Raw genomic sequence first — 57,671 nt, forward strand, 5'->3', positions numbered from 1 at the left:
GTCTTGGAAGTCTCGACCTTGATCGGTTCGGTCTTGGAAGTCTCGACCTTGATCGGCTCGGTCTTGGAAGTCTCGACTTTGATCGGTTCGGTTTTTGAGGTTTCGACTTTAAGCGTTTCCTTCTTTACGGTTTCAAGTTTTTTCACTTCGGCTTTAGCATTTTCAACAGATTTGGCAACACTGGAACTGGTGCCGGCAGCAGAGGTATTTTTTTTCAGCTGCTTTTCTTTTTTTGCCTGCATGGCAGCTTTCTTTTTCTGGAGTCTTTTTGTTGACATATAGAATTCCTCCTTAGATAAAATGATATTTTCGGTATAAAAATGTAAACTCTCTCACTGGAGAGAGAAACAGAGCTACAGCTTATGAAAAACAGGACGGCGGTTTTTAAATACAGCATAATAGGAAAAACCACATTCACGGAGAACATCAGCCGCCTTGTCAAAAGCATAGCCGATCTTATCCGGAGTATGGGCATCTGCACCGATGGTGATGATCTCACCGCCAAGCTCACGGTAACGTCGGATAATATTGACACATGGATTCGGTTCACCAAGCCCGTAGTGATAACCGCCTGTGTTCAGCTCGATTCCCACATTTTTGCGGATCAATGTCCGCAGGATCTCGTCCAGGATCTCCTTATATCTTCCATAAGAATACTGACGGTTCTGATTTGGACCATAACGTACTACATAGTCGATATGTCCGTACACATCCATCTCGTCAAAAGCAGCGATATTTTCCAGGATGGATTCAAAATATTCCATGTAGCATGCGGATTCCTTACGGCCCTCAAAATAAGAAGGATAATAAGGATCGTATCCGTGCACCACATGGGAGGAACCGATAACGAAATCAAAGGGAACTTCTTTCAGAAGATCGGAAAAAGATTCTGCAAGCTGAGGCTGAAGTCCAAGCTCGATCCCGAAGTTAACCTGGATCTGGTCTTTAAAAGCATCCGCAAGACTCTCAAGTTTCTGGCGGTATGCAGGGATATTCAGGAAAAAATCAAGATTTTCCGGAGTATCGGGATAATCCGGATCAAAATGTTCAGTAAAACAGATTCCCGTGAGACCCTGGTCTGCGGCAGTCTGGATCATTTCTTCCATCGGCGTATCGGAATCTGCGGAAAAAGAGGAGTGCATATGGCAGTCCCATAAAATTTTCTGGTCCATTTTGTACCTCCATATTCAAGCCTTTATATTCTGTGACAATGATCGTATCTGCCTGTTATGAATCCGGGAAAGTCAAACTCCCAGCGGGAATATAGATATCCGTTTTGGGAATCAGCAGGACAGAACTTTCTATCAGAGAATTATAGCACATTTTTCAGAAATTTTCTTAATATTTATTTTAATGTTCTTTTTTATAAATAGCTCTTGAATTTTTGTTTGGAATTAGGTACAATATGAAACAGGTTGATGTTTCTTTAACAAAGGAACGATTTAAATCACCATTCAATTCATAGGAGGAATTTATCATGGCAGTAAAAGTTGCAATTAATGGTTTTGGACGTATCGGTCGTCTTGCATTCCGTCAGATGTTTGGAGCAGAAGGATTTGAGATCGTAGCAATCAACGATCTTACATCTCCTAAGATGCTTGCTCACTTATTAAAATATGATTCTACACAGGGAAGATATGCTCTTGCTGATAAAGTAACAGCAGGCGAGGATTCCATCACAGTAGACGGAAAAGAGATCAAAATCTATGCTAAGGCTAACGCTGCAGAGCTTCCATGGGGAGAGATCGGTGTAGACGTAGTTCTTGAGTGCACAGGTTTCTACACATCCAAAGACAAAGCTCAGGCTCATATCGATGCAGGTGCTAAGCACGTAGTTATTTCCGCTCCGGCTGGAAACGACCTTAAGACAATCGTTTACAACGTAAACCATCAGGGTCTTACAAACGAGGACAAGATCATCTCCGCAGCTTCCTGTACAACAAACTGCCTTGCACCAATGGCTAAGGCTCTTAACGATCTTGCACCGATCAAATCCGGTATCATGTGCACAATCCACGCTTACACAGGCGATCAGATGACACTTGACGGACCGCAGAGAAAAGGCGATCTGAGAAGATCCCGTGCAGCTGCAGTTAACATCGTTCCGAACAGCACAGGTGCTGCTAAAGCTATCGGACTTGTTATCCCAGAGCTTAACGGCAAACTTATCGGTTCTGCACAGCGTGTACCTACCCCAACAGGTTCTACAACAATCCTTACAGCAGTAGTTGAAGGAAACGTTACTAAAGAGCAGATCAACGCAGCTATGAAAGCAGCTTCCAATGAGTCCTTCGGATACAACGAGGATGAGATCGTATCCAGCGATATCGTTGGTATGAGATTTGGTTCCCTCTTCGATGCTACTCAGACAATGGTACTTCCACTTGAGAATGGCACAACAGAGGTTCAGGTAGTTTCCTGGTATGACAACGAGAACTCCTACACAAGCCAGATGGTTCGTACAATCAAGCACTTCGGAAAACTTCTGAACGCTTAATTTTCTGCGAACGGGTGTAGAAGAATAGACTCAGAAAGGGTCCGGTCTGAAGAGGACCGGGCCCTTTTTTTCCAAAAGACCAAACAAAAAAATGTCTGAGGAATGACTGTTAACAGAGCGGACAACAATACCGCTCGCCCTTATTCATCTGCTTTTGCAGAAATAAAAGTTAAGGAGATATAGAGATGCTGAACAAAAAAAGTGTTGACGATATCAATGTAAAAGGACAGAAAGTACTTGTAAGATGCGACTTCAATGTTCCGCTTCAGGATGGAAAGATCACAGATGAGAACCGTCTTGTAGCTGCTCTTCCTACAATCAAGAAACTGATCGCAGACGGCGGAAAGGTTATCCTTTGCTCCCACCTTGGAAAACCGAAGGGAGAGCCGAAACCGGAGCTTTCTCTTGCACCTGTAGCAGTTCGTCTTTCTGAGCTTCTTGGCCAGGAAGTAAAATTTGCAGCAGATCCTGAGGTAGTAGGACCGAACGCAAAAGCTGCTGTAGCAGAGATGAAAGATGGCGATGTAGTTCTTCTTGAGAACACACGTTATCGTGCAGAAGAGACAAAGAACGAAGACAAGTTCAGCGAAGATCTTGCTTCCCTCTGTGATGTATTTGTAAATGATGCATTCGGAACTGCTCACAGAGCTCACTGCTCTAACGTAGGTGTTACCAAATATGTAAAAACAGCAGTTGTAGGATATCTGATGCAGAAAGAGATCGATTTTCTTGGAAACGCTGTAAACAATCCGGAGAGACCATTCGTAGCAATTCTTGGCGGTGCTAAGGTTTCCAGCAAGATCTCTGTAATCAACAACCTTCTTGACAAGGTAGATACACTGATCATCGGTGGTGGTATGTCCTATACATTCTCCAAGGCTATGGGCGGACATATCGGAACATCCCTCTGCGAGGATGATTACCTTCAGTATGCTCTTGACATGATGAAGAAAGCAGAGGAGAAGGGCGTGAAGCTTCTTCTTCCTGTAGATAACAGAATCGGTGATAACTTCTCCAACGACTGCAACATCCAGGTTGTAAAACGTGGTGAGATTCCGGACGGATGGGAAGGAATGGATATCGGACCGGAGACTGAGAAGCTTTTTGCAGACGCTGTAAAAGATGCCAAGACTGTTGTATGGAACGGACCGATGGGATGCTTCGAGATGCCGAACTTCGCTCATGGTACAGAAGCAGTTGCCAAAGCTCTTGCTGAGACAGATGCAACAACGATCATCGGTGGCGGTGATTCTGCAGCAGCTGTAAATATCCTCGGATATGGCGACAAGATGACACACATCTCCACAGGCGGCGGTGCTTCTCTTGAGTTCCTTGAGGGAAAAGAGCTTCCGGGTGTAGCAGCAGCTAACGATAAAGACTGATAAAAAATAAAGTGTTCCAAGAACACAAAAAAGGAGATAAAACCATGGCAAGAAAGAAAATCATTGCTGGAAACTGGAAAATGAACATGACACCAAGCGAGGCTGTAAAGCTTGTTGAGACTTTAAAACCGCTTGTTGTTAACGATGAAGTTGACGTAGTATTCTGCGTACCGGCTATCGACATCATCCCTGTTGTTGAGGCAGCTAAAGGTTCTAACATCCAGGTTGGTGCTGAGAACATGTACTTCGAGGAGAAAGGCGCTTACACAGGTGAGATCGCTCCGGCTATGCTCGTAGATGCAGGCGTTAAGTACGTTGTACTTGGACACTCCGAGAGAAGAGAGTACTTCGGTGAGACAAACGAGGACGTTAACAAAAAAATGCTCAAAGCTTTCGAGCATGGCATCACACCGATCATGTGCTGTGGTGAGACACTTACTCAGAGAGAGCAGGGCGTAACAATGGACTTCATCCGTCAGCAGGTTAAGGTTGGATTCCAGGGTGTTACAGCTGATCAGGCTAAGACAGCAGTTATCGCTTACGAGCCGATCTGGGCTATCGGAACAGGTAAGACAGCTACAACAGAGCAGGCTCAGGAAGTTTGCGCTGATATCCGTAAATGCATCGCTGAGATCTATGATGATGCTACAGCAGCAGAGATCCGTATCCAGTACGGCGGATCTGTAAACGCTGCAACAGCTCCTGACTTATTCGCTCAGGCTGACATCGATGGCGGTCTTGTAGGTGGCGCTTCCCTGAAACCAGATTTCGGAAAGATCGTAAACTACAAATAAGATTCACTTAAAAAGGGGCTTCGGCCCCTTTTTTTATATCTTTTTATAAAAAAATCAGAAAAACTCTCCCTGACACGGATAGCACAGCTAACAAAAAAGCTGCATCTGATCACAGTCAGAGAGAGTTTTTCTTATCTTCAGAGTAAGGATTGTTTTTCTCTGAAGCTTTTTCTGTATGTTCGTTCCTTTCGTCAGGCTCGGGAACGTGTTCCACAATGTCCTCGATCTCGCAGTGGAGAATGGAACACAGCCTGTCTATGGTATAAATTTCAACATTTTTATTTTTTCGAAGTCTGTCCAGAAGTGAACGGGTGATCTGATAATGTTCATAAAGATCATACTGAGTGATCCCACGCTTCTTCATCGTGACCCAAAATCTGTCATATTTTATCATATATATATCCTGTCCGATTCATCCTTGAATTAATCTTATTATGAAGGTAAAATTGGAATCACAACAGTGTCCTTATATCGACACTACAGAAAGGAGAAGCAATGAGGAAGTTTTTTAAAATCTTAATTTCAGTGGTGATCACACTGTATTTTTCAGCTACCATGTTCTACTGCTTTGTGGCAGGAACACCGGATGACGGAAAAGGGGCAGTGATCTATATGATGTCAGCAGCAGGCCTGTCGATACTGTTTCCGGCTTTTACCTGCGGCTGCATTCATTACATCCTTTATCTCAGAAAAAAAATGGATGAAAGGAGCAAATGATCAGGATTTATGGTATGATAACAATAAATATCTGGCAGGGTATGTCGTTTCAGAAAACGGTTATCTGATAACGGCAGAAACGCATCAGATGGCTGTGTTGTGATGCAGCCGTTACGTATTATAATAGAAAGAAAGCCTGTAGCTGTGCGTAAGACGCTTATATGATCATTTGCGGAGGATTTTATGGGGAATATTCTGGATTATCTTGACTGGAGAGGAGATCTTACCTTTGAGCAGTCACCCTTTAATGAAGTTGACAATCTGATACTGGCGTGTTTTTCCTATCTTGATCTGGATGAGAGGGCAGAAGTAAAAAACGGAAATACTCTTTCTGTAGAAGAACTCTTTGCGGCTTTTTCCAGACGGGAAATGAAGAAGGATCTGAAAGCAGAAAGCGCCTTTCTGCAGAATACACCGGTGCTCCTTGAAAAAATGGCCTGTGCGGAGAGATTCCGGAAATGTACAGTAGGAGGCTTTGTCAATGAAATCCTTTCCAGTCAGGCTCAGCAGTTTGCGGCAGTGACTATAGGACTGGATGATGGAACCACATATATTTCCTTTCGGGGAACCGATGATACCATTGTGGGATGGAAGGAGGATTTTAACTTAAGCAACGGAGTTGTTCCTTCGCACAGAAAGGCGTTGGGATATCTGGAAACGCATGGAACTTATATACAGTCCATGCTGCGGATCGGCGGTCATTCCAAAGGAGGAAATCTGGCTATGTATGCAGCGATGCAGTGCAGTGACATCCTGCAGGAAAAGCTTCTTTCTGTCTATGATAATGATGGCCCGGGTTTCCCGGAAGGATTTTTCAGTCCCGGAAGAGTGGAAAGGGTTTTGCCAAAAGTCACTCGTATCATTCCCGAGGCATCTGTGATCGGTATGCTGCTCAGCCACCAGAAAGATCCGCGGATCGTAGCCAGTACACAGAAGGGGATCCTGCAGCATGATGCTTTTACCTGGGAGGTAATGGGGCCATCCTTTATAGAGAAAGAAAGTTTGACAAGAAGAGCTGCGGCGTCAGATCGAAGTCTTCATAAATGGATCGACCATATGGATGAAAAACAGAGAGAGCATCTCATCGGGGAACTCTTTTCTGTGTTGGAAGCAACCGGAGCAGATACCATTTCCCAAATCCAGGAAGGTGGTCTGAAAAGTCTGGCTGCCATGGTGCGCCAGCTGGATAAACTGGATCCACAGTCAAAAGCTATGGTGCAGGAACTGATCACCGGACTTTTTGGCAGCTGGCTGGAATTACTTCCTCTGCCGGAACTTGACAAAAAGCGTTTTCTGCCATAACATAGGAGTTACTCTGATAAAAATTGGAAAAAACGGAAAGGGGACATCAGAAAATGAGCGAAAAAGTCGTAAATGCGGCCCTTCTTGGTCTCGGAACAGTAGGAACCGGTGTATATAAAGTGATCAAAAGCCAGGAGCAGGAAATGACAGCCAAGCTTGGATGCCAGGTAAAGATCACAAAGATCCTGGTGCGTAACCTAGAGAAAGCGTCCGGGAAGGTAGACGATCCTTCTGTTCTTACAACAGACTGGGCAGATATTGAGGGAGATCCTTCCATTGATATTGTGATCGAGCTGATCGGCGGGATCGAGCCGGCACGTACTTATATCCTTGCAGCACTGAAAGTCGGCAAGAACGTTGTAACTGCAAACAAGGATCTGATCGCAGTCCACGGAAAAGAGATCCTGGAAACTGCCAGGGCAGCGCAGAAGGATTTTCTGTTTGAGGCAGCAGTTGCCGGAGGAATCCCGATCATCAGCCCGTTGAAGAACAGTCTTGAGGCCAACCATGTAACGGAAGTTATGGGAATCGTAAACGGAACTACGAACTTTATCCTTACCAAGATGTCCCAGGAGGGAATGGAATTTTCAGATGCTCTTGCTCTTGCTACAGAACTTGGATATGCAGAGGCAGATCCTACTGCAGATATCGAGGGAATTGATGCTGGAAGAAAGGTTGCCATCCTTGCATCAGTTGCCTTTAATTCCAGAGTTACCCTTGATAATGTTCATATAGAAGGAATCACAAAGATCACGGCAAAGGATATCCGTTACGCAAAAGAAATGGGTTGCGAGATCAAGCTTCTGGGTGTTGCACGCTGTCAGGAGGACGGCGTTGAGGCCTATGTCTGCCCGATGCTGATCCCGGCAGAGCATCCCCTTGCATCCGTCAATGATTCTTATAATGCGGTTTTTGTACACGGAGATGCAGTAGGAGATACCATGTTCTACGGACGTGGAGCAGGTGAGCTTCCTACAGCAAGTGCGGTTGCCGGTGATGTATTTGAGGTAGTCCGTAATATGAAGGCAGATTGCTGCGGAAGAGTAGGCTGCACCTGCTATAAGACACTTCCGGTAAAAGATATGGCAGATACCCATAACCGTTATTTCCTCCGCCTGCAGGTAGAGGACCGCTGCGGTGTGCTGGCTGAAATCCTGGAGCATTTTGCAAAATATCAGGCAAGCGTGGCACAGATCATGCAGAAAGAAAGCAAGAGACCGGATACCGCAGAGGTTGTTGTGATCACCAAACTTGTAAGCGAGGGCGCTTTCTTTAAGGTTAAGGAAGAACTGGAAAACAGCGCATCTGTAAGAAAGATTTCTTCTATGATCCGTGTATACCAGAAATAATATCTTTCGCGTAAATTTACAGATCAGCCGTATCAGTTGTCAGGAAATTGAAAACAGACAAATTTTTGTCAAAGAAAACGTTGCAAAATTTCTGGATTTTGGTACTATATAAAATGGAAAACAAAAGAATCCTGAATGGTACAGAGGGTTTCAGAATCAGTGAAGAGCTGTGCCGGACAGATTTTCGATCAAAGATAAGAAGGGGAAAATTATGAGCAAAAAACCAACAGTTTTAATGATCCTTGATGGATACGGACTCAATGACAGACATGACGGAAATGCTGTATATGAGGCAAAAACACCGGTTATGGACGGACTCATGAAAGATTATCCGTTTGTAAAAGGCAATGCCAGCGGTCTTGCGGTAGGTCTTCCGGACGGACAGATGGGTAACTCCGAGGTTGGTCATATGAACATGGGCGCAGGCCGTATCGTATACCAGGAGCTTACAAGGATCACAAAAGAGATCCAGGACGGCGATTTCTTCAAGAATGAGGCACTTCTTACTGCTATGAAGAATGCAAAAGACAACGATTCCGCGATCCATTTTATGGGACTTCTTTCTGACGGTGGAGTACACAGCCACAATACACATCTCTACGGACTTCTTGAGATGGCAAAGAGAGAGGGACTCAAGAAAGTTTACGTACACTGCTTCCTGGATGGACGTGACACACCGCCTGCATCCGGTAAAGAGTTTGTAGAGCAGCTGGAAGCTAAAATGAAAGAGATCGGCGTTGGTGAGATCGGTGTGATCTCCGGACGTTATTATGCAATGGATCGTGATAACCGCTGGGATCGTGTTGAGCTTGCATATAAAGCTCTTACACAGGGCGAAGGCGTAAAGGGAACAGATGCTGCAGCAGCAGTTCAGGCTTCCTATGATGATGACAAGACAGATGAATTTGTGCTTCCGACTGTTATCGAGAAGGACGGCAAACCGGTTGCAACTATTTCCGATAAGGATTCCGTTGTATTCTTCAACTTCCGTCCGGACCGTGCAAGAGAGATCACAAGAGCTTTCTGTGATGACGATTTTAAGGGCTTTGAGAGAGCAAAGAGACTGGATACCACATTCGTATGCTTCACAGAGTATGATGATACCATCCAGAATAAGCTGGTAGCATTCCACAAGGTTCTTCTTCACAATACCTTTGGTGAGTACCTTGCAGCTCACGATATGACACAGGCACGTATCGCCGAGACAGAGAAATATGCACATGTTACATTCTTCTTCAACGGTGGTGTTGAGGAACCAAACAAAGGAGAGGACAGAATCCTTGTAAAATCCCCGAAGGTTCCGACTTACGATATGCAGCCGGAGATGAGTGCACCGGAGGTTTGTGAAAAGCTTGTAGAGGCGATCAAATCTGACAAATATGATGTGATCATCATCAACTTTGCGAACCCGGATATGGTTGGCCATACAGGTGTTGAGGCAGCTGCGATCAAGGCTGTTGAGACTGTTGATGCGTGTGTTGGTAAGGCTGTAGAGGCGATCAAAGAGGTTGACGGACAGCTCTTTATCTGCGCTGACCATGGTAACGCAGAGCAGCTTGTAAATTATGAAACAGGTGAGCCGTGGACAGCTCATACAACGAACCCGGTACCGTTTATCCTTGTAAACGCAGATCCGAAATACACACTTCGTGAGAACGGATGTCTTGCAGATATCGTTCCGACTCTGATCCAGCTTATGGGTATGGAGCAGCCGAAGGAAATGACAGGAGAGTCTCTTCTTGTTGAGAAATAAATAAGCTTCACGGAATCCCGGCAGATTTTTACGGATCTGCCGGGATTTTTTCATCCGATTGTTTCTGTTTCCACACATGAAAAAAATTTTCAAAATCATCTTGTAAAATCATTCCATTTCAACTATAATCCCTCTGATACATAAAAACAGGTAACTTTTGAGCAACTGTAAAGTTACAGAAAGAATAATAAAAAGAATAACAAAAAGCAGCACAAAGTTTATGAACGATCAAATTAAATGGGGGGAAAAAAGATTTCATGAAAACAGACATGACACAGGGAAAACCGGTAAAAGTGCTCCTGGGATTTACGATCCCGGTATTTATTGGTAATGTATTTCAGCAGTTCTACAATATGGTAGATGCGGTGGTTGTAGGAAAATTTGTAGGAACAAAGGCACTGGCGGCAGTTGGCTCAACAGGAACTATCATCTTTTTGATCATAGGCTTTCTTCTGGGACTTACTGCCGGTTTTACCGTACTGACTGCACAGAAGTACGGTGCGGGAAAAATGGATGAGATGCGTCAGACCGTGGGAAATGCACTGATCCTGACAGCGCTGGTCTCGGCAGTGATGACAGCAGTCAGCATGACAGGTATGCATGCACTTCTGAAATTTATGCATACGCCGGATGATATTTTCAAGGATGCATATGCTTACGTTATGATCATCTGCGGAGGGATTTTTGCCCAGGCATTATATAATATCCTGGCCAGTATCCTCCGTGCACTGGGAAACAGTAAGGTACCACTGTATTTTCTGATCTTATCTGCAATGCTGAATATTGTGCTTGACCTTGTATTTATCATCGTGTTTAAGCTGGGAGCACCTGGAGCAGCCTGGGCTACCATTATTTCCCAGGGAGTTTCAGGAGTCTTATGTCTGGTATATATCTGGAAGTTTGTGCCGGAGCTCCGTATGAAAAAAGAAGACTGGTATTTTAGACGTAACCTCGCAGCCAAGCAGATCGGTGTGGGAATCCCAATGGGACTGCAGTATTCCATTACGGCGATCGGAACCATGATGGTACAGTCAGCCTTAAATATGCTTGGCTCTTATGCGGTGGCGGCGTTTACAGCAGGAAGTAAGATCGAGCAGATCTTCACCCAGGCATATGTGGCACAGGGAACTGCCAGCGCTACCTACAATGCACAGAATATCGGAGCCGGAAAGCTTGAGAGAGTGCGGGAAGGCTTCCGGGCTTCGCATTTTATAGGAATTGTATATTCTGTTGTTGTTGGCAGTTTTCTGTTCTTTGCGGGAAAATATTTCGCATATCTGTTTATCTCAGATAACATTAAAGAAGTGCTTCCTATGGTAGCAATCTATGTAAAATGTGTGGCACTGTTTTTTATTCCTCTGTATTTTGTCAATGTACTGCGAAACGGGATCCAGGGAATGGGATATGGTCTTCTTCCTATGATGGCCGGTGTGGCTGAGCTTGCAGGAAGAGGGATCACCGCTACCGTTGCAGCCGGAAAAAGCAGCTATATCGGTACCTGTCTTGCAAGTCCGGTGGCCTGGATCTTTGCGTCAGTGCTCCTTTGGGTAATGTATTTCTATGTTATGAAAGATATGGCGCGGAAGCTGTACGGTACAAATAAGTTATAAAAAAACCGTGAAATGAGATGCAATTTCCGGAAAGTATGATATAATGAAAAAGCTGGTGAGTAAGACCAGAAAGTATCAATGGAAAGATGCCTTTTTTGAAGGCACATGAACATAGAGGTGAATAAATATGAGCAACGATGAAAAGAGGGATATCGAGGACAGGATCAATGATGCCATGGCAAAGATCGTCAGTGATACTGCAGGAGAGCCTCAGCCTGAAAATAAAAATAACAGATCAGCTGCTCACAAGTCGGCACGACCTTCGAAATCAGCAAGGCCAAGGAAGATCACCTACGTACCTATCGATGAATCTGAATTTGAACCTATTGTTATACCCGAAAAGAAAAAGCATAAGGCACTGAAGGTGACCGGAATGATCGCCGCCATGGTTTTGGTAGTGGCAGGCTGTGCATATGCAGGAGTATCTTATTATTATACCAGTCATTTCTTTGAGGGCACAACGATTAACGGGATCGACAGCTCCAACAGGACTGCATATGAGGTTGAGCAGGAGATCGCAAAAAAAATGGAAGGCTATTCCATCCAGGTAAAGGCCAGAGATCAGGAACCGCAGACGATAGAAGGAACGGATATCAGTTATCGTTATATATCCAGTGGTGAAGTTCTGAAGCTTTTGAAAGCGCAGAAGCCCTATGAATGGGTGAGAGGATTTTTTGAAAAGACGACTTACACAGCCAGTGAGCAGACAGCTTTTGACAAGTCAAAGCTGGAGTCAGAAGTGAAAGCACTGAACTGTGCCCAGAAAGAGAATCAGGTAGCACCGGAGAATGCGTATGTAAGCTTTAATGATTCCGAGTTTACGATCGTGCCGGAGACAGTGGGAAGTGAACTGAAGGTAAAAGAAGCCTATCAGATGATCAGTGATGCTATCAGCAGCGATGACGGGGAAGTAGATCTTGGCAGTAACCCGGATGCTTATGTGAAAGCAGATGTGACCAGCGACAGTGCAGATCTGCAGGCAACGGTGGATGCATATAATAACTTTGCGAGGGCAAGCATCACCTACACATTTGGAGATGAGACAGTAACACTTGATGGAAGCACCATCAAGAACTGGCTGCAGTTTGACGAAAAGGGCCAGCTGATCCAGGATGATGCATCCTTCAAACAGCATATCGTGGATTATGTGGCACAGCTTGCAGCGGATCATGATACAGTAGGTACAGAGCGTCAGTTCCAGACAACAAGCGGAAGAACTGTTTCGGTTTCCGGTTCTGCATATGGCTGGAAGATCGATCAGGACGGAGAGGTGGCACAGCTTACCCAGGAGATCCAGTCCGGAGCTCAGACGACCAGAGAGCCGGTTTATTCCATGAGAGCCAATTCCTATGGTGTGAATGATCTGGGAAATACCTACATTGAAGTGGACCTTACAGAACAGTATATGTGGTATTATCAGGATGGAAATGTGATCTTTGAATCAGATATCGTATCCGGACTTGCAAGTGATCCCAAGAGAAAAACACCTCCTGGAATCTTCACCTTGTACTATAAGAAGAGCCCGGATGTGTTACGTGGCACCAAGAAACCAGACGGAACCTATTCCTATGAACAGCCGGTAACCTACTGGATGCCGTTTAACGGAGGCATTGGATTCCATGATGCAGACTGGCAGCCGTATTTTGGAGGCGATCGGTATCTAACCGGAGGTTCCCACGGCTGTATCAATATGCCGCCGGATAAAGCGGGAGAGCTTTACAACATTATCCAGTATAATGTTCCGATCGTCTGTTTCTATTGATCGGATCTGTAGTCAAAAAACAAACAGGAGCCAGCCGGTGATCCGGTGTGTGGCTCCTGTTCTTTAGCAGGAGGAAAACATTATGTTTGATCAGTCATTCAGCTTTATACTTACAATCGCAGCACTGGTAGTAGGATTTATGCTTTTTACCGGACACGGTTCCTTTTTTATGAAAGGCGGAAACACACAGGCCAGAGCCCAGAAGTATGATGAGAAAAAAATGGAAAAGGTTTCAGGAATCTGTCTGATACTTATCGGAGTGGCTACAGGAGTTGACGCATTCACCACAAGTGTAGCAGCAAAGATCGCCTATGTAGTAATTCTGTTTGTGATACTTGCGGTATTTCTGTTTGTACTCAGAACAAAATGTATCAAAAAATGATCAGAAGTATCAGAACTATCCTTTAGGTAAAAAAGCAGAACTCCCCGTGAAACGGTAACCTGTCTGATCAGGCTCCGGTATCCGCGGGGAGTTTTTCTGTCTGTATTTAGTTTAATTTCGTTCGGCTGGTCTGCCGGAATGTCAGAGTAAAGATGATTCCCTTTACGATAGAAGTAAGGGAAAGTGCCCACCAGATACCATTGAGTCCCATTCCCGCATGAGTCAGCAGCATGGCAAGCGGGATTCTGGCCCCTGTCAGGATAATACTGATGATACTGCAGAGCTTGGTCATACCAAGGCCGGACAGTGCACCGATGGTCATCAGCTCAATGGCCATGAAAGCCTCACAGAAGCCGATGATGATCAGGTAATTTACAGAAATCCCAAGGGATTCCGGATCATGGAAAAACAGTCCGGAGATCGGGCGTGGGAGCAGCACAAAGGCTGCAGTTATGATAAGGCCCCAGATTGTCAGGATACCAAAGGAAATACGGTAGCCCTGGCGGATGCGGTCGTATTTTTTTGCACCGAAATTCTGTGCGGTAAAAGCATTTAAGGCAGAGGCAAAGCCGTCCGCGGTGTTCCAGGAAACGGATTCGATCTGTCCGCCCACACGCTGGACAGCAATGGCAGCAGCACCGAAGGCGGAAACCATTCTGGTCAGTACCATGGAGATCATACAGTAGAGCATGCTCTGGATAGCGGTTGGAAAACCAATGCGGAAGATATTTTTATAAAATTTTCTCGGAAAACGTGAAAAAAGATGAAGTTCACGAAGTACATTTGTTTCCAGCCCGGAAGTAAAGATCCGGAAAACCAGCACTGCAAAAACCAGGAACTGTGCAGTTACTGTGGCAATGGCAGCACCTGCCGTTTCAAGCCGTGGAAAAGGTCCAATGCCAAGGATCAGGAGCGGATCCAGGAGCATATTTCCCACAAGTCCAAGAAAATTGGCCATCAGCGGAGACCTGGAATCTCCCTGGGCTGTAAAAAGTCCGGTGAGAGTCAGGTTCAGGAAGGAAAAAATGATCAGTCCGCAGGTGATCAGCATATAAGATCTGGCAGAAGAATATGCTTCCGGGTCTGTCAGATTAAAAAATCCGATCAGAGGATCAAGAAATATAATACTTGCTGCAGAAAATAAAAGACCGAACAGAATGGTCATCTGCAGGGCACTGGCCGCGTAGGAACGTGCCTCTTTATAATCCTTCCGGCCGCAGGACTGTGCTGTGTTTACCTGTCCGCCCATTCTCGGAAGGGCTACCAGTCCCTGGGAAAGCCACACATACATGCCGCCCACACCGACACCGGCAACTGCCTTGGAGCCCAGAAGCCCGATCCAGGCCATATCTGTGATATTATAGGCAGTTCCAAGAAGGGAAGATGCCATGATAGGAAGAGCAAGCTCTGAAAGCGTTTTCAGGATCGGACCGGAAGTAAGGTCTATGGATTTTGATTTTTTCATACTCATCTGCATATCTCCGTAAGGTCAAAAGGCCTGGTGATCCGGTAATCCGGTTTATCCACCTGCCCGAAGCCGTATTCAGCAAAGATAAAAGGAACTCCTGCTTTCCGGCAGGCATTAAAGTCTCCTAAAGTATCACCGATATAAACCGGATCGGAAAGATTATTATCCTCGCGGATCTTCATGATATTTTCCGCTTTGGCCATGCCGGTGTCGCCGGGACAGAGATGGCCCTTGAAATAGTGTCCGAAGCCTGTGGATTTCAGGAACACTTCAATATATCCGGCCTGGCAGTTACTGACGATAAAAAGAGGAAAACGGCTGGAAAGAATCTTCAGTGTTTCCTCAAGATCCGGATACAACGGAGCACATTTGCGAAGCAGTGCCTCGTGCTCTGCCTGGCAGCAGCCGTCGATGATACGAAGCTGTTCTGCTTCCGGAAGCTCAGGGAAAAGAGCCTTTGCAATATCCGGCAGCAGCTGGCCAAAAAGCCCCATCAGTCGTTTGGCGCTTACATCGGTATCCATGTGCTCCGTATGGATAAGGTAATCACTCCAGGCCTCAGCTACGATCCCGGTGGAATCCCAGAGCGTACCGTCAACATCAAAAATAATACTGTCCATCAGAAAAACCTCCCCAAAAAACTATGATATGTAAAAAAAGCAACCCTTTGTACTGGACATAGTACAAAACAAGTTACTGTTCACTCCGTTCTCAGCAATACGCTTCGCGATGCACAGAATTTATGCTAATCGCATAAATTCGCGCGGTATGTCTCGGGTTTTCTGTGACCTTCGCTCACAAAAAACACCTCGCGGAATATTACCAGTGAACAGTTATCAAAATAATTCTATATGAGAAAAGAAAAAAAAGCAACTGCGCTTTTGAAGATTTTATGTTATAGTAAGGGTTACGAGGGAAAAACTATGAATTATAAGAATACGATCAGAGGTATATTCAAAGACAGGCCTAACCGTTTTATCGCTCATGTGCAGATCGGGGATCAGCTGGAAACGGTCCATGTGAAGAATACAGGCAGATGCCGGGAACTTCTTGTTCCGGAAGCAGAAGTGATCCTGGAAAAGAGTGATAATCCTGCCAGGAAAACGAAATACGATCTGATCAGTGTGAACAAGGAGGGCCGCTGGATCAATATGGATTCCCAGGCCCCAAATAAAGCAGCAGAAGAGTGGGTGGCGGCCGGAAATCTTTTTCCGGAGAAAGTGACTGTCAGGAGAGAAAAGACATACGGAAATTCCCGTTTTGACCTGTATGTGGAATCCGGGAAGCGAAAGGCTTTTATCGAGGTAAAAGGCGTCACTCTGGAAGAAAATAATATCGTGCGCTTTCCGGACGCACCTACAGAACGGGGGATCAAGCATCTTTGTGAGCTGATGCATGCAGCAACTGACGGCTATGAGGCGTATCTTCTTCTGGTGATCCAGATGAAGGGTGTAAGGTATTTTGAACCAAATCGGGAGACACATCCGGAATTTGGAGAAACACTTAAGGCGGCAGCAGATGCCGGTGTTCACATCCTGGCCTATGACTGTGCCGTCACGGAAGATTCCATGAAGATCTGTGATCCGATACCGGTAAGATTATAGAAAGGAAATGATATGCCTGAAAACATTGCAGAACCCCTTCTGAAATGGTACGATAAAAACAAAAGGCTCCTGCCCTGGAGAGATAAAGACAATGCCTATTATACCTGGGTATCTGAGATCATGCTCCAGCAGACCCGAGTGGAAGCGGTGAAACCTTATTTTCAGCGCTTTATCCAGGAACTTCCGGATGTAGCAGCCCTTGCGGCGGCACCGGAAGAGAGGATCATCAAGCTGTGGGAAGGCCTTGGCTATTACAGCCGTGTCCGCAACATGCAGAAAGCGGCTGTTCAGGTCATGGAAGAATATGGAGGCAGGATCCCTGAGGATTTTGAGACACTTCTCTCGTTAAAAGGAATAGGAAGATATACGGCAGGTGCCATTGCGTCCATTGCCTACGGAAAGAAAGTCCCTGCAGTAGATGGAAATGTGCTGCGGGTATACGCAAGACTCACCGAAAACCGTGGAGATATCATGAAACAGTCTGTACGGAAATCGGTGGAAAATGATCTTACAGAGCAGATGTCTGAGGACAGACCAGGGGATTTCAACCAGGCTATGATGGAGCTGGGAGCTGTAGTCTGTGTTCCAAACGGAGCAGCAAAGTGCGAAGAATGCCCGCTGGGGCATTTTTGCCTTGCCAGAAAGCATGGAACTGTAGAAGAACTTCCCGTAAAAGCACCGAAGAAAGCCCGCACCATAGAACAGCGAACGGTCCTTGTGATCCAGGATGGAGCAGGTACAGCGATCCGTAAACGTCCGGATACAGGACTTCTGGCAGGCCTTTATGAGCTTCCAAATGTGGAAGGACATCTGACGGAGAAGGCGGCACTTGCCCGGGTAAAAGCCATGGGGCTGGAACCACTGCGGATCGAAGCACTGCCGGATGCGAAGCATATTTTTTCCCATATTGAATGGAGGATGTGTGCTTATCGTATCGCTGTATCCTCTCTGGAAGAAGCACCGCAGGGGGAGTTCCTGTTTGTGGATAAGAGAGAATCCGATAAAAAATATGCAATACCATCTGCGTTTCGCGCATACACCAGATATATGAAGGAGGAAAACTCATGAAACTTTTGAGCGTAGCAATACCATGCTATAATTCAGAGGCTTATATGTCAAAATGCATCAATTCCCTGCTGATCGGAGGAGAGGAAGTGGAGATCATCATTGTAGATGATGGCTCCAGTGACCGTACTGCCGAGATCGCAGATGATTATGCCGAGAAATATCCAACTATCGTAAAAGCCATACATCAGGAAAATGGCGGCCATGGACAGGCAGTCAACACAGGGATCAAAAACGCAACAGGACTTTATTTCAAGGTTGTGGACAGTGATGACTGGGTAAATCAGGACGCCTACTATGAGGTCCTGAAAACACTTTATGAACTGACACGTGGGGCTGAGACCGTGGATCTTCTCATCAGTAATTTCGTTTATGAGAAGCAGGGAGCTACCCGCAAAAAGATCATGCAGTACAGACACTGTTTTCCGACAAACCAGATTTTCGGATGGGATGAGGTACGCCACATGAAAAAAGGCCAGTATCTCCTTATGCATTCCATGATATACCGTACAAAACTTCTCCATGACTGTGGAATGGAGCTTCCGAAGCATACGTTCTACGTAGATAACCTGTTTGCGTTTGAGCCGCTTCCCTATGTAAAAAATCTCTATTATTTGGATGTAAATTTCTATCGATATTTTATTGGAAGAGATGATCAGTCTGTCAATGAGAAAGTGATGATCAAGCGTATCGATCAGCAGATCCGTGTAAACAAACTGATGGTGGACGCCTATCTGAAGGCTAATGTGAGCAACCGCAGACTTCGTGCTTATATGTTCAGCTATCTGGATATCATCACAACCGTTTCTTCGATCATGCTGGTAAGAGCTGCAACGCAGGAATGCCTGGATAAAAAACAGGAGCTGCAGGATTACATCAAAAACCAGAATATGGGACTGTACCGGAAGCTTCGGAGAAGTCTCTTCGGAAGAGTGTCCAATCTTCCCGGAAAAGGTGGAAGAAAGATGTTTGTGGCAGCCTATAAGATCTGTCAGAAGTTTTATGGATTTAATTAAAAAAAGCCCCCAACGGGGCTTTTTTTATAAATTCTGTTCCGGTTTCTTCTTGCGCATATGAGATAGGGAGCGCTGTTCCTCGTAATCCTCCACTCTCTGTGGATAGAACAGGAGATGTCCGAACAGTGCCAGTGTGGTACCAAGACATACATCGATCACGGAGTGCTGCTTGATAAACATGGTGGACAGGATGATCAGAACAGAAAGGATCAGGGCTCCTCGCTGAAGCCATTTCCTGTCTTTCAGTGCCTGGCAGTGATGAATGGCAAAATAAACAGCCAGGGAATTAAATACATGGATACTTGGCAGGATGTTGGTGGGAGTATCTGTCCGATAGAGCTCGGCCACCAGTCGTGTAAAGATGTTGCTTCTGGGGAATACCGCAGGGCGGAGATACTGAACGTTCGGATAGATGTAGGAAACAACAAGGAAAACCGTCATTCCCATCATCAGGTTGAAGATCAGCTGGAAATATTCCTTTTTATTCTTATTGCGAAACAGGAAATACACAACCGTTATTACCACATATGGAAACCATAAAAGGTACGGAATAATAAAAATCTCGCAGAACGGGATCATATCATCAAAAACAGTATGTACAACATGGTAGGCTCGTACAGGCCGCTGCTCCAGATATCCAAACAGGATAAGATAGGCAACGAAATAGATTGCTATGATAAAACCGTGCCTGTATTTTTTTATTTTACTCAACATTTTGCCGCTCCTTTTCTTGAGGTATGGCTGATGTCAGCCTTAAGCTTCTTTTTTGTTAAGTATCTACCTGCTACTATAACACAGGCATTATGATTTTTAAAGGTTTCTTTTCAATGGTCACAGAAAATTCACGCTGGATTCCGCCGGATTCTCCGTCTTTATGCACAGGAAGGGAATGGTCACTTGTAATATGTACGTTCCTGCACTGTAAAATATGTACACCGCGAATGCGGGTATGTTTTCCCCAGAGAGCGCTCGGCAGGCAGAACAGCATTTTCAGCTTGGAGATTCCTTCAATAACGATCACATCCAGTAAACCATCCTCCGGACTGGCGTTTGGACAGAATTTAAAGCCTCCGCCTTCATATTTCTGGTTCATTACAGCCGCAAACCAAGTCCTGCTGAAGGTTTGTGGCTTGTTCCCGTCAAGTGTTATCGTGACCGGGGACGGAGTAAGGAAGAGAAATTGCTTCAGTGCCACCATAAGGTAGATGAGTTTACCCATATGGAGACGGTTGAGAAATTTTTTGCCAGGTGTGATCAGGACTTCCTGACAGATTGCCGCATCGTAGCCCATTCCTGCACTGATGCCGAAACGGTAGGAATGGCTGCCAAGGTGGAGAACAGGAACATCCATGAAAATGGTCCGTCTGTTCTCAAGAATAGAGCGAAGCGCTTCAAAAGGATCAAAGGGCAGGCCCATACTGCGGCAGAAATCGTTGCCGGACCCGACCGGGATAAATCCGAAAACAACCGAAGACAGATCAATGATCCCGGTAAGTACTTCGTAAATAGTGCCGTCACCGCCTACTGTTACCAGAGTTACCGGGTCCTCCGGTGTTCCGGCAGTACTGATCCTTCGTGCCAGTACTGTGGCGTGTCCCACATATTCTGTGAGAAAATACTGATATGAGATCCCCTGACTTTCCATGATGCTGCGAAGCCGGTTCCAGACATTACGTCCCTCACCGGATCTTGAATTGGGATTCACAATAAAAGAATACATAATAAAAAACCTCCAAACAACTCTCTGCTTTATCATAACATTGACGTTCGGCTTTTACAAATTAAAATTTCTTAAGGATTTCTATATTTTACATAAACTTAACCTTTTTTCTATGTTGGATTTTACGAATGCACTTTATACTTGCACGTATCAGATGAAAAATGAAGCTGGAGGAAAATTATGATATATCTTGTGGAAGATGATGAAAGTATCCGTGAACTTGTTGTATATACATTAAACAGTCAGGGTCTGGAGGCACAGGGTTTTGAACGGCCATCACTTTTCTGGAAAGCGCTGGAAAAAGAACTGCCTTCACTGGTGCTTCTGGACATTATGCTTCCGGAGGAAGACGGACTGTCTATTTTAAAAAAAATCCGTATCCGTCCGGATGTGCGGAAACTTCCGGTGATCATGCTTACTGCAAAAGGAAGTGAGTTTGATACCGTGGTAGGTCTGGACAGCGGTGCAGATGATTACATTCCGAAGCCGTTCCGCATGATGGAACTGATCTCCAGGGTACGTGCCCTTCTTCGGAGATCAGAGGACAATGGCGCAGAGGAGTATCGTATGGAAAATCTTTATGTATGTCCGGGAAGACATGAGGTAACTGTTGATCAGGAGCCTGTGAATCTGACACTGAAAGAATACGAGATGCTTTGTCTCCTTTTGAAAAACAGTGGTACGGTTCTTTCCAGAACACAGCTTTTAAATCAGATCTGGGGATATGAATTCGACGGGGAGAGCAGAACCGTAGATGTACATATCCGTACCCTTCGCCAGAAGCTTGGCCCGGCAGGAGATCTGGTGGAAACAGTTCGTGGAGTGGGCTATAAGATCAGTGGAAAATGTGCATGAACAGCTGCTGAGAGTAATATGAAAGTAAAGAGCATTTCGACGGAAAAAGGCTTCGGCCCTTTTCTGGACGAAGTGCTTTTTTCATGCTATAATAGTTGAACCCCGGAGCCATTAGGAAACAGGCTCCAAAGAGTAAGAGGTGAAAGAAAAAATATGAAATCATTAGTAATTGCGGAGAAGCCATCCGTTGCCAGAGACATTGCTAGAGTCCTCCACTGCAGTCAGAAGGGGAACGGAACCCTGGAAGGAAAAGCCTATGTAGTGACCTGGGCCCTGGGACATCTGGTAACACTGGCAGATCCGGAAGAATACGATAAAAAATATACCAAATGGGAGCTTTCCACGCTTCCCATGATGCCGGAGAAAATGAAACTGGTGGTGATACGCCAGACCTCCAAGCAGTACAATGCGGTGAAAACCCAGCTTTACAGGAAGGATATCGGGGAGATCATCATTGCCACAGATGCCGGACGTGAGGGAGAACTGGTAGCAAGATGGATCCTTGCAAAGGCAGACTGCCATAAACCTATCAAGCGTCTGTGGATCTCATCCGTAACGGACAAAGCAATCCGTGACGGCTTTGCCCACCTTAAAAACGGCCATGATTATGATGATCTTTACCGTGCGGCACAGGCCAGGGCGGAGGCGGACTGGCTGGTGGGAATGAACGGGACCAGAGCACTGACCTGTAAATATAATGCCCAGCTTTCCTGCGGACGTGTGCAGACCCCCACCCTTGCCATGATCGCAAGAAGAGAGCAGGAAATCCGGGAATTTAAGCCGGAGGATTATTACGGGATCATTCTGCAGGCGGGAAATGTACGCTGGACCTGGCGTGACGGAAAAAGCGGAAGCCTCCGTACCTTTAAGAAGGAGCGTGCCCAGGAGATCCAGACAAAGGCAGGAAAAAGCAGCCTTACCATAACAAAGGTTTCCAGAAAGCCGAAGAAGACCTATGCGCCGGGGCTTTATGACCTGACCACTCTTCAGAGAGAAGCCAATCAGAAATACGGCTTTTCTGCAAAGGAAACTCTGAATATCATGCAGAGGCTCTACGAGAATCACAAAGTCCTTACCTACCCAAGAACGGATTCTAGATATATAGGAAAAGATGTAGTTCCTACCATTAAAGAGCGTCTTCAGGCATGCGGGACAGGTCCTTATCGAAAACTTGCCGGTGCGCTGGTCAATAAACCGATCCAGACCAGTGCTGGCTTTGTGGATGACAAAAAAGTCAGTGACCATCATGCCATCATTCCTACAGAACAGTTTGTACAGCTGGATCATATGACCAACGAGGAACGGAAGATTTACGATATGGTAGTACGCCGTTTCCTGAGCGTGCTGTATCCGCCGGCTGTATATGAGCTGGTAAGCATGGAAGGAACTGCAGCAGGAGAAACTTTCGCTGCAAGCGGACGTATTGTAAAAAGTGCAGGGTGGAGAGAGGTTTATGAAGGCGGCTGGCAGGATGAGGATGAAGAGGAATCCGGTGATAAGTTGAAAGACCAGAAGCTTCCGGAGCTTACGGAAGGTCAGATACTTACTGTGGAAGGAGCAGCTCTTACAGCAGGCAAAACAAAACCACCGGCCAGATTTACAGAGGCCACACTTCTTGGTGCCATGGAAAATCCGGTTCATTTTATGGAAAGCCACGACAAAAAAGCGGCAAAAACCCTTGGTGAGACCGGTGGACTTGGAACGGTAGCCACAAGAGCGGACATCATCGAGAAGCTTTTCAACAGCTTTATGATGGAAAAAAGAGGTAATGAGATCTACATTACCTCCAAGGCGAAACAGCTTCTGGAGCTGGTTCCGGAAGAACTGAAAAAGCCGGAGCTTACCGCAGACTGGGAGATGAAGCTCAGTGATATTGCAAACGGAAAGCTCCGTCAGGATAAATTCCTCACAGGGATCCGTAAATATGCCTGTGAGATCGTAGATGAGATCAAAGGCGGACAGGGAACCTTCCGCCATGACAATATGACAAACAAGAAGTGCCCTAACTGCGGCAAACATCTCCTGGCAGTCAACGGAAAGAATGCCAAAATGCTAGTGTGCGAGGACCGGGAATGCGGATACAGAGAGACAGTATCCAGGACCACCAATGCGCGCTGTCCGAAATGCCATAAGCGTATGGAGATGCTTCTGAAGGGAAAAGAAGAGACCTTTGTATGTCAGTGCGGCTATAAAGAAAAGCTTTCATCCTTCCAGGCAAGACGAGCCAAAGAGGGTGCAGGTGTGAATAAGCGTGATGTGCAGCGTTATCTTAAGAAATAGCAGAAAGAGGCCAATGAGCCGGTGAACAATGCATTTGCGCAGGCGTTGTCAGGAATTAAACTGGATTAAATAAATTGCCTGTCCAGATATCCGGGGTTCGGATGAGCGGAGGACCGGATGCAGATACGTCGGTCGGAGAAATGTGTCTGGCAGAACAGGACAGCAGAAAGAGAGGAAAACGATTTGGGATTACAGGATGACAGAATGTCAGGAAATATTCAGGATATCGCAAGACTGATCACAAGACTTCTTCTTAAGGGAGATATGCCGCAGTATACACTTCCTGCAGCAGAGGCAGATTATACAGAGGCAGACCAGCTTTTTAAGAAGGTTATCGGACTTGCTGATGAGGGTGATATCAACGGAGCGGAAAATGAGCTTCTTATGAACATGGAGGAAGATGATCCGGATTATCTGGAGCTTGCCCTTACCTTTTATCTGCATCTCAATGATATGGACGTAGATTACCTGGATGATCACGATTATTCCAGGGAGGAGATCCTGGACGGGTTGAAAAGCCTGGCTGAGGACTGGGGAGTTACAGGACTGGAGGCACTTGTCTGATGCGGCGGGAGGTTACACTGGAGGAAATTTCCGACGGTCGTTTATACGAGGCAAATGACATGGTAAAGGCAGACTGTCAGGACTGTAAGGGCTGTTTTGACTGCTGTAAGGGAATGGGAGATTCTGTTGTACTGGATCCGCTGGATGTATGGCGGTTAAGTCAGGGACTTCACTTAAGTGTGGACCAGCTGCTTACCGGAAAAATAGAGCTTGGCGTCACAGACGGAAATATTCTGCCGCATCTTAGGATGACAGGGGCAGAGGAACGATGCGTATTTCTGAATGGCAACGGAAGATGCTCCATCCACAGTTTCCGTCCGGGCTTCTGCCGTTTGTTCCCGCTGGGAAGATACTATGAGGACGGGAGTTTTAAATACATCCTTCAGATCCACGAGTGCAAAAAGACCAGCCGCAGTAAGATCAAGGTCCGGAAATGGGTAGATACTCCGGATTTTCGAAATTACGAAAAATTTGTCTGTGACTGGCATTATTTTCTTCTGGATGTCCAGTCGGTTCTCTATGAGAGCGAGGACAGTGATCTGATCCGAAACCTGAACATGTATGTGGTGAACCAGTTTTACAGGAAGCCTTATGATGAGAAGCGGGATTTTTATGAGCAGTTTTATGAGAGACTTGCGGCGGGAAAAGAACTCCTGAGCCTTGGAGTGTGAAACAGACCAGGCAGCGAGGTGTCTGAGCTTACCTGCCTGAAAGTCTCTCGCGCGGAGGAAAGAAAGGATTTTTTGACATATGAACTTAAATCAGCTCACATATTTTGTGACTCTTGCCCAGATCGAAAATTATACCAGAGCAGCCAAGAGGCTGGATATAACCCAGCCAAGCCTGAGCCATGCGATCTCCAACCTTGAAAAGGAACTGCAGGTTCCACTTTTTGAGCGTCACGGAAGAAATGTGACCATGACCAAATACGGGGAAATGTTTCTGAAATATGTGCAGGACTCCTTACATATCCTGAATCTTGGTGTGGAGAGGATACAGGAAGCGGCAAGGATTCCGGGAGGAAGTATTTCCATCGGGTATATCCATACCCAGGGACGCAGATTTATCCCGGAGCTTGTCCGGGGCTTCCTTAATGAACAGGAGGGGAAGAAGATTGATTTCCGTTTTCAGAATGCAGCTACCGGAAGTCTGATCCGGGGTCTGAAAGAAGAGAAATTCGACGTGATCTTCTGTTCCCGGGCAGAGGGTGAGAAGGAGATCAGCTTTGTGCCGGTGTCAGAAGAAAAGCTGGTGGCTGTAGTGCCTGAGAACCATGCTCTTGCAGACCGAAATTCAGTGACCATAAAAGAGCTGGGGCAGTATCCGCAGGTGACCTTTACCCCTGCAAGCGGACTGTATTTTGTGATCCGGGAGCTTTTCGAAAAGGAAGGACTTTCACCGGAGACGGCCTTTGAGGTAGAAGAGGATGGTGCACTGGCAGGTATGGTGGCGGAGGAATTTGGTGTAGGCATTGTGCCGGATGTACCGGTGATCCATACACTTCCTGTGAAAATCTTAAATATTGAGAATCTGCACTGCCGTCGTTACATATACATGGGAATGATGAAAAACCGGTATCCAAGTGCGCTTGTGGAGCAGTTCCGGGATTATATATACAAGCATTACCGGATCTATGAAGTGATACAGTAGAATCTTGGTGATAAAATTTCTGTAAAAAATCTCTGCTTCTGTAAAAGGGCGGAGATTTTTTTGACACAGATCCTGGCGTGAATACTATAGCAATTCCATAAATTACTGCAAACAATCCAGTCCATCATAGCGTGAAGTCCTGCGTCAGATATCTTTGCCGTGCCTAAAAAATATAAAAATAATCTATAGATCACATGCGTAAATTCAATGAAAATTTGGGTTGAGATAAAAATGACCAGTTGGTATAATAAGGATAGATACTTGATTTAAAGTGATAAAGTGATGACGGAAATCCGTAATAAAATGAACGAAGTAAAGGAGATATTATGAACCAGTTAGAAGTATTAAGAGAAAGCCTTGGACAGTGCGATGAGATCATCCTGGACGCACTCCTTATGAGAAACAGGATCGTAGAGGACATCATGGTATACAAGGAAGCTAACGATCTTCCGGTACTTCAGCCGGAACAGGAGGCGAAGCAGAAAGGATGGCTGGAAGCCAGAATGGAAGGCAGACGTCATAAGAAAGAGGTCAATGATGTTTTTGCAAGCATCACACAGAACAGTAAAAGGATCCAGTCCAGAAATCTTTTCAATTATAATATCTTCCTGATCGGATTTATGGGAGCTGGTAAATCTACGATCTCCGATTATCTGAAGAATGTTCTTGCCATGGATGTTGTGGAGATGGATCAGTGTATCGTGGAGAGACAGGGAATGAGCATTTCCGATATCTTTGAGACTTACGGTGAAGAGTATTTCCGTGAGCTCGAGACAAATCTTCTGATCGAGATGCAGTCCAGATCGAATGTTGTAGTATCCTGTGGCGGTGGTGTTCCGATGCGGGAGCGCAATGTTACCGAGATGAAAAAAAATGGCCGTGTTGTACTTCTGACTGCAAAGCCGGAAACGATTCTGGAACGTGTAAAGGATAATCATGACCGTCCTTTACTTGAGAACAACAAAAATGTTTCATTTATCGCTGATCTGTTGGAAAAACGTCGCGCGAAATATGAGGCAGCAGCAGATATAGTTGTTGAGACAGACGGAAAGAGTGAGCTTGAGATCTGCGAGGAGCTGATCCACAGACTTCGTGAGGCAGAGGCAAATAAATAACTGCTGATCATAAAACAGAATAGTTTTACATATAAAAGGGACAGCTGTCCGATAAACCGTACAGAAACAGAACGGAGATCGGACAGCTGTCCTTTATGATATAAAAGATCCGGACCATATATTTGCAGATGAACAGATCGTTTAATTGGTCTTATAAAAAATCTCCCTCGAGGTTTCCTCGATCACAAATTTCTTAAAGGCTTCCACGACCGGCGGATGGTATACATCCTTCAGCATGGCCATGTAGAAATTCCGCTGCCAGCTTGGAGAGACAAGGGGCAGGATCTTAAGGTTCAGAGAGTGCAGAATCGGGATATCCGGTGCAATGCAGATGCCGAAATCATTGGCAACAAATCCTGCGGCAACCTGATCCTCATCGATCTCAAAAGCCACATCCGGGTACTGACCGATGCTCTTAAATAACTGGTCAATGATCTGGCGGAGACCGCTTCTCTTCTTGAAGATGATCTGCTTGTATGGAAGCGTTTCCTCCAGATGGATCTCGGATTTCTCAGCAAGAGGATGTTCCGGCGGAACGATGACGACCAGATCCTGCTTGGCAACCGGAATAAATTCGATCAGTGGTTCGTCGTCAAATTTGGAACAGAAGCCGATATCGTATTTCTTCTCTTTTAGTCCGGTGAGGATATCGCCGGTAAGAACCTTATCACAGAACAGATTGAAATGGATCTGTTTTCCCTTATTGGCATTAAGAAAGCTGCGGATGATCTTTGGCATAAAGTCAACACCCAGAGTTCTGAGAAAAGCCACATCGATCTGTCCTTCTCCCTTTCCTGCAAGCTGGAGACCGTTTACGGAGGAATCCAGCCGGTTCAGGGTTTGTTCCACATCCTCCAGAAAAGACTTGCCATATTTGGTGAGAGAAACATTCCGTCCGTTTTTTTCAAATAATTTCACTCCAAGCTCTTCCTCCAGAGAAGAGATCGCGTGACTTAGGCTGGGCTGTGTGATGGCCAGAACATCCGCAGCTTTTGTATAATGCTCCAGATGAGCCAGTGTCACGAAATAGCGAAGATGATACAGATTCATTTTTCAATACTCCTTTCGTAAGTTTATCTGAATGTTTTACTTCGAACAGATCCCCGGTAAGTCTGACAGACATAAGAGATTTGCCGGGCCGTATGCAGTGACGGCGGCAATACGGCTGAATGTGTTTTATATAGTATAACATGATATATTGATAAAATCTATGGATTCTCCTGGTACAATCAATTTGTTTTGTATTTAACAAAGTTATATAATGCTTATAGAAAAAAGATACAAAATAATTAAAAAAAAACAAATAAAATTATTTAAATTTTCAGGAGGAATTATCATGTCAAAAGAATTTCCAATCACAATCAGTTCCTGGACACTGGGAGATCAGTGCAAATTTGAGGACCGTGTAAAAGCTGCCAAAGAGGCTGGCTATGAGGGAATCGGCCTGAGAGCAGAAACCTACGTAGATGCCCTGAATGAGGGACTTTTCGATGAGGATATCCTGGCGATCCTGGATAAATATGACATGAAGGTAACAGAGGTTGAGTACATCGTGCAGTGGGCAGAGGAGCATCGTTCCTATGAGCAGAAATACAAAGAACAGCTCTGCTTCCATATGTGTGAATTATTTAACGTAAAACAGATCAACTGCGGACTGATGGAGAACTATTCCGTAGAGTACACAGCACAGAAGCTTCGTGAGCTTTGCCACAGAGCAGGCAAATACATCATCGGTGTTGAGCCAATGCCATACAGCGGAATCCCGGATGTGAAAAAGGGCTGGGCTGTTGTAAAAGCTGCTGACTGCGAGAATGCGAAACTGATCCTTGATACATGGCACTGGGTAAGAGCAAACCAGCCGATCGAGCTTTCCGTACTTGAGGGAATCCCGGCAGACAAGATCGTATCCATCCAGATCAACGATGTATGGGAAAGACCATATGCAACAACGATCTTAAGAGATGAGTCCATGCATGACCGTCTTGCTCCTGGAACAGGAATCGGAACAACAGTACCGTTCGTAAAAATGATCAAAGAAAAAGGCATCAGACCAAATGCCATCGGCGTAGAGGTTATCAGCGATGCAAACCTTGAAAAAGGTATCGAGTATGCTGCAAAACATACATATGAGAACACAAAGAAGGTACTGGAAGAGGCTTGGCCGGAAGTACTGTAATTAATATAAGAAACTAATATTTCAGACGGGCCCCTGTTTCCGACGTCATACCGGTGACAGGGCGTTACCGTGAAAGAAACAAAAAGATTGTTTCAAAGGAAAGGAGAACGCATATGAAATTCAATGCGATGTTTCAGCCGATCGAGATCGGTCCTATGACAGTAAAGAACCGTTTTGTTGTTCCGCCAATGGGAAATAACTTTGCAAACACAGACGGAACAATGAGTGAGCAGTCCGCTGCATATTACAGAGAAAGAGCAAAAGGCGGATTTGGTCTGATCACCATCGAGGCTACTGTAGTTCACAAGGGCGCAAAGGGCGGCCCGCGTAAACCATGTCTTTATGACGACTCTACGATTGAGAGCTTCCGCAAGGTTATCGACGGATGTCATGCAGAAGGAGCAAAGGTGTCCATCCAGCTTCAGAACGCAGGTCCGGAAGGAAATGCAAAGAACGCAGGAGCACCGATCACAGCAGCAACCAGTATCCCGTCAGTGTGCGGCCGTGATATTCCGAAGCAGCTTACAACTGAGGAAGTTTACGAGCTGATCAAAGGCTACGGTGAGGCTGCAAGAAGAGCAATGGAAGCAGGAGCAGATGCTGTTGAGATCCATATGGCACACGGTTATCTGGTAAGTACCTTCCTTTCTCCGAGAACAAACAAGAGAGTGGATGAGTTTGGCGGATGCTTTGAGAACCGTATGCGTTTCTCCCGTCTGATCATCGAGGAAGTTAAAAAAGCAACACAGGGAAAGATTGCAGTTCTTGCAAGAATCAACTGTGCAGATGAGGTTCCGGGCGGACTTGATGTCCACGACAGTGCAGCAATCGCAGCATATCTGGAAAGCTGCGGACTGGACGGACTCCATGTATCCCGTGCCGTTCATATCAAGGATGAGTTTATGTGGGCACCGACTGTTATCCACGGTGGATTCTCTGCAGCAGAGGTTGAGGAGATCAAACGTGCGGTAAATATTCCGGTGATCACAGTTGGACGTTATACAGAGCCACAGTTCGCAGAGCTGATGGTAAAAGAAGGAAGAGCAGACCTTGTAGCATTCGGACGTCAGAGCCTTGCAGATCCGGCTATGCCGAAGAAAGCACAGGAAGAGCGTCTTGAGGATATGACTCCTTGTATCGCCTGTCTTCAGGGCTGTGTTGCAAACATGTATGCAGGAAATCCGGTATGCTGTCTGACAAACCCATTCCTGGGTCATGAGGCAGAGCCGCTTGAGAAAGCGGAAGAGCCGAAGAAGGTTATGGTTATCGGTGGCGGTGTTGCAGGACTTTCCGCTGCATTTATCGCAAAAGAGAGAGGACATGAGGTAACGCTTTATGAGGCAGGAGATGTTCTCGGCGGAAACATGAGACTTGCTGCATATCCGCCGGGAAAAGGTGACATCACAAACATGATCCGCAGCTACATCCATCGCTGCCAGAAGGATGGCGTTAAGATCGTGATGAACTGTGAGGTAACTCCGGAGCTTATCAAAGAAGAGAAGCCGGACAGCGTGATCATTGCCACCGGTTCCAAGACTCTGATCCTTCCAATCGAGGGAATCGACAATCCGGCTATCATCCACGGCTCTGACCTTCTGGATGGCAAGAGAGCAGCAGGAAAAAAGGTTCTCGTTGTCGGCGGTGGAATGGTTGGATGCGAGACAGCTGCATTTTTAGGCGAGCAGGAGCATGATGTAACTGTTATCGAGTTCCGTGATACCGTAGGTGCAGACGTGATCCACGAGCACAGAGTATATCTGATGAAGGATTTCGAGGACTACGGAATCAAGGAGATCACCGGAGCAAAGGTATGCAAATTCTATGAAGACGGGGTAGAATATGAGACCGCTGACGGAGTACGTCACGAGTCAAGAGGATATGATTCTGTGATCCTTTCCATGGGATTCCGCAACTACAATCCTCTGGAAGAGAAGATCAAAGACCTTGTACCTGAGACACATGTGATCGGAGATGCTATCCGTGCAAGACGTGCACTGGATGCAACAAAAGAGGCTTATGAGGTAGCTTCCAGGATCTGATCTGCCAGTCGCTGATCGTATTGATACAAAAGAAAATAACTATCCGATAAACCGGACAGTATAAAGATTAAAAAGATGGCCCGACAGACACCGGAGAAAATATATCCGGTGTCTGACAGGGAAAAATGCAGGAGGTAAAAAGAAATGGAACAGAGAATTAAAGGAACAACTGGTTTACTTGCACTGATCGGAAGCCCTGTAGGACATTCAGGATCCCCGGCTATGTACAACTTCAGCTTCCAGTACCATAACCTGGACTATGCTTACATGGCATTTGATATCAAAGAGGATCAGGTTCCGGCAGCTCTTGATGCAATGCGTCTGTTCAAAATGAGAGGCTGCAATGTAACCATGCCTTGCAAGAACAAAGTAGCTCAGTGTGTAGACGAGCTTTCACCGGCAGCAAAGATCATCGGCGCTGTAAATACTATCGTAAATGAGGATGGAAAACTTGTTGGACATATCACAGACGGTATCGGATTTGTCCGCAATCTGAAAGAGCACGGTGTTGATGTAAAGGGTAAAAAGATGGTAGTCCTCGGAGCAGGCGGTGCAGCTACAGCCCTTACTGTACAGTGTGCCCTTGACGGAGCTGCATCCATCGCGATCTTCAATCCTGACGATCCATTCCTTGACAGAGCAAAAGGAACTGCTGAGAAGCTTGCAAAAGAAGTACCGGACTGCAAAGTAAGCGTATATTGCCTTGACGACCAGGACAAACTGAGAGAAGAGATCGCAAACGCAGATATCCTCGCGAACGGAACACTTGCAGGAATGAAACCACATGATGACATCACACTGGTTGATAAATCCATGTTCCATAAGGATCTTGTTGTTGCTGACTGCGTATACAATCCGGCAGAGACAAAGATGGTAAAAGAAGCAAAAGAAGCAGGCGTGAAGCTTGCTGTAGGCGGAAAAGGAATGCTTCTGTGGCAGGGTGCAGCATCTTACAAGCTTTACACAGGTCTTGAGATGCCGACAGATGAGTACCAGAAATTTCAGGCTGAGAACGAAGGGAAATAAGAAAAATGAGCCAGACAGGTAAGAAAAATTTAGTGATTACTTCTATTGCGCTGTATTTTACATATTTCATCCATGGAATCGGAGCTTCCATCATGGGTCAGTACAAGCCGGAGCTTGCGGCTCACTGGGGAGCAAAGGCTTTAAGTGATGGAACTATGGATGTCAGCATGGTAGTATCTGTAATTGCCGCACTTGGACTTGGAAGACTGATCTCTCTTCCGTTTTCCGGTCCCCTGTCCGACAAATTCGGACGCAGATTAAGCGGGATCATTGGCGTGATCTGCTATGCAGCATACTTTATGGGAATCGCATTTGCTCCGTCTATGGGAGTTGCCTATGCCTTTGCTATTGTAGGTGGTATTGCAAACTCCTTCCTGGATACCTGCGTAAGCCCTACATGTATGGAGATCTATGTAAATAATCCTTCTGTAGCGAACCTGTTTACAAAATTCTCCATGTGTATCAGCCAGTTTCTGCTTCCTTTCCTCATCGGATTTGTAGCAGCGGCGAATATGTCCTACAGAACCATCTTTATTGTTGCAGGTGCTGCGATCTTTATCGATGGAATCCTGATCCTGTTCCTGCCATTCCCGGAGAGAAATACAGCAGGTACAGTAAAGAAAGAAAAAGCAAAATTAAAGATCACTCCTGCAGCTCTTGCAGCAATCCTCATCGGATTTACAAGCTCTTCTACATTCATGCTGTGGTTGAACTGTAATCAGGAGCTCGGAAAGCTTTATAACTTAAGTGATCCTTCCAAGATCCAGTCCTTCTATGCAGTAGGAACCTTTGCAGCGATCCTGTGTTCCTCTGTATTTATCAAAAAAGGACTGAAGGAGATCAATATCCTGATCATTTATCCAATGATCTCTTTCATCATGCTGGGACTTTGCTACTTTATCCAGAATCCGACAATCTGTCTTATCGGTGGATTTGTGATCGGTTTTGCAGGCGCAGGCGGTGTGCTTCAGCTGGCTGTTTCCACAACTGCGGAGTTCTTCCCGGAAAACAAGGGAACTGCAACATCCATGGTCATGATCGCATCCAGCGTTGCGAACTACACCATTCTGACACTGGCCGGCTACATTACAAAGACTGCCGGAACCAGTGCTCCGAGAATGATCCTGCTTCTCAATATGGCAGTGACATTCATAGGAATCCTTCTTGCACTGTTCGTTAAGATGAACCGTGGAAAAGAGGCTTGACTGAATCAAGGAAATCCCTTGGGGTGAATATCCGTTTGACTACAGTAAAAAAAGTGAATCATTGTATGGATACAGACAATGATGACTGAATCTGTGCAAAACAAAGTTCCAATTCGGGAACAATTCCCGGATTGGACTTTACCGTTTCTGAAAATGTTTGTTAATTAACAAACTTACAAAATAAAAGATACTATATAGGTATTATCAAAAAAAACGATAAAGGAGAATCGTTATGGCACGTGCAGCAAGACAGCGAAGAGAAAACGAACTGCCCTACATTCCGTTTGGGCCATTTCAGATTCGTTTTCCGTTTATTCACTATAAAATTGAGTCCGTAGAGTTTATCCAGGGCCTGATCCTCGGGGTTACGGCACTGGCGGCGGTTCCTTATCTGGAACAATATCTGGGATTGCCTTATGAGCTGGCATGGAGCTGTGTGATCATAGAGACCATGCTGTATATGCTACACAGCTTACTTGGTGATCCGGTTGTACCGGGATGGATCACACCGACCCTTCCGCTGACGATCGTATTCCTGGAAGGCTTCCCTATGGGAAAAGAACGTATCCAGGCAATGATCGCCCTGCAGATGCTGGTTGGTCTCGTGTTCATATTTATGGGCATCACCAAGCTTGCGGATAAATTTGTCCATGCAGTACCAAATTCTGTTAAGGGTGGTATCCTTCTTGCTGCGCCGGTGACGGTTATGGCAGGACAGCTGGGAGAGGGCGGCAACATGCATAAGTATCCGCTGGCGATCGTTGCCGGTGTAGGCCTTCTGATCCTGATCAGCTTTTCAGATAAATATCAGGAGAAGAGAAAGAACAACAAATTCCTGGATCTTGTTGCCAGGTATGGAAACCTTTTTCCGTATCTGATCGCCATGGTGGTAGGTCTTCTTGTAGGAGAATTGGATGCGCCTGGTTTGGAGCTGGGAACCTTTATCAAGATCCCGCAGTTCAAAGAGATCATCTCACAGGTAAGTATCTTTGGTGTGGGAATCCCGCCGGTCTCCATGTTTGTCAAAGCGCTTCCTCTGGCACTTGTATGCTATGTTATCGCCTTTGGTGATTTTGTTACCACAGAGACACTGGTTACAGAGGCACGCCAGTCCAGAGATGATGAGTACATTGATTTCAATTCCAGCCGCTCCAACCTGGTCAGCGGCATCAGGAACCTGATCCTTTCCGTCATTGCCCCGTTCCCGCCGCTTTCCGGTCCGTTATGGGTTGGAATGACAGTATCTGTTTCCATCCGTTACAAGGAGGGAAAGAAAGCCATGAAGTCTCTGATCGGCGGTATGGCATCCTTCCGTATTGCAACGTTTTTAAGTGTGCTGATCATTCCGGTTGTAAGCTTCTTCCGTCCGATCTTCGGAGTCGGTTCCTCCATTACTCTGATGTTTCAGGCCTTTGTCTGTGCAAGGATCGGTATGGATTACTGCAGAACAGACCGTGACAAGATGATCGCAGGTGTTATGGCAGCTGTGCTTGCAACCCAGGGAACTGCATGGGCATCCGCATGGGCCCTGGCTGTAGGCTTCGGTCTGAATATCTTCCTTTCAAACTGGGACCCCAGAAAGAAAGAGGAGAATGCCATCGAGGATAAAAATTGATCAGAGGAATAACAAAGATATAAAAAACAGAAAAAGAAGAAGTGTGCTGGATGGGTCAGCACACTTCTTCTTTTTGTCATGAGATTTGTTGTTTTTAATTATTATTTTAATAGATTTGCTATTATGGGATTAAAATTGCAAAAATTTGTTACATCAATTGGGTTTAAAAACTGGTTTATAATTCGCGTTCTGTTACAAAAATCTACCGTAGATCCTTTTTATGGGAGGTTACAGGATCACAGGCTTTTGTGGATAATGTCAAGAACCTGTGCAAGCTCGTTGACATTGATCTGTCCCGGTGCGGAAGCTTTGGTAGCTGCACCGAAGGTAAGGGCGGAACCGAAGGTTTCGCCAGCGAGACGGCTGACAACACCTGTACCTGCCATGGACATGGTAATGATCGGGCGGTCGGCGAACTGCTCGGACATTTCCAGCGTGGCACTTAAGAGTGTAAGCACGTCCTGTTTGTTTCTTGGCATAACAGCCATTTTCGGGATATCTGCGCCATAGTCCTGCATCATGCGAAGACGGCGCACGATCTCATCCTTCTCAGGAGTTGCGTCAAAATCATGGTTGGAAGCGATGACCTTTACGCCATAGCTGTGTGCTTCCTGGATCATGCTTTTTACGATCTCCTCACCTGTGAAGGCTTCTACATCAATGAGATCTACATAGCCGCTTTTTGCGACAGCCATGTTGAGTGCTTTGTAAGCTTCGTTGGAGATCGCTTTTTCTCCGCCTTCTTTTGCAGTACGGAAGGTGAAGAGGATCGGAGTGTCCTTTAAAACGGTCTGGAGATCTTTTGCCACATCCAGAACCTTGTCTGTGTCAAAAACGTCCTCAAACCAGTCAACACGCCATTCCACAACGTCTACGGGGATCCTTGCGAAGGTCCCTGCCTCAAGGAGGATATCATCCTTTGTCTGTCCCACGATCGGGACACAGATCTTCGGTCTTCCCTCTCCGAGTGTGATATTTCTTACCTGAACTGTTTTCATAATGGTCCTTTCTGATACGACAGGAACAGATAGCAGTTTAGTCGTCGTATCTGATGTTAAGAATCTCTTTCATATGTTCGATCGGCATCGGTTCGCCGGTCCACAGTTCAAATGCAGCGGAGCCCTGGAAAAGCATCATGCCAAGGCCGTTCATTGTCTTGCAGCCAACTTCCTTTGCCATAGAACGCATAGCAGTTTCAAGAGGGGAGTAAGGCACGTCAACAACGATAAGCTCCGGGCGGAAGTAAGACTTGTCCGGAACAACGGACTGACCTTCCAGTGGTTTCATTCCAACACCTGTCGCATTTACGAAAATATAACTGTCAGCCATTTCTGTTTTCAGCTGGTCAAGATCTGCCAGATCATAGAGAACAGCATGGCTTGAAGTTCTGGTGTTGATCTTTTCTACCGTAGATACTGCACGGTCCCAGAATTCATCTTTGCGATTGAAGATCACGATCTCGCCTACACCGTCAAGTGCTGCCTGGATCTCGATAGCAGTTGCGGCACCACCTGCACCTACGATGGTCATTTTCTTTCCGATGGCGTTGATGTTATTGTCTTTCAGTGCTGCCATAAATCCGATACCGTCTGTGATATGGCCTGTAAGATGACCATGATCATTAACGATGGTGTTTACAGCGCCGCACATTTCTGCTGCCGGTGAAAGCTCGTCAAGGTACTGGCCTACCAGCGTTTTGTTCGGCATGGAAACGTTGGAACCTCTCATTTTCAGAGTACGGATGGCATTTACAGCATCCTCGATCTCGTCTGCACCAACCTCAAATGCAAGATATGCATAATCATAGCCAAGCTTTGCAAAAGCTTCATTCTGCATGGCAGGAGAGCTGGAGTGGCGGATCGGATATGCCATAAGACCAATCAGCTCGGTATGTCCTGTGATTCTTTCTGACATGGTAATAACTCCTCTCATTGGTAAAATCTGGATGAAGATTTGTCTTTTTTAAACCTCCCACCACATAGATCTGAAGAAGTTGCGGACATTCTCCGGACGGCTGCGGGGGAGGAAGACGTGGAAAATCTATGTTACGGATCACCGAGTGAACTGTAACAGATCTATATACACTTTCCGGTAGAAGGATTGAAGTGTTCCCGGAAAGGGTATAGCGGAAAAATATTAAAGGTATCCTTTCTGCTCAAGAATGGTAAGGATATTGCGTCCTTCCTGGGTACCGTCAATGATTCGTCTTGCTCTCTGGCTGTCGCCGATGTTCATGATCTCAACATCCTCAGAAGAAAATTCCTCTGTGAGGTTCTGGTAAAGCTGTCCCTGAGCTCTCATTCCGAGACATACGAAGCCGTACTCAAATGGAAGCTCATAAGGCTCACCGTCGCCCCTGACAAGGAAGGAAGAATCCTTAACCTCAAGGAGAGCAGTTTTTGTAAGCTGATGTACATTGTGTTTTTTCATCATGGTCTTTGTGTCATTTTTGCTTACCGGGTCAAGATCACGTCCGATCTGATCCATCATCTCAACGATAGAGATGTCTGCGTTTCTGTCAGCAAAGAATTCCACAACATCAAGACCTACAGCACCGCCGCCTACAACAACAACCTTTTTGCCTTCCAGATCCTTCGGAAAATCATTAATGTGGCTGATCATACCAAGAATAGAATAAATATTATGTTTCTCGTTGTCAATACGATCCTTCAGTCCTGCGATCGGAGGCAGAAGCGGAGCGGAGCCGGTGGAGCTTACGATGATATTCGGATGGAACTTGCGGATGTTTTCCGGTGTTCCTTCTGTGTTTTTGAAGATGTAAAGATTATCAAGCTGTTCAGCACGATGCATGAGATAGTGCGGGAAATCAGCAAGACGGTTCTTTGCAGGGATCTTTGAGATCAGAGATGCAAGTCCGCCAAGCTCATTGCTTTTTTCCAGAAGGAAGGTATTGCATCCAACCTCTGCGGCTGTACAGGCAGCTTCCAGTCCGGCAGTGCCACCGCCGATAACGACCACGTTGCAGTTTTTATTTACATGTTTTTTCTTATATACATCGCCCTCAAGAACAGATGGGTTTACAGTACAGCGGATCGGACGGTTTACACCGATACGGTTTCCGGCACAGCCAACGTTACAGGAGATACATTTGCGGAGGTCACACTCATGACCTGTGGCAACCTTGTTTACCCATGCAGGGTCTGCAATCAGACCACGGCCCATACCGATCAGGTCTGCATCACCGTCAGCCAGGATACGCTCAGCAACCTTCGGGTCACGGACATTACCCATGGAGATACATGGCTTGTTGAATTTTTCTCTTACGGCCTTTGCCATGTAGGAACGCCATCCGTCCGGGAGATAATTTGCATCGATCTGGTACTGGATGGAACCGTTAAGTCCGCAGGAAACATCAAAGATATCAACCTCTTCCTGAAGATAATCCAGGTATTCCAGAGTATCCTCCAGTGTATTTCCGCCTTCCATCAGCTCATCCGCACTGAGACGGAGCATGATCGGGAAGAAAGGTCCTACCTGTTTCCTTACCTCATCGATGACCATACGGCAGAAACGGGTACGGTTCTCAACAGATCCGCCGAACTCATCGGTACGCTTGTTTGTGATCGGGGAGAGGAACTGACTGATCAGATAGGAGTGTCCTGCATGGATCTCTACCGCGTCAAAGCCAGCTGTCTGTGCACGTTTTGCAGCCTCACCGTATTTTTTTACGATGTGAAGGATCTCATTTTTGGAAAGAGGACGCGGGATCTCGCCGCCTTCTTTGGATGGAACGTCAGATGCGGAAACCGGCTGCATGTTGATCCTGGAAGAAACAGCAGAAGCTCCGGCATGGTTGATCTGGATCGCAATCTTTGTTCCGTATCTATGAATATTTTCACAGAATTTGAAAAGACGTGGCAGATAGTTGTCATGGTCGATGCGCAGCTGTGTGGTTCCGTTGGAGCCCTGCGGGGAATCGATGCTTGCGTTCTCTACGATGATGAGACCTGTGCCACCCTTTGCACGCTGCTCATAATAATTGATATGAAGAAAACTCATTTCGCCGTTCTGTTCACCGTAGTTGGTGCCCATCGGCATCATAACAATACGGTTCTTGATAGTCATATTTTTAACGGTTAATGGGGAAAAAATATGCGGATAATCATTCTTCATCTGGAAAAACCTCCCTGGTTATTTTAAATAGAATCGTTTGTTTGTGTTAATTATATAACAAAAATATCTATAAAACTAATTCATAATACAAGTGATATAATAAAAATAATCTATAGATTTTCTTATGAGATAAAAGGAGCAGAATGTGCAGATAGCAGCTGAAAAAAAATAACTGGAAAAGGGTAGCAGATTCCAGGGTTTACATACAGGACTTTAGCGTGGTATCATAACAAATAAAAAAGATACAGAACACGGGGAGACGGAAATGTAAGACCATATTACCGTGAAATGTAAAAAAGACAGGAGATAGAAAAATGGAATTCTGGGATATTTACGATGCAGATAAGAAACCGACAGGACGAACTATGAAGCGCAATGACTGGTGTTTAAAGGATGGAGAGTATCATCTGACAGTTTTGGGCGTGGTAGCAAGACCGGACAAGACCTTTCTTATTACTAAACGTGTGATGACAAAGGCCTGGGCTCCGGGCTGGTGGGAGGTTTCCGGCGGTGCAGCCCAGGCAGGAGAGGCTTCCCGTGATGCAGTACTCCGTGAGGTGAAAGAGGAGACCGGACTGGACGCCAGTGAGGCAGAGGGCGGATACCTTTTTACATATAAAAGAGAGAACCCGGGGGAAGGAGATAATTACTTTGTGGATGTGTACCGTTTTGTCATGGATGTGGAGGATAAGGATCTGAAGCTTCAGACAGAAGAGACAGACGGATATATGTTTGCAACCCTGGAGCAGATCCGGGCGTTTGCCGCAGAGGGAAAATTCCTACATTATGACAGTATTAAGAAGGTGTTTGAGTTCTGAGCAGATTTCTGACTGGTTTTCCGCGAGGATTTGAAAATAAATGTTGTTTTTTGTGGATTTATATTTTTAAAAACGTTGTTTTTTGACTTGTTTTCGAAGAATTGTCTTGACATTAAAATTGGTAAATAGTAAAATTAAATCAGATGAACTGCCAGACTGTTTTTTGACCATGAGCAGGTAGCAGAGCGGATTTCAAAGATCTGCCTGACTTTAGGAAGCTGTAAGCCGGATGAATGAAATCCGGCTTATAAAATTATCCAATATTATCAGATCGAGAATAATATAAAATTTTGAAAGCGAGGAATCATCAATGGCGGATGAACATAGAGATCAGATCAGAATCGTACAGGAAACCGTAGCCGGTAAGGAGATCACATTTGCCCATATCATGGGTGGTCCGGCACCTATCATATATCAGAAGCTTGGACTGAATCCGCAGGTGGACTATGGATCATCTGCAATTGGTATCATGAACATGACACCTTCCGAGTCTGCTGTGATCGCATCCGATATTGCTGTGAAGAGCGGTAATGTGTATCTTGGATTTGCAGACCGTTTTACAGGAACACTGATCATAACAGGAGAGATTTCCGATGTGCAGACTGCAATGGAGGAGATCGTGGATTATTTCCGTGATACTCTGGGATATGTAGTATGCAATATCACCAAGAGATAAGGAAGTGTACCATGGAAGAACGGATAACAAAGGAAGAACTGCTGGAGAGGCTGTTTCATGATGATTATGAGAACCTTAAGGGAAGAAGACTTCGGCTGACCCGGGTGAGAGTACCTGGAAAGGAGCTTTCCTTTGCACATGTTTTTACACCAAATGACAGATCGATATATGAGAATCTTGCGTTACATATCGGTGTTCATGAAGGTGAAGATCACAGAGGAGATGCCATCGGCATGGTCCGTGTCACACCCTGGGAGGCAATCGTGGTTGCGGCAGATGTTGCAGTGAAGGCAGCTCATGTGGAAGTAGGATTTATGGATCGTTTCTGCGGGACGCTGATCCTGACAGGCGGTTTTACGGAAGTGATGACAGCCGTGGAGGAAGTGGTACGATTTTTCCATGAGACATTGAAATTCGATGTCTGTAAGATCCACAGAAGCTGAGGCAGGACGGGATAAAAAATGAAAAAAATTTTTCTGATGGGTCGAAGTGAAGCCGGCAAAACATCCCTGACACAGGCGCTTAAAGGGGAAGAGCTTCATTATCATAAGACTCAGTATACCAATACAAATGAAGATACTATTGATTCACCGGGAGAATATGCGGAATCCAAGCATTTCAGCGTAGGACTGGCCTGCTTTTCCTTTGAGGCGGATGTGATCGCCATTGTACAGGCAGCCAATGAGCCCTTTAACCTGTTTAGTGACGGCAGCAGGAATTTTCTACTACGGCCGCTGATCGGGATCATCACCAAGGTGGATTCTCCCCATGCCAACATTCCCATGGTCAGACAGTGGATGGAGAACATGGGCTGTGAGAGGATCTTTATGGTAAATAACAAGACAAGGGAAGGCATCAGCGAGCTGATGGATTATCTGCAGGATGATCTCCCGACGCTTACGCTTGAACAGGCGAAATTCAAGCAGAGCCTTGGCCTTAACGAATGGGATTCCATGCCGGAAGGGGTGGAGTATCCGGAATCCATACGGTAAAATAGTAATATTCACGAAAAATGAATAAAAATACAAAATTCAAACAGAAAAAGTAGAAATTCCTCCGGAACTGTGATATACTGTCATCGTTTGGAAGATTCGTGGGCTGAAATGTAAGATCCCCAGAGCATGAAGGATAAAGAGGATAGAAACGGGGCTCGCAGATATATGGCAGAAGAGCTGTATGTCGGGAACACCGGGTATCCGTATCTGCCTTCATGTTCCGGGGATTTTTTATATTCTATACACAGATTTTCCGAGTGGATGCAAAAGACAAAAAATAAGAAGGACAGGAGAGGAAAAGATGTTTGAATTATTTGAAAATCTGACCAACTGGCTCTGGGGACTGCCGTTGCTGATCACGATCCTCGCTACAGGCGTATATCTGACAGTACGTTCCGGTTTCTTCCAGTTTCGCCATTTTGGTTACATTGTGAAAAACATGTTCAGTAAAGAACGTCGCCAGGAAGGCGGAGATGACGGAAAGAGCCTGACACCGTTCCAGGCTATTTCCATTGCGATCGGAGGTACTGTTGGTGTATCCAATATGTCCGGTGTTGCAACGGCTATTGCAACAGGAGGACCTGGGGCATTATTCTGGCTCTGGATCGCAGCGCTTCTTGCCATGGTCATCAAGATGGCAGAGGTAACACTTGCTGTATACTACAGAGAGAAACAGCCAAACGGTGAGTACCAGGGAGGCCCGACCTACTACATGCAGAAGGGGCTTGGCGGAGAGAAAAAGCTTCCCTTCTGGAAACTTTTTGCAGTACTGTTCGGCGGCTGTATTTTCATGACATGGTTCATTACTTTGCAGAATTATACAGTATCAGAGGCTGTCGGAAGTACCTTCCACCTGCCGTACATCGTACCGTCACTTTTGTATGTGGCAGCGATCTATCTGATCATCATCGGCGGTGTAAAGAAAGTCGGCGTGATCTCTTCCTATATGACACCGATCATGTGTATGCTTTACATTGTAGGCTCTCTCGCAATACTGGTAGTGAATTTTGACAAGCTGCCGGAAACCTTTGGACTGATCTTCAAGGGTGCATTTACAACACAGGCGGCAGTCGGCGGATTTATGGGAGCCGGTGTTGCAACAGCAATGCGTCTTGGCTTTGCCCGTTCCGTATACAGCAACGAGGCAGGCTGGGGAACATCTCCTATGATCCATGCTTCCGCAAAGACAGACCATCCTGTAAAACAGGGACTGATGGGAGCATTTGAGGTATTTGCAGACACCATCGTAGTCTGCTCCATGACAGGTCTTGTTGTTATCATCACCGGCTACTGGAATTCAGGACTTCAGGGATCAGAGCTGACACTGACAGCATTTGAGTCTGGAATGGGCTCCATTGCGAGAGCACTGATCGCGATCAGTATTTTTCTTTTTGGATTAACAACATCAACCGGATGGTTCACCTACTACAGCGTGATCCTGAAGCACTGGCTGAAAAATAATCAGAAGGTTCTGAAGATTGCAGAGAAGGTTTTTATCCTTGGAACACCATTATGGGGTCTTCTGGTCACAGTGCTTACTCTTTACGGAAACGGAACACCGGCGCAGCTGTGGGTAATTGCAGACTTTACAACCGTATTCCCTACATTTGTAAATGTTGCCACATTGTTTATCTTAAGTGGTACTTTCTTTAAACTGCTGAAGGATTACAAGGCGCGTTACATGGGAATCGGAAAGGTAGACAAGGATATGGCACTTTTCTACGAGGATAAAAAAGAAAAAGAGGAAAAATAAACAGTGGATACAATTTTTTTTAACGGATGTATAAGAACACTGGATGACAGTGAAAAAGTGGCAGAGGCTGTGGGAATCGAAAATGGCCGGATCGTTTTTGTGGGAACTGATAAAGAAGCGGAAGCTTTTTCCTGCAAAAAGCGGATCGACCTTAAGGGAAGGCTGATGCTGCCCGGTTTTGTGGATACACATATGCATATGCTGCATTATGCATTTGTGGAAAGATCTGTAAAACTGTTTGACTGCACAAGTGTTGAGGAAATGCTTGCCGCAGCAAAAAAAAGACTGGAGGAGAGCAAAGGTCAGAAGCTGACCTGGCTCTACTGCAGAGGCTGGAATGAGGAACATTTTGATAAGCCACGCTATCCGCACAAGGATGAGCTGGATGTGCTCTCAATGGAAATCCCCATCATTATGGTGCGTGTCTGCGGGCATGTGGCTGTGTGCAACAGCTGCGGTCTGGAGCTTCTGAAAAAAATCCCGGAGTTCCCGGAGATTGAGAAGGAGGTTGACCTGGATACCGGACTTCTGAAGGAGAATGCAGTACAGTTTTATTCTTCCGTATTGGAAGCACCATCCCAGGAAGAAGTGGAAGACTACATCAAATACAGTGCGAAGAAGCTGAATGAATGTGGATTTACAGGTGTACAGTCCGATGATCTTGCCTCACTTCCGGGAAAAAACTGGCGTCGGATCATGGCCTCCTACAAGGCACTGGATGCCAGAGGAGAGTTGAGTATCCGCCATTATGAGCAGTGCCTTTTTGAGCGGGCGGAGGATGCGAAGGCTTTTATTGAGGAAGGATATCGTACCGGACAGAGGGGGGATCACTTTACTGTCGGACCGATGAAGCTGATCCAGGATGGTTCCCTTGGTGCAAGAACAGCGGCCATGAATGAGCCTTACGAGGATTCGCCGGGAAATACCGGGATCATCACATTCAGTCAGGAGGAGCTTGACGATCTGTTTGCTTTTTTTGACCGGCATCAGATGCAGGCAGCGGTACACTGTATCGGTGATCGTGCAATGGATATGGTCATTGAGGCAGCAGCGAAATCTCCTTACCGGAAGGATAATAAAAAGGGCAGACATGGTATCGTACATTGCCAGATCACCAATCCGCGTATTTTGCAGGGGATGAAAGACCAGGATCTTCTGGCATATATCCAGCCGGTATTTATCGATCTGGATATGAACACAGTGGAACCTGCCATCGGCGCACACCGTATGGATAAGGTGTATGCATGGAAGAGCATGCTGGATATGGGAATCCATACGTCCGGCGGTTCGGATGCTCCTGTGGTAAGCTTTGATGCCATGGAGAATATTTATTTTGCAGTCACCCGCAAAAATATCAGCGGTCAGCCACAGGAAGGCTGGATTCCATCCGAAAAAATGTCTGTAGATGAGGCGGTGAAGCTTTTTACAAAAAACGCAGCTTACGCTTCCTATACAGAAGACGAGAACGGAACCATCGAAGTGGAAAAAAATGCAGACTTCGTAGTTCTGGAGAAAGATATTTATAAGATTGATCCGGATGAGATCAAGACCACGAAAGTGGATATGACAGTTCTTGGCGGTGAGATCGTTTATGAGAGAAAAGTAGAAGAATGACGGCAGTATAAAAAGAAAAAAGTGAGAGGCAGAGTCTGAGTGGAGCAGGCTCTGCCTTTTTTGTGTGGTGCAGTAAAAAGTACAGAACAAATATTCGGTTGTCCTATACTTTTTTTACGCTGAATGATATACTGTAAAAGCAACAATAATAAAGATAAAAGCACTCTCTTATATAGTAACAGGCAGTATTTACATATCCACAAATTTCAGAACAACAAGGAGAACCGTATGGATCATTTCAAATTGTAGTGGGAATATCTATGGTTACTTTTGGATCCATCGTATGTAATAAATTGCGACAACCACAAAACTATATTGAAGCAGTAGACTCAGATAGTATAGAAATGAAAACTGCTGAATTGTTATCAGGAATTGATGGAACAATGAGGTTTCGATACAATTCAAGGGATACATTTAAAACGTTATCTATTTACTTGTCAGAATATCAGCTTGGACAACGAGTTTCACATAAAAAAGTTTTGGAACTTTCCTATGAAAATGTGAAATCTTCCACAAATGGATTGATTGTCATTACACCGGATTTTGATAATTTTACTGCAAAGCTCATCGCAGCAGATAAATATTCAAAATATATGACAGAAATACCAATTTTGGAGGGAGTTAAAAACAGGGAATATTATGGAAGATCAGCAACGACTATTGAAAACAAATGCAAGATAGAGTATAGAACAGAGCAAGGATTAGCAGCACTGATTTATGGAGAAAAAGGGTTAAGCTCGTTGCCAATACAGGATATTGCAGGGGAGCATATAGATACAGATAATGAGTACATGTATTACTATTCGGTTGAATTTATAAAATAGCACTAATAAAAAGAAGAGGATGTCACGTAATCTGCTTTGATTCGTTGGCATCCTTTTTTGATATTTAGTTTTTATGACATTATAGATTTCATAACCTATTTCTTATTTTTCGGTATTCTCTCGGCGAATATCCTTTCAGCTTGTGAAAAAGCCGACTGAAATAAAGCTGGTTATCATATCCGACAATCTTAGAAATCTCATGGATGGAATAAGTTGTTGTTTCAAGTAACATCTGAGCATTGTTGATGCGGATTCCCACAATGAATTGCATTGGTGTAGAACCGGTATATTTTTTGAAATTTCGGATAAACCAGCTGACACTCATGCCTCGTGAGGTAGCATAATCATCAATATTGATATTTTGATTGTAGTTTTCACTGAAAAAGGTAACAGCATTATCCATCTCATGATCAAGGTATTCATTTTTTAATATGTGCTCTCTTGTCAGTTCCCGGTGGAAACTGATCAGAAGATGACGTAGCAAAAGGACAAGCATTTCCTCATAATTGTCTTGACAGCGTTGCAGCTCGATAATGATACGTTTGAAAATTTGTTCATATTCATTAGATGTACCCACTTGAAAGACACGTTCTTTATCCGGAAACCCATATTGACGTAAGATATTTTTCACATTGCTTCCTGTGAAGTGAATCCAGTATACTTCTGTCTTATCTTTTCCGTAATATTCATATTTTTGGAGTTCTTTCGGTCTGTACAGTACAATGTTGCCGGCTGGAACAATCGTTTCATTATTTACATTATCAAAATGAAAATGCCCACAACCAGCAGTGATATATATAATCTGATAATCCAGACGACCCTTTGGACGGTAGGTCGGAAGTTTGGGATGTCTGGAAAGACGGTAAGTACCACAGCTACCTACAATCAGCGGACGACTTTTGTCTTTGAAATCCATATGTGAGTGGTTCAAATAACCGGTGTTCAAATACATAGGACAGCACCTCTTTTCGTACTTTTTATCATTGTATCATTTAGTGCATATTTTGTCTAATCCAATTCATAGACATATTTTGCGAATTAGGATAAGCTATATATAACATAACTAAGGAACGTAAACAAAAAGTAAAGTATAAGGTTTGCTTTAGGAAAACAAAGAACAAAAAAGTATATGTATTGGAGGAGAGCTATTTATGATCGTACCACGTTATTATGAAAATCTAAGCGTACTGCACGAAAACACAATGCCAGCCAGAGCCTATTATATTCCGGCATCCAGAAGAATGGATAACTTGGTGGAACACAGAGAAGAGTCAGATCGTATGCAGTTATTGAATGGAACTTGGAAATTCCAGTATTTTAACAGCATCTATGACATTCAGGATTCTTTCTTTGAGAAGAATTATGATACAGAAAATTTTGATGAGATTCAGGTTCCAAGTGTATGGCAGATGGCTGGATATGATACACACCAGTATACAAACATCCGGTATCCATTTCCGTTTGATCCACCATATGTGCCACAGGACATTCCGTGTGGAGCCTATGTACATACTTTTGAGTACAGTAGAGATGAGAAAGCGCCAAAATCTTTTTTGAACTTTGAAGGAGTAGACAGTTGCTTTTACGTATGGATCAATGGCTCTTACATAGGATACAGCCAGGTTTCGCATATGACCAGTGAGTTTGATGTTACCGATGTACTTCAGGATGGAACGAATACGGTGGCAGTGTTGGTAATGAAGTGGTGTGATGGTTCCTATTTGGAAGATCAGGACAAATTCCGTATGAGTGGTATTTTCCGGGATGTGTACATTTTGAAACGCCCAAAACAGGCAATCAGTGATTATCATATTAAAACAAGAATTGAGGATATGCTTGCGAAAGTAGAAATTGAAATGAAATTCTACTCTCCGTTAAATGTAAAAATTTCGATTGAAGATAGAAACGGAGCAGTTGTAGCACTAGGAAGTATTGCTGAAGAAGGAACAGCTGTATTAGAAATCGCAAGTCCGGAACTTTGGAATACAGAAAATCCATATCTATATAAACTGATTCTTGAAACAGAGAATGAAGTAATTGTAGATCACATTGCATTAAGAAAGATAGAGATTAAAGACCAGGTTATTTATTTAAATGGACAGAAGATTAAATTCCGTGGTGTCAATCGACATGATTCTGATCCGGTTACTGGATTTACAATCAATCCGGAACAGATTACAACCGATCTTACGTTAATGAAGCAGCATAATTTTAATGCGATCCGTTCCAGCCACTATCCGAACGCACCATTTTTCTATGAAATGTGTGACAAGTATGGATTCATGGTAATAGATGAAGCAGATATTGAAGCTCATGGTCCATTTATGATCTACAGAAAAGAAGACACTGATTACAATCGGTTCAAACGATGGAATGAGAAGATTGCAGATGATCCGGTATGGGAAGAGGCAATTGTTGATCGCGTAAAACTCATGGTGGAACGTGACAAAAACCGTTTCTGTATTGTTATGTGGTCAATGGGAAATGAGAGTGCTTATGGCTGCAACTTTGAAAAAGCACTGGAATGGACAAAGAATTTTGATCCAGACCGTATCACACAATATGAGAGTGCAAGATACCGTAATTATGATGAAACATATGATTACAGCAATCTGGATGTGTACAGCCGGATGTACCCAGCGCTTTCCGAAATTCAGGAATATCTGGATAAAGATGGAAGCAAACCCTTCCTTTTGGTAGAGTACTGTCACAGCATGGGAAACGGACCTGGAGATTTTGAAGATTACTTCCAGATGATTCAGGATAATGATAAAATGTGCGGCGGCTTTGTCTGGGAATGGTGTGACCATGCGATTGCTCATGGAACTGCTGAGAATGGAAAGACTATATATGCTTATGGGGGCGACCATGGCGAAGAAATTCATGATGGCAACTTCTGTATGGATGGATTAGTATATCCGGACAGAACGGTACATACAGGACTCTTGGAATACAAGAATGTTTATCGCCCGGCAAGGGTTATTTCCTATGACAAAGAAAGCGGAGAACTGGTGCTTCATAACTACATGGATTTTGATGACTTGAAAGATTATGTGAAGATTAGTTATGAGCTGACACAGGATGGTCTTGTGATCAGCAAAGGCATACTTCCGGAGTTTTCTGTGGCACCACATGGGGAAGGAAAAACAAACCTGAAGATCAATGTTCCAGAGAATGGGAAATGTTATTTAAAACTTATTTACCATCTGAAAAAAGAATTGCCACTGTTGGATGAAGACCATATTCTTGGATTTGATGAAATTGAGGTAAGTAAAGAGGATACAAAATGTAAACTTGCAGAGAAATGGATACCAGAAACAGTAGTGGACTCTGAATTACAGGTAAATGAAAATGATACACAGATTCATATCAAGGGGCGTGAATTTGCTTATACCATAGACAAACGTACTGCACTCTTTACAGAGATGAAATTCGCAGGGCGGGAATACTTGAACCATCCGATGGAATTAAATATTTGGAGAGCTCCAACAGATAACGATATGTACATCAAGTCTGAATGGAAGAAAGCCCACTATGATAAGGCTTACACAAGAGCCTATACGACAGAGGTTGTGCAGGGAAAGCATGGTGTGAAAATTACAAGCCATGCTTCCGTTGTGGCAGAGACAGTACAGAAGATTCTTGATGTGACGATCACATGGAAAATAGAAGCTGCTGGAAAGATTGATGCAGATATTGCAGTAACAAAAGATGATGAATTTCCGGACCTGCCAAGATTTGGTGTGAGGATGTTCCTGGATAAAAAACTTTCAGCTGCACGATACTTTGGAATGGGCCCACAGGAAAGCTATTGTGACAAACATCAGGCTGCGAGCCACGGTTTGTATCAGGCAAATGTAGATGATTTGCATGAGGATTATATTCGCCCACAGGAAAATGGAAGCCATTATGATTGTGAATATGTAGAGCTTAACAACAGCCGATATGGAATTGTGGCATCCGCAGAAAAGGCATTTTCATTCAATGCTTCTTATTATACGCAGGAAGAACTTGAGAAGAAAACGCATAATTATGAACTGACAGAATCAGATAGTGTAGTATTTTGCGTTGACTACGCATTAAATGGCATTGGTTCTAATAGTTGTGGTCCAGTTGTATTGGATCAGTACCGATTTGATGATGTATTATTCCGGTTTCAGTTTACACTGATACCGTATGTAAAGGGATAATAAAGTTTCATGTAACCCGTAAACAAGGAAAGAGAGTCTGATTGTTATGTAAAGTCCGGATATACAGAGCAATCAGACAAAAACAGAGAAAAAACTAGAATTAGACATCATACTCTGTTAGACATCTTGAAATTCTAAGTGCGATGAAGATGAGGAGCAAAGAAATTCGATGGAAGAAAAAAAGTATTTGAAATGGTATAACAAAATTGGATACGGATCAGGCGATATTGCAGGTAATGTAGTCTATGCGTTCCTGACATCTTTTATGATGGTCTATCTGACGGACTCAGTAGGACTTGCTGCAGGTGTCGTAGGTACCCTGATTGCCGTATCAAAACTATTTGATGGTTTTACGGATATATTTTTTGGATCAATGATTGACAAAACACACAGTAAAATGGGAAAAGCGAAACCATGGATGCTATATGGATATATTGGTTGTGCCATTACGCTGGTCTGCTGTTTTGCAATACCAGTCAGTTTGGGAACAACGGCTAAATATGCATGGTTCTTTATCTCTTATACACTGTTAAATGGTGTGTTTTATACAGCAAACAATATTGCTTATTCAGCACTTACGTCACTGATTACAAAGAACAGCAAAGAGCGTGTACAGATGGGATCTTACCGTTTTATTTTTGCATTTTCAACAAGTCTTCTGATTCAGGCGATTACAGTTGGATTTGTAGATAAATGTGGTGGAGATGCTGCGGCATGGAGAACGGTTGCTATTATCTATGCAATCATTGGTCTGATCGTAAATACGATTTCAGCACTTTCAGTTAAGGAACTTCCTGAGGAAGAACTTAACGAAGGAGAAGTAAAGGATGATAATGAAAAGTACGGAATGGTACAGGCATTCAAGCTTCTTGTTAAAAACAAATATTACATGATGATTTGTGGAACATATATTTTACAGCAGTTATATAGTGCCATGATTGGAGCTGGCATTTATTACATGACATGGGTACTGAAAAATAAGAATTTGTTTGGACAATTTGCATGGGCAGTAAATATTCCACTGATCATTGCTCTGATTTTCACACCGACATTAGTTGGTAAGTGGAAAGGTATGTATAAACTGAACTTAAGAGGTTATGTCTTAGCAGTCATCGGTAGAGCACTTGTTGTTGTTGCAGGATATATGGGCAGTGTTCCGTTGATGATGGCATTTACAGCTCTTGCAGCTTTAGGTCAGGGACCATGGCAGGGAGATATGAATGCAGTTATCGCATCCTGCTCTGAATACACTTATCTTACACAGGGAAAGAGAATTGACGGAACGATGTACTCTTGTACTTCTCTTGGCGTAAAAATCGGTGGAGGTATTGGAACCGCTGTTGTTGGATGGTTGCTTGAGTTGAGTGGATATATCGGAACAAATGCAACTCAGCCGCAGTCTGCACTTGATATGATGCAGTTTATGTATCTTTGGCTTCCGTTAATCTTTGATGTATTGATTATGTTTGTACTTTCAAGAATGAATGTAGAAGATGCAAATAAAAAACTGAAAGCAGAAAAAGAAATTGCTGCAGATGAAGTAACAGATGCATCAGACATAAATTAGAATTGACAGGAGAAAGCGTTGTCTGGTCGTTGCTCGATGAGACAGTGCTTTTTTCTATATATAAAGTGATTGAACTGTATTTTGAAAATAAAAAAGGACCACTTCATTTTTGTGAAATGGCCTTAAGAAAATATTCAGTTTTCACAAAATAGTCCTTTTAGTATTTATACATGGTAAGGATGCTCAAAATATTCAGTGTAGAATACTAAAAGGTCATTCAGATATTTTTTTAGGTTGCTCATTTGCAATTCCTCCTTTCCTTATTTACAAGTTGATTATAAGATAGGTGTAAAAGGATTGCTTGCCAAATCGAAAGAAGATATAGACAAATGTTGCAAAGGGGAGTATTTCATGCAGTTAAAATATGTTGACACAAAAGAGGAGATCATAGCAATAAATAGGAAGTCAAAACATATTGAACCACATCTTCATAATGCACTGGAGATCGTTTGTGTAACAAGTGGAGCATTAGAACTTGGTGTCGGACAGGAACTATACCATATGGAAAAAGGAGATATAGGCTTTGTATTTCCAGATGTTATTCATCACTATCAGGTACTGACACCCGGTGTAAATAAAGCGACTTATCTGATTGCATCGCCATTTACGATAGTCAAATTTGCAGATATCATGCAATCCATGGCTCCTGAATACCCAATCATCAAAGCGGAAAAGGTTGAACCGGAGGTATATAGGGTTATAAATGCAATTTTAGAGACAGAACAGTCGGATATTACTGTTGCACAGGCATATCTTCAAATTGTGTTGGCACGCTGCATAGGAAAATTAAATTTGGTAGAAAAGAGCAGTGTGGGGAGCAACGATCTTATTTACCAGACAGTTTCCTATATATCAGCAAATTTCAAGAAGAAGTTTTCGTTGGAAGAGATGGCAAAAGACCTGGGCGTGAGCAAATATGTTTTATCCAGACTCTTTTCCAAGACATTCCATAGAAACTTTAATCAATATCTTAATGATGCAAGGCTGAACTATGCATGCCATCGTTTGGAAAATACGAGTGATTCTATTACAAATATTTGTCTGGATAGTGGATTTGAAAGTCAGAGAACGTTTAACCGAGTATTTAAAGAAAGATATAAAATATCACCAAGTGATTATCGAAGTACTTGTGTGAAAGAGATGTTGTCATAAAAGGTTCTGTTGATCGAAATATTTACTTTGATTTTACAGTGCTATGTATTTGATTTCATGTGTGGATGATATAATAAAAAAATATTTGTAGAAAATAGCGCTTTATTTTATTATGAAAAGAGTAAGGTGTATTCTAAAGAAACAAGAAAGGCAGGGCGCATATGAACATGATAAAATCCATAATCGATTTTAATGAAAAAAAAGGATTCATCTGTGATATGGATGGTGTGATCTATCATGGCAATCAGATATTGCCAGGTGTTCCAGAATTCATCCAGTGGTTGCATGATGAAAAGAAAGAATATTTGTTTTTGACAAATAATAGTGGATATACACCACGAGAATTAAATCAGAAACTGGCTAGGATGGGACTTGATGTGCCAGAAGAACATTTTTATACCAGTGCATTGGCAACAGCCGCATTTTTAAAAGAACAGGCGGCAGGCTGTTCGGCATTTGTGATAGGAGAAGCCGGCCTGTTAAATGCACTTTATGATGTAGGTATCACAATGAATGATGTAAATCCGGATTATGTTGTTGTGGGAGAGGGACGCTCCTATTCATTGGATACTTTAACGAAAGCAACGAATTTAGTTCTGAAAGGTGCAAAGCTGATCGGAGCAAACTCAGATGTTTCTGGACCGATTGAGAACGGCATTGCTCCTGCTTGTCGTGCATTGATTGCACCTATAGAAATGGCAACAGGTACACAGGCATATTTCTGTGGGAAACCGAATCCACTGATGATGAGAACAGGATTGAATATGCTTGGATGTCATTCAGCAGAAGCTGTAATGGTTGGGGATCGTATGGATACAGATGTGATTTCAGGAATGGAAAGTGGTATGTCTACTGTATTGGTTCTCTCTGGATGTTCAACGAAGGATACACTCAAAACTTATGCTTATCTTCCGACAATGGTATTGAATGGAGTGGGAGATATCGCCAGTATGGCAAAAGCAAAAGAGGAATAGTGTGATTAGGCAAATACCAGGAGGTAAAGTATATGATGAAACTTGATAATTTTGTAGGAATGATGACAGGACATTTTGATAATAAGGATCAATTTAATAAGATGCAGGCAGAAGGGAAAACATATCCATATGCGGAACATGTAAATACAATCTGTAATGACAAAATAAATAACCTTCCTGAAGATTTCAAAGGAAAATTTGTTGTTGAAGAGAGTTATTATGAAATTAATGGAAAACGTCATGCATCTCCACATCTTTTCCTTATCACGGAAATAGAACAGGGAATTTTACTTTCTTCTTATAAAATTCCAAAAGGAGAAGATAAAAATACATTTTCATATGATTCTATGAAGAATGTTGATTACTCTAAACTAGAAAAATCTGAAAAATTTAATCCGGCACTTTATCATGAAAAGGACGGAATTTGGGAGGGAGGCAGCACAAGCCAGTTCTCTCCGGTAATGACATTCAAACTTTGGGAAAAGTTTTCCAACAATTTTCTGGAAGTATCGGAAAGCATGGAAGTTAATGGAAAGAGAACTTTTGGATATGATGAACCAATAATTTATAAGCGTGTATAATCAAAGGTCTGCATATTGGGATGAACTTCAGTTTGTAGAGGACTCGATGAATTTGCGTAATATTGGGCGTTACATGAATGTTAATTTAAGGAAATAATATGGTAAGCAAAAGCGGGATAACTTTTCAAATATAAAAATAAGCGATATTATAAAAATTCTTTTTCAATTAAAAATAAGAAATAATTATCTGCCGTACGACGGCAAAAGAAAAAAGTACAAATAAGAATCGAACATTTGTACTTTTTTCTTGCGTTAATCTATATACTTTCAAAAATTTATTTGATATAATAGGGACTGTTACAAGAACAAACAGTAAAAATATGACAGGACCGGAGGTTAGTATTTTCAGGTATTTCCGAGTGCTGTTTTATCCGCAAATATTAGTTTTGTGACTTTTATTCGTAACGAGGTGAGAAACACATCTATTCACTATAAAAATGAGCTTTTCGTTACGAATCTGGATACGAATTTTTGGCTGATAATGATCATAGTAAAAGTCACAAATGGAGGGATTTACCATGAATGAGTTCAAATTAAAAGCCCCATACAAGCCAACCGGCGATCAGCCCCAGGCCATCGAGAAATTGGTCGAGGGATTTAAAGAAGGCAACCAGTTCGAGACTTTGCTTGGTGTTACTGGCTCCGGTAAGACTTTCACAATGGCGAATGTCATTGCCCAGTTAAATAAACCAACTCTGGTACTTGCCCACAATAAAACACTGGCGGCCCAGCTTTACGGCGAGATGAAAGAATTTTTTCCTGAGAACGCAGTGGAATATTTTGTCTCCTACTACGACTACTACCAGCCGGAGGCTTACGTTCCTTCCACAGACACCTACATCGCCAAGGATGCATCCACCAACGACGAGATCGATAAACTCCGCCTTTCTGCCACAGCGGCCTTATGTGAGCGGAAAGACGTGATCGTAGTTTCATCGGTATCCTGTATCTATGGCTTAGGTGCACCTCAGGAGTTTTTTGATATGATGATCTCTCTTCGCCCTGGAATGGAGAAGGACCGTGATGAGGTTATCAAACAGCTGATCGATATCCAGTACACAAGAAATGAGATGGATTTTCACCGTGGAACCTTTCGTGTCCGGGGTGATGTGCTGGAGATCTTTCCGGCGAATTCTACAGACCGGGCAGTACGGGTGGAGTTTTTCGGAGATGAGATCGAGCGTATCACAGATATCGATGTGCTTACCGGAGAGATCAAAAGTGTGGAAAGCCATGCAGCGATTTTCCCTGCATCTCATTACGTTGTGCCTCAGGAGCAGATCCGTCGTGCAGCAGATGCCATTTTGGAAGAGATGAAGCAGCAGGTGGAATACTTTAAAAGTGAGGATAAGCTGATCGAGGCTCAGAGAATTGCGGAGCGTACCAACTTTGATGTGGAAATGATGAAGGAAACGGGATTCTGCTCCGGGATCGAGAACTACTCCAGGCACCTGACAGGGCTTGCACCGGGGCAGCCACCGTATACACTGATGGATTACTTCGGAGATGATTTTTTACTTATTATAGATGAGTCCCATAAGACAGTTCCCCAGGTTGGCGGTATGTATGCCGGTGATCAGAGCCGTAAACAGACACTGGTGGATTACGGCTTCCGACTTCCATCTGCCAAGGATAACCGTCCATTGAGCTTTGATGAATTCGAGAACAAGCTTGACCAGGTAATGTTTGTATCTGCGACACCGGGAGAATATGAATATGACCATGAGCTTCTCCGCGCAGAGCAGATCATCCGTCCTACAGGGCTTCTTGATCCGAAGGTGGAGGTGCGTCCGATCGAAGGACAGATCGATGATCTTGTAGCAGAAGTAAATAAGGAAATTGAAAAGAAAAATAAAGTCCTGATCACGACTCTGACCAAACGTATGGCAGAGGACCTTACCGATTATATGAAGAATCTGGGAATCCGTGTCCGATACCTTCATTCAGACATTGACACTCTGGAACGTGCGGAAATCATCCGCGATATGCGCCTGGATGTGTTTGATGTGCTGGTCGGGATCAACCTTCTGCGAGAAGGACTGGATATTCCGGAGATCACGCTGGTAGCGATCCTGGATGCAGATAAAGAGGGCTTCCTCCGTTCGGAAACATCCCTGGTACAGACCATCGGCCGTGCAGCACGAAACAGCGAAGGCCATGTGATCATGTATGCAGATAATATGACAGAATCCATGGAAAAAGCAATCTCGGAGACAGAAAGAAGGAGAGCGATACAGGAGGCTTACAACAGGGAGCATGGCATCACTCCAACCACGATCAAGAAGGCGGTCCGTGATCTGATCGCTGTTTCGAAGAAGGTGGCAGAGACAGAAGTGAAGCTTAAAAAGGATCCGGAATCCATGAACCGAAAAGAACTGACGAAGGTGATCGCTCAGGTAGAGAAGCAGATGCGTGCTGCGGCAGCAGACCTGAATTTCGAGCAGGCTGCTGAGCTGAGAGACAAGATGCTTGAATTAAAGAAGAATTTGGAAGAATTAATGGAATAGGCTGCAAAGCAGCTGACAGTACAACACCCCTGGCTGTTACAGCCAGGGGTGTTACCGGGTATGCTCGATCTGTTTTTAGGAAAAGCTTATTTTGTAGTTGAAAAGCCCAGGGAGCGCAGGGTGATGCCGGAGCCCTTGAGAAGATCAGCCCAATATGGAACAGCCATATCCAGAGTGTCATTTGCAATTTCGGAAGCATCTTTTTGTGTCAGGATCTCATAAGGATCTGTAAGCTTGGAAGAACTGATCCTGGGAGCAGCCTCTGTAACACAGACTGTGCCCGGCAGAATTGTCGATTCTGCCGGGAGTATGGACAGTACAAAGACTGTCATCAGAGATATCAGGATTTTTCTCCATTTTTTCATAGCGATCCCTCCTTCGAAAAAATATGATGGTTCTCTTTATTGATTGATTATAAGTAAAATTCCGGAGAAGGGCACTGGCATTTGTGCCAGTAACTTTGTTATAAAGAAGAGAAGAAGTTATGTATGCTGTTCCCGATAGGCGGAAGGTGTGATCCCCATTTTCTTTTTGAAGCTGGTGCTGAAATAATATTGATTGGCATAACCACATTTCAGGCTGATCTCCTTCAGACTCATAGTAGTCGTAGTCAGGTAACGGGCGGCTGCGGAAATTCGCTGAGATGTGATAAAGTCACTGAGACTGATTCCCTGATTTTTTTTGAAAAGAGCACTTAAATAAGCAGGGCTTACATTGGTAGAGGCAGCAATATCATTGAGGCAGAGCGTATTGTCAGTGTAGTGTTCGTTGATATAGGAAATCACCAGTTCGCAGAGCTTCTGGTGATAATCATTCATGGAGGAATCAAGCTTCCGGCATAAAAGATGGCATAGATCCTTCAGCCATTGACATAGCTCTTCCGTATTATGAAACTCATTTATGTGGTTGTAAACATACAAAATTTTAGCTTCCAGGTCAT

At 44.3% G+C, this 57,671-nt stretch carries 50 protein-coding genes and 2 pseudogenes; 38 read left to right on the top strand and 14 right to left on the bottom strand.

Annotation, left to right across the window (positions count from 1 at the left end; all coding sequences use genetic code 11):
* A pseudogene (locus tag BLP57_RS17775) lies at positions 1–278 on the bottom strand (amylosucrase); the annotation flags it as partial.
* Positions 279–353: 75 nt separating this feature from the next.
* Positions 354–1,172, bottom strand: a complete 819-nt coding sequence (locus BLP57_RS04055; RefSeq protein ID WP_092069585.1) for a histidinol-phosphatase HisJ family protein — start codon at positions 1,170–1,172, stop codon at positions 354–356.
* 305 nt (positions 1,173–1,477) lie between these two features.
* Here BLP57_RS04055 and gap point away from each other — a divergent pair, with 305 nt between their 5' ends.
* From gap to tpiA, 3 genes are all read left to right on the top strand, one after another.
* The gene (gene gap, locus BLP57_RS04060) at positions 1,478–2,497 is read left to right on the top strand and encodes a type I glyceraldehyde-3-phosphate dehydrogenase (protein WP_021652276.1); all 1,020 of its coding nucleotides are present in this window, start codon (positions 1,478–1,480) and stop codon (positions 2,495–2,497) included.
* Between the two features lie 185 nt (positions 2,498–2,682).
* Positions 2,683–3,879, top strand: coding sequence for a phosphoglycerate kinase (locus BLP57_RS04065; RefSeq protein ID WP_015527000.1), 1,197 nt, complete (start codon positions 2,683–2,685; stop codon positions 3,877–3,879).
* Positions 3,880–3,923: 44 nt separating this feature from the next.
* On the top strand, positions 3,924–4,673 hold the full coding sequence (tpiA, locus tag BLP57_RS04070) for a triose-phosphate isomerase (protein WP_021977259.1): 750 nt from the start codon (positions 3,924–3,926) through the stop codon (positions 4,671–4,673).
* Positions 4,674–4,788: 115 nt separating this feature from the next.
* Here the strand turns inward: tpiA and BLP57_RS04075 are convergent, their stop codons facing one another.
* Positions 4,789–5,067, bottom strand: coding sequence for a helix-turn-helix domain-containing protein (locus tag BLP57_RS04075; RefSeq protein ID WP_092069588.1), 279 nt, complete (start codon positions 5,065–5,067; stop codon positions 4,789–4,791).
* 101 nt (positions 5,068–5,168) lie between these two features.
* Between BLP57_RS04075 and BLP57_RS04080 the strand changes: the two genes are divergently transcribed.
* The 7 genes from BLP57_RS04080 to BLP57_RS04110 all read left to right on the top strand — a co-directional run bounded on the left by BLP57_RS04080 (position 5,169) and on the right by BLP57_RS04110 (position 13,548).
* On the top strand, positions 5,169–5,390 hold the full coding sequence (locus tag BLP57_RS04080; protein WP_021652279.1) for a hypothetical protein: 222 nt from the start codon (positions 5,169–5,171) through the stop codon (positions 5,388–5,390).
* Positions 5,391–5,573: 183 nt separating this feature from the next.
* Entirely contained in the window at positions 5,574–6,692 is a 1,119-nt protein-coding gene (locus BLP57_RS04085) for an Mbeg1-like protein (protein WP_021652281.1), read from the top strand.
* Positions 6,693–6,745: 53 nt separating this feature from the next.
* Complete coding sequence (locus BLP57_RS04090; protein WP_092069668.1) at positions 6,746–8,041, top strand: homoserine dehydrogenase; 1,296 nt, start codon at positions 6,746–6,748, stop codon at positions 8,039–8,041.
* Between the two features lie 211 nt (positions 8,042–8,252).
* A complete protein-coding gene (gene gpmI, locus BLP57_RS04095) occupies positions 8,253–9,794 on the top strand; it encodes a 2,3-bisphosphoglycerate-independent phosphoglycerate mutase (RefSeq protein ID WP_059085365.1) in 1,542 nt (513 codons plus the stop codon).
* Positions 9,795–10,051: 257 nt separating this feature from the next.
* Entirely contained in the window at positions 10,052–11,404 is a 1,353-nt protein-coding gene (locus BLP57_RS04100) for an MATE family efflux transporter (protein ID WP_092069591.1), read from the top strand.
* A gap of 127 nt (positions 11,405–11,531) precedes the next feature.
* Complete coding sequence (locus BLP57_RS04105; protein ID WP_021652284.1) at positions 11,532–13,166, top strand: L,D-transpeptidase family protein; 1,635 nt, start codon at positions 11,532–11,534, stop codon at positions 13,164–13,166.
* An 82-nt stretch (positions 13,167–13,248) separates the two neighbouring features.
* Positions 13,249–13,548, top strand: a complete 300-nt coding sequence (locus BLP57_RS04110) for a DUF3784 domain-containing protein (protein WP_015527011.1) — start codon at positions 13,249–13,251, stop codon at positions 13,546–13,548.
* A 106-nt stretch (positions 13,549–13,654) separates the two neighbouring features.
* On the opposite strand, the gene BLP57_RS04115 is transcribed toward BLP57_RS04110, so the two are convergent.
* On the bottom strand, positions 13,655–15,013 hold the full coding sequence (locus BLP57_RS04115; RefSeq protein ID WP_139148823.1) for an MATE family efflux transporter: 1,359 nt from the start codon (positions 15,011–15,013) through the stop codon (positions 13,655–13,657).
* A gap of 2 nt (positions 15,014–15,015) precedes the next feature.
* Positions 15,016–15,636: an HAD family hydrolase gene (locus BLP57_RS04120; RefSeq protein WP_015527013.1), complete on the bottom strand. Its 621-nt coding sequence runs from the start codon at positions 15,634–15,636 to the stop codon at positions 15,016–15,018.
* Positions 15,637–15,939: 303 nt separating this feature from the next.
* Here BLP57_RS04120 and sfsA point away from each other — a divergent pair, with 303 nt between their 5' ends.
* Genes sfsA through BLP57_RS04135 form a run of 3 tightly spaced genes read left to right on the top strand, consistent with a single transcriptional unit; the run spans position 15,940 to position 18,701 of the window.
* Complete coding sequence (sfsA, locus tag BLP57_RS04125) at positions 15,940–16,620, top strand: DNA/RNA nuclease SfsA (RefSeq protein WP_015527014.1); 681 nt, start codon at positions 15,940–15,942, stop codon at positions 16,618–16,620.
* A 12-nt stretch (positions 16,621–16,632) separates the two neighbouring features.
* Complete coding sequence (gene mutY / locus BLP57_RS04130; RefSeq protein ID WP_015527015.1) at positions 16,633–17,688, top strand: A/G-specific adenine glycosylase; 1,056 nt, start codon at positions 16,633–16,635, stop codon at positions 17,686–17,688.
* A complete protein-coding gene (locus tag BLP57_RS04135; RefSeq protein ID WP_015527016.1) occupies positions 17,685–18,701 on the top strand; it encodes a glycosyltransferase family 2 protein in 1,017 nt (338 codons plus the stop codon). The genes mutY and BLP57_RS04135 overlap by 4 nt, the downstream gene beginning before the upstream one ends.
* Positions 18,702–18,725: 24 nt before the next feature.
* Here the strand turns inward: BLP57_RS04135 and BLP57_RS04140 are convergent, their stop codons facing one another.
* Together BLP57_RS04140 and BLP57_RS04145 are read right to left on the bottom strand one after the other, a co-directional pair.
* Entirely contained in the window at positions 18,726–19,415 is a 690-nt protein-coding gene (locus tag BLP57_RS04140) for a phosphatase PAP2 family protein (RefSeq protein WP_021652290.1), read from the bottom strand.
* Positions 19,416–19,488: 73 nt separating this feature from the next.
* Positions 19,489–20,421, bottom strand: coding sequence for a diacylglycerol/lipid kinase family protein (locus tag BLP57_RS04145; RefSeq protein ID WP_015527017.1), 933 nt, complete (start codon positions 20,419–20,421; stop codon positions 19,489–19,491).
* Positions 20,422–20,601: 180 nt separating this feature from the next.
* Here BLP57_RS04145 and BLP57_RS04150 point away from each other — a divergent pair, with 180 nt between their 5' ends.
* The 6 genes and pseudogenes from BLP57_RS04150 (at position 20,602) to BLP57_RS04175 (ending at position 26,885) form a co-directional block, all read left to right on the top strand.
* The gene (locus BLP57_RS04150; protein ID WP_021652293.1) at positions 20,602–21,276 is read left to right on the top strand and encodes a response regulator transcription factor; all 675 of its coding nucleotides are present in this window, start codon (positions 20,602–20,604) and stop codon (positions 21,274–21,276) included.
* A gap of 153 nt (positions 21,277–21,429) precedes the next feature.
* Positions 21,430–23,625 (top strand): annotated as a pseudogene (locus tag BLP57_RS04155) (DNA topoisomerase III).
* 48 nt (positions 23,626–23,673) lie between these two features.
* Complete coding sequence (locus tag BLP57_RS04160) at positions 23,674–24,120, top strand: DUF6483 family protein (RefSeq protein WP_015527020.1); 447 nt, start codon at positions 23,674–23,676, stop codon at positions 24,118–24,120.
* Positions 24,120–24,791 carry a YkgJ family cysteine cluster protein gene (locus BLP57_RS04165; RefSeq protein WP_092069594.1) on the top strand — a complete coding sequence of 224 codons (672 nt, stop codon included), beginning with the start codon at positions 24,120–24,122 and terminating at the stop codon, positions 24,789–24,791. Before BLP57_RS04160 ends, BLP57_RS04165 begins: the two co-directional genes overlap by 1 nt.
* A 79-nt stretch (positions 24,792–24,870) precedes the next feature.
* Entirely contained in the window at positions 24,871–25,770 is a 900-nt protein-coding gene (locus BLP57_RS04170; protein WP_015527022.1) for a LysR family transcriptional regulator, read from the top strand.
* A 326-nt stretch (positions 25,771–26,096) separates the two neighbouring features.
* A complete protein-coding gene (locus BLP57_RS04175; protein WP_021652296.1) occupies positions 26,097–26,885 on the top strand; it encodes a shikimate kinase in 789 nt (262 codons plus the stop codon).
* A 141-nt stretch (positions 26,886–27,026) separates the two neighbouring features.
* Here BLP57_RS04175 and BLP57_RS04180 read toward each other — a convergent pair whose 3' ends face one another.
* The gene (locus BLP57_RS04180; RefSeq protein ID WP_021652297.1) at positions 27,027–27,935 is read right to left on the bottom strand and encodes a LysR family transcriptional regulator; all 909 of its coding nucleotides are present in this window, start codon (positions 27,933–27,935) and stop codon (positions 27,027–27,029) included.
* A gap of 286 nt (positions 27,936–28,221) precedes the next feature.
* On the opposite strand from BLP57_RS04180, the gene BLP57_RS04185 reads away from it, so the two are divergent.
* From BLP57_RS04185 to BLP57_RS04205, 5 genes are all read left to right on the top strand, one after another.
* On the top strand, positions 28,222–29,061 hold the full coding sequence (locus BLP57_RS04185; RefSeq protein WP_022426446.1) for a sugar phosphate isomerase/epimerase family protein: 840 nt from the start codon (positions 28,222–28,224) through the stop codon (positions 29,059–29,061).
* A gap of 113 nt (positions 29,062–29,174) precedes the next feature.
* The gene (locus BLP57_RS04190; protein WP_015527026.1) at positions 29,175–31,100 is read left to right on the top strand and encodes an FAD-dependent oxidoreductase; all 1,926 of its coding nucleotides are present in this window, start codon (positions 29,175–29,177) and stop codon (positions 31,098–31,100) included.
* A gap of 144 nt (positions 31,101–31,244) precedes the next feature.
* Positions 31,245–32,126, top strand: a complete 882-nt coding sequence (aroE, locus tag BLP57_RS04195) for a shikimate dehydrogenase (RefSeq protein ID WP_015527027.1) — start codon at positions 31,245–31,247, stop codon at positions 32,124–32,126.
* 5 nt (positions 32,127–32,131) lie between these two features.
* Positions 32,132–33,331 (top strand): MFS transporter, encoded by a 1,200-nt coding sequence (locus BLP57_RS04200; RefSeq protein ID WP_092069597.1) that lies wholly within the window; start codon positions 32,132–32,134, stop codon positions 33,329–33,331.
* 232 nt (positions 33,332–33,563) lie between these two features.
* A complete protein-coding gene (locus tag BLP57_RS04205; RefSeq protein WP_015527029.1) occupies positions 33,564–34,946 on the top strand; it encodes a hypothetical protein in 1,383 nt (460 codons plus the stop codon).
* A gap of 236 nt (positions 34,947–35,182) precedes the next feature.
* Here BLP57_RS04205 and aroD read toward each other — a convergent pair whose 3' ends face one another.
* From aroD to BLP57_RS04220, 3 genes are all read right to left on the bottom strand, one after another.
* Positions 35,183–35,944, bottom strand: coding sequence for a type I 3-dehydroquinate dehydratase (gene aroD / locus BLP57_RS04210; RefSeq protein WP_015527030.1), 762 nt, complete (start codon positions 35,942–35,944; stop codon positions 35,183–35,185).
* Positions 35,945–35,981: 37 nt separating this feature from the next.
* Positions 35,982–36,860: a shikimate dehydrogenase gene (locus tag BLP57_RS04215; RefSeq protein WP_092069600.1), complete on the bottom strand. Its 879-nt coding sequence runs from the start codon at positions 36,858–36,860 to the stop codon at positions 35,982–35,984.
* Between the two features lie 222 nt (positions 36,861–37,082).
* On the bottom strand, positions 37,083–39,080 hold the full coding sequence (locus tag BLP57_RS04220) for an oxidoreductase (protein ID WP_092069603.1): 1,998 nt from the start codon (positions 39,078–39,080) through the stop codon (positions 37,083–37,085).
* A gap of 314 nt (positions 39,081–39,394) precedes the next feature.
* On the opposite strand from BLP57_RS04220, the gene BLP57_RS04225 reads away from it, so the two are divergent.
* The 8 genes from BLP57_RS04225 to BLP57_RS04260 all read left to right on the top strand — a co-directional run bounded on the left by BLP57_RS04225 (position 39,395) and on the right by BLP57_RS04260 (position 45,760).
* Positions 39,395–39,898, top strand: a complete 504-nt coding sequence (locus BLP57_RS04225; RefSeq protein ID WP_092069605.1) for an NUDIX hydrolase — start codon at positions 39,395–39,397, stop codon at positions 39,896–39,898.
* Between the two features lie 310 nt (positions 39,899–40,208).
* Positions 40,209–40,574 carry a BMC domain-containing protein gene (locus BLP57_RS04230; RefSeq protein ID WP_015527035.1) on the top strand — a complete coding sequence of 122 codons (366 nt, stop codon included), beginning with the start codon at positions 40,209–40,211 and terminating at the stop codon, positions 40,572–40,574.
* Between the two features lie 11 nt (positions 40,575–40,585).
* Entirely contained in the window at positions 40,586–41,017 is a 432-nt protein-coding gene (locus BLP57_RS04235) for a BMC domain-containing protein (protein ID WP_044961969.1), read from the top strand.
* An 18-nt stretch (positions 41,018–41,035) separates the two neighbouring features.
* Positions 41,036–41,566 carry a EutP/PduV family microcompartment system protein gene (locus BLP57_RS04240; RefSeq protein ID WP_022426452.1) on the top strand — a complete coding sequence of 177 codons (531 nt, stop codon included), beginning with the start codon at positions 41,036–41,038 and terminating at the stop codon, positions 41,564–41,566.
* A gap of 129 nt (positions 41,567–41,695) precedes the next feature.
* Positions 41,696–41,878, top strand: a complete 183-nt coding sequence (locus tag BLP57_RS04245) for a hypothetical protein (RefSeq protein WP_015527038.1) — start codon at positions 41,696–41,698, stop codon at positions 41,876–41,878.
* Positions 41,871–43,322, top strand: coding sequence for an alanine/glycine:cation symporter family protein (locus BLP57_RS04250; RefSeq protein WP_021652308.1), 1,452 nt, complete (start codon positions 41,871–41,873; stop codon positions 43,320–43,322). Before BLP57_RS04245 ends, BLP57_RS04250 begins: the two co-directional genes overlap by 8 nt.
* A gap of 3 nt (positions 43,323–43,325) precedes the next feature.
* Positions 43,326–44,936: an amidohydrolase gene (locus BLP57_RS04255; protein WP_092069608.1), complete on the top strand. Its 1,611-nt coding sequence runs from the start codon at positions 43,326–43,328 to the stop codon at positions 44,934–44,936.
* A 344-nt stretch (positions 44,937–45,280) separates the two neighbouring features.
* Complete coding sequence (locus BLP57_RS04260; RefSeq protein ID WP_242872550.1) at positions 45,281–45,760, top strand: hypothetical protein; 480 nt, start codon at positions 45,281–45,283, stop codon at positions 45,758–45,760.
* 88 nt (positions 45,761–45,848) lie between these two features.
* Here BLP57_RS04260 and BLP57_RS04265 read toward each other — a convergent pair whose 3' ends face one another.
* On the bottom strand, positions 45,849–46,712 hold the full coding sequence (locus tag BLP57_RS04265) for an AraC family transcriptional regulator (protein ID WP_092069611.1): 864 nt from the start codon (positions 46,710–46,712) through the stop codon (positions 45,849–45,851).
* A 199-nt stretch (positions 46,713–46,911) separates the two neighbouring features.
* Between BLP57_RS04265 and BLP57_RS04270 the strand changes: the two genes are divergently transcribed.
* From BLP57_RS04270 to uvrB, 6 genes are all read left to right on the top strand, one after another.
* On the top strand, positions 46,912–49,950 hold the full coding sequence (locus tag BLP57_RS04270; RefSeq protein ID WP_092069614.1) for a glycoside hydrolase family 2 TIM barrel-domain containing protein: 3,039 nt from the start codon (positions 46,912–46,914) through the stop codon (positions 49,948–49,950).
* 169 nt (positions 49,951–50,119) lie between these two features.
* A complete protein-coding gene (locus tag BLP57_RS04275; protein ID WP_092069617.1) occupies positions 50,120–51,517 on the top strand; it encodes an MFS transporter in 1,398 nt (465 codons plus the stop codon).
* Positions 51,518–51,868: 351 nt separating this feature from the next.
* On the top strand, positions 51,869–52,669 hold the full coding sequence (locus BLP57_RS04280) for a helix-turn-helix transcriptional regulator (RefSeq protein WP_092069620.1): 801 nt from the start codon (positions 51,869–51,871) through the stop codon (positions 52,667–52,669).
* Positions 52,670–52,830: 161 nt separating this feature from the next.
* Entirely contained in the window at positions 52,831–53,643 is an 813-nt protein-coding gene (locus BLP57_RS04285; protein ID WP_021652318.1) for an HAD-IIA family hydrolase, read from the top strand.
* Positions 53,644–53,675: 32 nt separating this feature from the next.
* On the top strand, positions 53,676–54,224 hold the full coding sequence (locus BLP57_RS04290) for a hypothetical protein (protein ID WP_015527045.1): 549 nt from the start codon (positions 53,676–53,678) through the stop codon (positions 54,222–54,224).
* A gap of 518 nt (positions 54,225–54,742) precedes the next feature.
* On the top strand, positions 54,743–56,731 hold the full coding sequence (uvrB, locus tag BLP57_RS04300) for an excinuclease ABC subunit UvrB (RefSeq protein ID WP_092069623.1): 1,989 nt from the start codon (positions 54,743–54,745) through the stop codon (positions 56,729–56,731).
* Positions 56,732–56,817: 86 nt separating this feature from the next.
* On the opposite strand, the gene BLP57_RS04305 is transcribed toward uvrB, so the two are convergent.
* Positions 56,818–57,096, bottom strand: coding sequence for a hypothetical protein (locus tag BLP57_RS04305; RefSeq protein ID WP_092069626.1), 279 nt, complete (start codon positions 57,094–57,096; stop codon positions 56,818–56,820).
* Between the two features lie 117 nt (positions 57,097–57,213).
* Positions 57,214–57,549: a helix-turn-helix domain-containing protein gene (locus BLP57_RS18175; RefSeq protein WP_242872551.1), complete on the bottom strand. Its 336-nt coding sequence runs from the start codon at positions 57,547–57,549 to the stop codon at positions 57,214–57,216.
* Positions 57,550–57,671: the final 122 nt, after the last annotated feature.

The sequence above is a fragment of the Blautia sp. SF-50 genome, assembly GCF_900101315.1.
GTDB classification, from domain to species: Bacteria; Bacillota; Clostridia; order Lachnospirales; family Lachnospiraceae; genus Blautia_A; species Blautia_A fusiformis.

What these genes read in the sequence shown, in the direction of transcription:
- gpmI (WP_059085365.1), top strand. Translation starts at nt 8,253, where the DNA reads ATGAGCAAAAAACCAACAGTTTTAATGATCCTTGATGGATACGGACTC.
- BLP57_RS04185 (WP_022426446.1), top strand. Translation starts at nt 28,222, where the DNA reads ATGTCAAAAGAATTTCCAATCACAATCAGTTCCTGGACACTGGGAGAT.
- BLP57_RS04270 (WP_092069614.1), top strand. Translation starts at nt 46,912, where the DNA reads ATGATCGTACCACGTTATTATGAAAATCTAAGCGTACTGCACGAAAAC.
- tpiA (WP_021977259.1), top strand. Translation starts at nt 3,924, where the DNA reads ATGGCAAGAAAGAAAATCATTGCTGGAAACTGGAAAATGAACATGACA.
- BLP57_RS04200 (WP_092069597.1), top strand. Translation starts at nt 32,132, where the DNA reads ATGAGCCAGACAGGTAAGAAAAATTTAGTGATTACTTCTATTGCGCTG.
- BLP57_RS04235 (WP_044961969.1), top strand. Translation starts at nt 40,586, where the DNA reads ATGGAAGAACGGATAACAAAGGAAGAACTGCTGGAGAGGCTGTTTCAT.
- mutY (WP_015527015.1), top strand. Translation starts at nt 16,633, where the DNA reads ATGCCTGAAAACATTGCAGAACCCCTTCTGAAATGGTACGATAAAAAC.
- uvrB (WP_092069623.1), top strand. Translation starts at nt 54,743, where the DNA reads ATGAATGAGTTCAAATTAAAAGCCCCATACAAGCCAACCGGCGATCAG.
- BLP57_RS04085 (WP_021652281.1), top strand. Translation starts at nt 5,574, where the DNA reads ATGGGGAATATTCTGGATTATCTTGACTGGAGAGGAGATCTTACCTTT.
- BLP57_RS04065 (WP_015527000.1), top strand. Translation starts at nt 2,683, where the DNA reads ATGCTGAACAAAAAAAGTGTTGACGATATCAATGTAAAAGGACAGAAA.
- BLP57_RS04245 (WP_015527038.1), top strand. Translation starts at nt 41,696, where the DNA reads ATGAAGGATAAAGAGGATAGAAACGGGGCTCGCAGATATATGGCAGAA.
- BLP57_RS04180 (WP_021652297.1), bottom strand. Translation starts at nt 27,935, where the DNA reads ATGAATCTGTATCATCTTCGCTATTTCGTGACACTGGCTCATCTGGAG.
- BLP57_RS04230 (WP_015527035.1), top strand. Translation starts at nt 40,209, where the DNA reads ATGGCGGATGAACATAGAGATCAGATCAGAATCGTACAGGAAACCGTA.
- BLP57_RS04220 (WP_092069603.1), bottom strand. Translation starts at nt 39,080, where the DNA reads ATGAAGAATGATTATCCGCATATTTTTTCCCCATTAACCGTTAAAAAT.
- BLP57_RS04145 (WP_015527017.1), bottom strand. Translation starts at nt 20,421, where the DNA reads ATGTATTCTTTTATTGTGAATCCCAATTCAAGATCCGGTGAGGGACGT.
- BLP57_RS04105 (WP_021652284.1), top strand. Translation starts at nt 11,532, where the DNA reads ATGAGCAACGATGAAAAGAGGGATATCGAGGACAGGATCAATGATGCC.
- BLP57_RS04165 (WP_092069594.1), top strand. Translation starts at nt 24,120, where the DNA reads ATGCGGCGGGAGGTTACACTGGAGGAAATTTCCGACGGTCGTTTATAC.
- BLP57_RS04190 (WP_015527026.1), top strand. Translation starts at nt 29,175, where the DNA reads ATGAAATTCAATGCGATGTTTCAGCCGATCGAGATCGGTCCTATGACA.
- BLP57_RS04260 (WP_242872550.1), top strand. Translation starts at nt 45,281, where the DNA reads ATGAAAACTGCTGAATTGTTATCAGGAATTGATGGAACAATGAGGTTT.
- BLP57_RS04205 (WP_015527029.1), top strand. Translation starts at nt 33,564, where the DNA reads ATGGCACGTGCAGCAAGACAGCGAAGAGAAAACGAACTGCCCTACATT.
- BLP57_RS04240 (WP_022426452.1), top strand. Translation starts at nt 41,036, where the DNA reads ATGAAAAAAATTTTTCTGATGGGTCGAAGTGAAGCCGGCAAAACATCC.
- BLP57_RS04115 (WP_139148823.1), bottom strand. Translation starts at nt 15,013, where the DNA reads ATGAAAAAATCAAAATCCATAGACCTTACTTCCGGTCCGATCCTGAAA.
- BLP57_RS04090 (WP_092069668.1), top strand. Translation starts at nt 6,746, where the DNA reads ATGAGCGAAAAAGTCGTAAATGCGGCCCTTCTTGGTCTCGGAACAGTA.
- BLP57_RS04225 (WP_092069605.1), top strand. Translation starts at nt 39,395, where the DNA reads ATGGAATTCTGGGATATTTACGATGCAGATAAGAAACCGACAGGACGA.
- BLP57_RS04100 (WP_092069591.1), top strand. Translation starts at nt 10,052, where the DNA reads ATGAAAACAGACATGACACAGGGAAAACCGGTAAAAGTGCTCCTGGGA.
- aroD (WP_015527030.1), bottom strand. Translation starts at nt 35,944, where the DNA reads ATGAAAACAGTTCAGGTAAGAAATATCACACTCGGAGAGGGAAGACCG.
- sfsA (WP_015527014.1), top strand. Translation starts at nt 15,940, where the DNA reads ATGAATTATAAGAATACGATCAGAGGTATATTCAAAGACAGGCCTAAC.
- BLP57_RS04140 (WP_021652290.1), bottom strand. Translation starts at nt 19,415, where the DNA reads ATGTTGAGTAAAATAAAAAAATACAGGCACGGTTTTATCATAGCAATC.
- aroE (WP_015527027.1), top strand. Translation starts at nt 31,245, where the DNA reads ATGGAACAGAGAATTAAAGGAACAACTGGTTTACTTGCACTGATCGGA.
- BLP57_RS18175 (WP_242872551.1), bottom strand. Translation starts at nt 57,549, where the DNA reads ATGAATGATTATCACCAGAAGCTCTGCGAACTGGTGATTTCCTATATC.
- BLP57_RS04055 (WP_092069585.1), bottom strand. Translation starts at nt 1,172, where the DNA reads ATGGACCAGAAAATTTTATGGGACTGCCATATGCACTCCTCTTTTTCC.
- BLP57_RS04160 (WP_015527020.1), top strand. Translation starts at nt 23,674, where the DNA reads ATGCAGATACGTCGGTCGGAGAAATGTGTCTGGCAGAACAGGACAGCA.
- BLP57_RS04280 (WP_092069620.1), top strand. Translation starts at nt 51,869, where the DNA reads ATGCAGTTAAAATATGTTGACACAAAAGAGGAGATCATAGCAATAAAT.
- BLP57_RS04215 (WP_092069600.1), bottom strand. Translation starts at nt 36,860, where the DNA reads ATGTCAGAAAGAATCACAGGACATACCGAGCTGATTGGTCTTATGGCA.
- BLP57_RS04275 (WP_092069617.1), top strand. Translation starts at nt 50,120, where the DNA reads ATGGAAGAAAAAAAGTATTTGAAATGGTATAACAAAATTGGATACGGA.
- BLP57_RS04250 (WP_021652308.1), top strand. Translation starts at nt 41,871, where the DNA reads ATGTTTGAATTATTTGAAAATCTGACCAACTGGCTCTGGGGACTGCCG.
- BLP57_RS04290 (WP_015527045.1), top strand. Translation starts at nt 53,676, where the DNA reads ATGATGAAACTTGATAATTTTGTAGGAATGATGACAGGACATTTTGAT.
- BLP57_RS04110 (WP_015527011.1), top strand. Translation starts at nt 13,249, where the DNA reads ATGTTTGATCAGTCATTCAGCTTTATACTTACAATCGCAGCACTGGTA.
- BLP57_RS04265 (WP_092069611.1), bottom strand. Translation starts at nt 46,712, where the DNA reads ATGTATTTGAACACCGGTTATTTGAACCACTCACATATGGATTTCAAA.
- BLP57_RS04175 (WP_021652296.1), top strand. Translation starts at nt 26,097, where the DNA reads ATGAACCAGTTAGAAGTATTAAGAGAAAGCCTTGGACAGTGCGATGAG.
- BLP57_RS04080 (WP_021652279.1), top strand. Translation starts at nt 5,169, where the DNA reads ATGAGGAAGTTTTTTAAAATCTTAATTTCAGTGGTGATCACACTGTAT.
- gap (WP_021652276.1), top strand. Translation starts at nt 1,478, where the DNA reads ATGGCAGTAAAAGTTGCAATTAATGGTTTTGGACGTATCGGTCGTCTT.
- BLP57_RS04075 (WP_092069588.1), bottom strand. Translation starts at nt 5,067, where the DNA reads ATGATAAAATATGACAGATTTTGGGTCACGATGAAGAAGCGTGGGATC.
- BLP57_RS04170 (WP_015527022.1), top strand. Translation starts at nt 24,871, where the DNA reads ATGAACTTAAATCAGCTCACATATTTTGTGACTCTTGCCCAGATCGAA.
- BLP57_RS04305 (WP_092069626.1), bottom strand. Translation starts at nt 57,096, where the DNA reads ATGAAAAAATGGAGAAAAATCCTGATATCTCTGATGACAGTCTTTGTA.
- BLP57_RS04150 (WP_021652293.1), top strand. Translation starts at nt 20,602, where the DNA reads ATGATATATCTTGTGGAAGATGATGAAAGTATCCGTGAACTTGTTGTA.
- BLP57_RS04120 (WP_015527013.1), bottom strand. Translation starts at nt 15,636, where the DNA reads ATGGACAGTATTATTTTTGATGTTGACGGTACGCTCTGGGATTCCACC.
- BLP57_RS04285 (WP_021652318.1), top strand. Translation starts at nt 52,831, where the DNA reads ATGAACATGATAAAATCCATAATCGATTTTAATGAAAAAAAAGGATTC.
- BLP57_RS04135 (WP_015527016.1), top strand. Translation starts at nt 17,685, where the DNA reads ATGAAACTTTTGAGCGTAGCAATACCATGCTATAATTCAGAGGCTTAT.